General features: G+C 60.7%; 54 protein-coding genes (1 of these 54 running past the window's edge). 30 read left to right on the plus strand and 24 right to left on the minus strand.

The genetic code is table 11. The features are described from left to right. The coding region (locus tag CRX69_RS09475; RefSeq protein ID WP_157952142.1) for an integrase core domain-containing protein at positions 1-261 on the plus strand (261 nt) is incomplete at its 5' end. Between the two features lie 144 nt (positions 262-405). On the opposite strand, the gene CRX69_RS09480 is transcribed toward CRX69_RS09475, so the two are convergent. From CRX69_RS09480 to CRX69_RS09500, 5 genes are all read right to left on the minus strand, one after another. Further along, complete coding sequence (locus tag CRX69_RS09480; RefSeq protein ID WP_076383627.1) at positions 406-1,032, minus strand: helix-turn-helix transcriptional regulator; 627 nt, start codon at positions 1,030-1,032, stop codon at positions 406-408. An 88-nt stretch (positions 1,033-1,120) separates the two neighbouring features. Then, positions 1,121-2,248, minus strand: a complete 1,128-nt coding sequence (locus tag CRX69_RS09485) for an NAD(P)/FAD-dependent oxidoreductase (RefSeq protein ID WP_107321919.1) — start codon at positions 2,246-2,248, stop codon at positions 1,121-1,123. 62 nt (positions 2,249-2,310) lie between these two features. Next, positions 2,311-3,258, minus strand: coding sequence for an ornithine cyclodeaminase family protein (locus CRX69_RS09490; protein WP_107321920.1), 948 nt, complete (start codon positions 3,256-3,258; stop codon positions 2,311-2,313). A 125-nt stretch (positions 3,259-3,383) separates the two neighbouring features. Beyond that, positions 3,384-4,847, minus strand: a complete 1,464-nt coding sequence (rhlB, locus tag CRX69_RS09495) for an ATP-dependent RNA helicase RhlB (RefSeq protein WP_047228857.1) — start codon at positions 4,845-4,847, stop codon at positions 3,384-3,386. Positions 4,848-4,946: 99 nt separating this feature from the next. After that, a complete protein-coding gene (locus CRX69_RS09500) occupies positions 4,947-5,603 on the minus strand; it encodes an alpha/beta hydrolase (protein ID WP_107321921.1) in 657 nt (218 codons plus the stop codon). Between the two features lie 473 nt (positions 5,604-6,076). Here CRX69_RS09500 and CRX69_RS09505 point away from each other — a divergent pair, with 473 nt between their 5' ends. The 4 genes from CRX69_RS09505 to CRX69_RS09520 all read left to right on the plus strand — a co-directional run bounded on the left by CRX69_RS09505 (position 6,077) and on the right by CRX69_RS09520 (position 10,241). Further along, positions 6,077-7,108, plus strand: coding sequence for an amino acid ABC transporter substrate-binding protein (locus CRX69_RS09505; RefSeq protein ID WP_047228859.1), 1,032 nt, complete (start codon positions 6,077-6,079; stop codon positions 7,106-7,108). A 65-nt stretch (positions 7,109-7,173) separates the two neighbouring features. Further along, positions 7,174-8,355 (plus strand): amino acid ABC transporter permease, encoded by a 1,182-nt coding sequence (locus CRX69_RS09510; protein WP_047228860.1) that lies wholly within the window; start codon positions 7,174-7,176, stop codon positions 8,353-8,355. Between the two features lie 12 nt (positions 8,356-8,367). After that, positions 8,368-9,465, plus strand: coding sequence for an amino acid ABC transporter permease (locus tag CRX69_RS09515; protein ID WP_047228861.1), 1,098 nt, complete (start codon positions 8,368-8,370; stop codon positions 9,463-9,465). A gap of 11 nt (positions 9,466-9,476) precedes the next feature. Beyond that, entirely contained in the window at positions 9,477-10,241 is a 765-nt protein-coding gene (locus CRX69_RS09520; protein ID WP_047228862.1) for an amino acid ABC transporter ATP-binding protein, read from the plus strand. Between the two features lie 58 nt (positions 10,242-10,299). Here the strand turns inward: CRX69_RS09520 and CRX69_RS09525 are convergent, their stop codons facing one another. Further along, a complete protein-coding gene (locus CRX69_RS09525; protein WP_047228863.1) occupies positions 10,300-10,788 on the minus strand; it encodes a type II toxin-antitoxin system MqsA family antitoxin in 489 nt (162 codons plus the stop codon). Beyond that, positions 10,785-11,096 (minus strand): type II toxin-antitoxin system MqsR family toxin, encoded by a 312-nt coding sequence (locus tag CRX69_RS09530; RefSeq protein WP_047228864.1) that lies wholly within the window; start codon positions 11,094-11,096, stop codon positions 10,785-10,787. The genes CRX69_RS09525 and CRX69_RS09530 overlap by 4 nt, the downstream gene beginning before the upstream one ends. Before the next feature lie 319 nt (positions 11,097-11,415). Here CRX69_RS09530 and CRX69_RS09535 point away from each other — a divergent pair, with 319 nt between their 5' ends. From CRX69_RS09535 to CRX69_RS09550, 4 genes are all read left to right on the plus strand, one after another. Further along, positions 11,416-12,744, plus strand: a complete 1,329-nt coding sequence (locus tag CRX69_RS09535) for a CynX/NimT family MFS transporter (protein ID WP_107321922.1) — start codon at positions 11,416-11,418, stop codon at positions 12,742-12,744. An 85-nt stretch (positions 12,745-12,829) separates the two neighbouring features. Continuing rightward, positions 12,830-13,300, plus strand: coding sequence for a nuclear transport factor 2 family protein (locus CRX69_RS09540; RefSeq protein ID WP_107321923.1), 471 nt, complete (start codon positions 12,830-12,832; stop codon positions 13,298-13,300). A 41-nt stretch (positions 13,301-13,341) separates the two neighbouring features. Continuing rightward, complete coding sequence (locus CRX69_RS09545) at positions 13,342-13,665, plus strand: GIY-YIG nuclease family protein (protein ID WP_047228867.1); 324 nt, start codon at positions 13,342-13,344, stop codon at positions 13,663-13,665. 79 nt (positions 13,666-13,744) lie between these two features. Further along, complete coding sequence (locus CRX69_RS09550; protein ID WP_047228868.1) at positions 13,745-14,677, plus strand: glutathione S-transferase family protein; 933 nt, start codon at positions 13,745-13,747, stop codon at positions 14,675-14,677. An 86-nt stretch (positions 14,678-14,763) separates the two neighbouring features. Here CRX69_RS09550 and CRX69_RS09555 read toward each other — a convergent pair whose 3' ends face one another. The 3 genes from CRX69_RS09555 to yejK form a co-directional block, all read right to left on the minus strand. Then, positions 14,764-15,039, minus strand: coding sequence for a hypothetical protein (locus CRX69_RS09555; RefSeq protein ID WP_047228869.1), 276 nt, complete (start codon positions 15,037-15,039; stop codon positions 14,764-14,766). A 309-nt stretch (positions 15,040-15,348) separates the two neighbouring features. Beyond that, entirely contained in the window at positions 15,349-15,705 is a 357-nt protein-coding gene (locus CRX69_RS09560; protein WP_047228870.1) for a glutaredoxin family protein, read from the minus strand. Next, a complete protein-coding gene (gene yejK, locus CRX69_RS09565) occupies positions 15,705-16,709 on the minus strand; it encodes a nucleoid-associated protein YejK (protein WP_047228871.1) in 1,005 nt (334 codons plus the stop codon). Before yejK ends, CRX69_RS09560 begins: the two co-directional genes overlap by 1 nt. 395 nt (positions 16,710-17,104) lie before the next feature. Between yejK and CRX69_RS09570 the strand changes: the two genes are divergently transcribed. Next, positions 17,105-17,386, plus strand: coding sequence for an HU family DNA-binding protein (locus CRX69_RS09570; protein WP_047228872.1), 282 nt, complete (start codon positions 17,105-17,107; stop codon positions 17,384-17,386). Positions 17,387-17,499: 113 nt separating this feature from the next. Here the strand turns inward: CRX69_RS09570 and rlmF are convergent, their stop codons facing one another. From rlmF to CRX69_RS09605, 5 genes are all read right to left on the minus strand, one after another. Further along, positions 17,500-18,519: a 23S rRNA (adenine(1618)-N(6))-methyltransferase RlmF gene (gene rlmF / locus CRX69_RS09575; RefSeq protein ID WP_107321924.1), complete on the minus strand. Its 1,020-nt coding sequence runs from the start codon at positions 18,517-18,519 to the stop codon at positions 17,500-17,502. Between the two features lie 265 nt (positions 18,520-18,784). Beyond that, positions 18,785-21,631, minus strand: a complete 2,847-nt coding sequence (locus tag CRX69_RS09585; protein ID WP_047228874.1) for a valine--tRNA ligase — start codon at positions 21,629-21,631, stop codon at positions 18,785-18,787. Between the two features lie 224 nt (positions 21,632-21,855). Next, entirely contained in the window at positions 21,856-22,221 is a 366-nt protein-coding gene (locus CRX69_RS09595) for a hypothetical protein (protein WP_047228875.1), read from the minus strand. Positions 22,222-22,228: 7 nt separating this feature from the next. Next, positions 22,229-22,657, minus strand: coding sequence for a DNA polymerase III subunit chi (locus CRX69_RS09600; RefSeq protein WP_047228876.1), 429 nt, complete (start codon positions 22,655-22,657; stop codon positions 22,229-22,231). A 60-nt stretch (positions 22,658-22,717) separates the two neighbouring features. After that, positions 22,718-24,208, minus strand: a complete 1,491-nt coding sequence (locus CRX69_RS09605; protein ID WP_047228877.1) for a leucyl aminopeptidase — start codon at positions 24,206-24,208, stop codon at positions 22,718-22,720. A gap of 459 nt (positions 24,209-24,667) precedes the next feature. Between CRX69_RS09605 and lptF the strand changes: the two genes are divergently transcribed. From lptF to pdxJ, 8 genes are all read left to right on the plus strand, one after another. Beyond that, a complete protein-coding gene (gene lptF / locus CRX69_RS09610) occupies positions 24,668-25,789 on the plus strand; it encodes an LPS export ABC transporter permease LptF (protein ID WP_047228878.1) in 1,122 nt (373 codons plus the stop codon). Then, positions 25,782-26,843 carry an LPS export ABC transporter permease LptG gene (gene lptG / locus CRX69_RS09615; protein WP_047228879.1) on the plus strand — a complete coding sequence of 354 codons (1,062 nt, stop codon included), beginning with the start codon at positions 25,782-25,784 and terminating at the stop codon, positions 26,841-26,843. Before lptF ends, lptG begins: the two co-directional genes overlap by 8 nt. 139 nt (positions 26,844-26,982) lie before the next feature. Then, the gene (lepA, locus tag CRX69_RS09620; protein WP_047228880.1) at positions 26,983-28,782 is read left to right on the plus strand and encodes a translation elongation factor 4; all 1,800 of its coding nucleotides are present in this window, start codon (positions 26,983-26,985) and stop codon (positions 28,780-28,782) included. A 5-nt stretch (positions 28,783-28,787) separates the two neighbouring features. Then, positions 28,788-29,642, plus strand: a complete 855-nt coding sequence (lepB, locus tag CRX69_RS09625) for a signal peptidase I (protein WP_047228881.1) — start codon at positions 28,788-28,790, stop codon at positions 29,640-29,642. Between the two features lie 184 nt (positions 29,643-29,826). Next, positions 29,827-30,516 (plus strand): ribonuclease III, encoded by a 690-nt coding sequence (gene rnc / locus CRX69_RS09630; protein ID WP_047228882.1) that lies wholly within the window; start codon positions 29,827-29,829, stop codon positions 30,514-30,516. Continuing rightward, positions 30,509-31,411, plus strand: a complete 903-nt coding sequence (gene era, locus CRX69_RS09635; protein WP_047228883.1) for a GTPase Era — start codon at positions 30,509-30,511, stop codon at positions 31,409-31,411. The genes rnc and era overlap by 8 nt, the downstream gene beginning before the upstream one ends. Before the next feature lie 171 nt (positions 31,412-31,582). Continuing rightward, positions 31,583-32,272, plus strand: a complete 690-nt coding sequence (recO, locus tag CRX69_RS09640) for a DNA repair protein RecO (RefSeq protein ID WP_047228884.1) — start codon at positions 31,583-31,585, stop codon at positions 32,270-32,272. Between the two features lie 9 nt (positions 32,273-32,281). After that, complete coding sequence (pdxJ, locus tag CRX69_RS09645) at positions 32,282-33,067, plus strand: pyridoxine 5'-phosphate synthase (RefSeq protein WP_218575751.1); 786 nt, start codon at positions 32,282-32,284, stop codon at positions 33,065-33,067. Between the two features lie 131 nt (positions 33,068-33,198). Here the strand turns inward: pdxJ and mltF are convergent, their stop codons facing one another. After that, entirely contained in the window at positions 33,199-34,659 is a 1,461-nt protein-coding gene (mltF, locus tag CRX69_RS09650) for a membrane-bound lytic murein transglycosylase MltF (RefSeq protein ID WP_047228886.1), read from the minus strand. Between the two features lie 287 nt (positions 34,660-34,946). On the opposite strand from mltF, the gene purL reads away from it, so the two are divergent. Both purL and CRX69_RS09660 read left to right on the plus strand, forming a co-directional pair. Continuing rightward, positions 34,947-38,843: a phosphoribosylformylglycinamidine synthase gene (gene purL / locus CRX69_RS09655; RefSeq protein ID WP_107321926.1), complete on the plus strand. Its 3,897-nt coding sequence runs from the start codon at positions 34,947-34,949 to the stop codon at positions 38,841-38,843. Between the two features lie 4 nt (positions 38,844-38,847). Continuing rightward, positions 38,848-39,159 carry a YqfO family protein gene (locus tag CRX69_RS09660; RefSeq protein WP_047228888.1) on the plus strand — a complete coding sequence of 104 codons (312 nt, stop codon included), beginning with the start codon at positions 38,848-38,850 and terminating at the stop codon, positions 39,157-39,159. A 249-nt stretch (positions 39,160-39,408) separates the two neighbouring features. Here CRX69_RS09660 and CRX69_RS09665 read toward each other — a convergent pair whose 3' ends face one another. Beyond that, on the minus strand, positions 39,409-39,915 hold the full coding sequence (locus tag CRX69_RS09665; RefSeq protein WP_047228889.1) for a L,D-transpeptidase family protein: 507 nt from the start codon (positions 39,913-39,915) through the stop codon (positions 39,409-39,411). Positions 39,916-39,956: 41 nt separating this feature from the next. Further along, complete coding sequence (locus CRX69_RS09670; RefSeq protein WP_107321927.1) at positions 39,957-40,508, minus strand: NUDIX hydrolase; 552 nt, start codon at positions 40,506-40,508, stop codon at positions 39,957-39,959. Positions 40,509-40,654: 146 nt separating this feature from the next. On the opposite strand from CRX69_RS09670, the gene CRX69_RS09675 reads away from it, so the two are divergent. From CRX69_RS09675 to CRX69_RS09685, 3 genes are read left to right on the plus strand one after another with little or no spacing between them, the layout of a single operon-like run. Further along, entirely contained in the window at positions 40,655-41,254 is a 600-nt protein-coding gene (locus CRX69_RS09675) for a CoA pyrophosphatase (protein ID WP_047228891.1), read from the plus strand. Between the two features lie 16 nt (positions 41,255-41,270). Then, on the plus strand, positions 41,271-41,795 hold the full coding sequence (locus CRX69_RS09680; protein ID WP_092456398.1) for a gamma carbonic anhydrase family protein: 525 nt from the start codon (positions 41,271-41,273) through the stop codon (positions 41,793-41,795). Next, complete coding sequence (locus tag CRX69_RS09685; protein ID WP_047228893.1) at positions 41,792-42,001, plus strand: DUF1289 domain-containing protein; 210 nt, start codon at positions 41,792-41,794, stop codon at positions 41,999-42,001. The genes CRX69_RS09680 and CRX69_RS09685 overlap by 4 nt, the downstream gene beginning before the upstream one ends. A gap of 161 nt (positions 42,002-42,162) precedes the next feature. On the opposite strand, the gene CRX69_RS09690 is transcribed toward CRX69_RS09685, so the two are convergent. Continuing rightward, entirely contained in the window at positions 42,163-42,810 is a 648-nt protein-coding gene (locus CRX69_RS09690; protein WP_047228894.1) for a Pr6Pr family membrane protein, read from the minus strand. Positions 42,811-42,813: 3 nt separating this feature from the next. After that, positions 42,814-43,044, minus strand: coding sequence for a VF530 family protein (locus tag CRX69_RS09695; RefSeq protein WP_047228895.1), 231 nt, complete (start codon positions 43,042-43,044; stop codon positions 42,814-42,816). Between the two features lie 269 nt (positions 43,045-43,313). Between CRX69_RS09695 and CRX69_RS09700 the strand changes: the two genes are divergently transcribed. Together CRX69_RS09700 and CRX69_RS09710 are read left to right on the plus strand one after the other, a co-directional pair. Beyond that, on the plus strand, positions 43,314-44,696 hold the full coding sequence (locus CRX69_RS09700) for a carbohydrate porin (protein WP_047228896.1): 1,383 nt from the start codon (positions 43,314-43,316) through the stop codon (positions 44,694-44,696). Positions 44,697-44,914: 218 nt separating this feature from the next. Beyond that, positions 44,915-47,329, plus strand: coding sequence for a glucose/quinate/shikimate family membrane-bound PQQ-dependent dehydrogenase (locus CRX69_RS09710; RefSeq protein WP_047228897.1), 2,415 nt, complete (start codon positions 44,915-44,917; stop codon positions 47,327-47,329). 321 nt (positions 47,330-47,650) lie between these two features. Here the strand turns inward: CRX69_RS09710 and purT are convergent, their stop codons facing one another. The 4 genes from purT to CRX69_RS09730 form a co-directional block, all read right to left on the minus strand. Beyond that, the gene (purT, locus tag CRX69_RS09715; protein WP_047228898.1) at positions 47,651-48,832 is read right to left on the minus strand and encodes a formate-dependent phosphoribosylglycinamide formyltransferase; all 1,182 of its coding nucleotides are present in this window, start codon (positions 48,830-48,832) and stop codon (positions 47,651-47,653) included. 102 nt (positions 48,833-48,934) lie between these two features. Next, entirely contained in the window at positions 48,935-49,402 is a 468-nt protein-coding gene (locus tag CRX69_RS09720; RefSeq protein WP_047228899.1) for a preQ0 transporter, read from the minus strand. A 197-nt stretch (positions 49,403-49,599) separates the two neighbouring features. Continuing rightward, positions 49,600-50,385: a siderophore-interacting protein gene (locus CRX69_RS09725; RefSeq protein WP_107321928.1), complete on the minus strand. Its 786-nt coding sequence runs from the start codon at positions 50,383-50,385 to the stop codon at positions 49,600-49,602. After that, positions 50,382-50,969, minus strand: a complete 588-nt coding sequence (locus tag CRX69_RS09730; protein WP_107321929.1) for a PadR family transcriptional regulator — start codon at positions 50,967-50,969, stop codon at positions 50,382-50,384. The genes CRX69_RS09725 and CRX69_RS09730 overlap by 4 nt, the downstream gene beginning before the upstream one ends. A gap of 429 nt (positions 50,970-51,398) precedes the next feature. On the opposite strand from CRX69_RS09730, the gene CRX69_RS09735 reads away from it, so the two are divergent. The 5 genes from CRX69_RS09735 to CRX69_RS09755 all read left to right on the plus strand — a co-directional run. Beyond that, positions 51,399-51,887, plus strand: a complete 489-nt coding sequence (locus CRX69_RS09735) for a CS1 type fimbrial major subunit (protein WP_107321930.1) — start codon at positions 51,399-51,401, stop codon at positions 51,885-51,887. A gap of 112 nt (positions 51,888-51,999) precedes the next feature. After that, positions 52,000-54,522: a TcfC E-set like domain-containing protein gene (locus CRX69_RS09740; protein WP_107321931.1), complete on the plus strand. Its 2,523-nt coding sequence runs from the start codon at positions 52,000-52,002 to the stop codon at positions 54,520-54,522. A 105-nt stretch (positions 54,523-54,627) separates the two neighbouring features. Continuing rightward, on the plus strand, positions 54,628-55,371 hold the full coding sequence (locus tag CRX69_RS09745; protein WP_107321932.1) for a pilus assembly protein: 744 nt from the start codon (positions 54,628-54,630) through the stop codon (positions 55,369-55,371). 45 nt (positions 55,372-55,416) lie between these two features. After that, the gene (locus CRX69_RS09750) at positions 55,417-55,899 is read left to right on the plus strand and encodes a CS1 type fimbrial major subunit (RefSeq protein ID WP_047228905.1); all 483 of its coding nucleotides are present in this window, start codon (positions 55,417-55,419) and stop codon (positions 55,897-55,899) included. A 30-nt stretch (positions 55,900-55,929) separates the two neighbouring features. Beyond that, a protein-coding gene (locus tag CRX69_RS09755) for a hypothetical protein (RefSeq protein ID WP_240539592.1) crosses the window boundary here: on the plus strand, positions 55,930-56,403 show its beginning. The gene runs 792 nt beyond the window's last position; 474 of the gene's 1,266 nt are visible here — the first part of the coding sequence; the start codon lies at positions 55,930-55,932; its stop codon lies off the right edge, out of view.

Below are 56,403 nucleotides of genomic sequence, written 5' to 3' on the forward strand. Positions count from 1 at the left end.
ACCAGCCACAAATTCAGGAATGAGATGCGCAAGCATGGACTCCTGCACAGCATGAGTCGTAAAGGTGAGTGCTGGGACAACGCCCCGATGGAGCGTTTCTTTGGGAGCCTGAAATCAGAGTGGGTGCCAGACGATGGCTACAGCTCGGAGCATGAAGCCCGCGTGGATGTGCAACGTTATGTGATGCGATACAACAACGTCAGGCTCCATAGCTACAACGACTACCGGTCGCCGGTAGCCATGGAGAAACTGGCGGCGTGAAACCTTAACTGGTGTCCAGAATTACTTGACCAGTTCAGGCTCGCTCCCACATTGGATCTCATTGAACACAAATAGCGTGTTCGACACAGACCCCCTGTGGGAGCGAGCCTGCTCGCGATGAGGCCAGGCCAGGCAACAAAAACCTCAGCCCTTCAACTCCTTCAAATGCTTGTAAACCGTCGCTCGTCCCATGTTCAGCACATTCGCCACATAGTTGGACGCGCTCTTGCCCTTGAACGCGCCTTCGGCATGCAGCGCCAGCACCAGTTCGCGTTTATGGTCGCGGGTCAGCAGGTTTAGGCTCAACTGACGCTCGCGCATCCAGGCGTGGAGGAAGGTGTTGATCCGTTCCTGCCAGTCATCGCGAAACAGTGAGTCCGGTTGGGGGATCAACTTGCCCGGCGACAGGAACAGGTCCAGCGCGGCCTTGGCATTCTCGAACAGCGAAATATTCAGATTGATGCACAGCACCGCCAGCGGGCGCCCCCCTGCATCGCGTAGGACGCTGCTGAGGCTGCGGATTTTCTGCCCGTCCCAATTGAGTTTTTCGTATGGGCCGATGTTCCGTTCGCTGATCTCTTCGCTGAGCATGTCCTCCAGGGACGAGTCATCCCCTATCACGCGCTTGGACAGGTTGTTGGCGATGTAGTCGACTTTCTGCGTACGCAGGTCGTGCAGCACCACTTCGGCGTGAGGGTAGAACAGCGTGGCGATGGCGTCGGCGATGGTGCGGAAATTATCCAGTGTCGGATCAGGTTGCGGGGCATTCATGACAGGGCTCCGGGCAGCGTCAGCGCCCCGTGAAGCAGGGGCGCGCAGGAGTGTGCCGCAATCGTGGCGATGCGTCACCTGGGTGGGTTCAAGCCAGGCGTGCCGGCGACAGCTGGGTGGTGCTCAGGCCGAAACGGGTCAAGGTCTCGGGCAATGGCTCACCGCGCACCAGGGCCGCGCTGGCCTGACCCATGGCCGGGGACGTCTGGATGCCGTAGCCGCCCTGGGCCGCGACCCAGAACAACCCCGGTACCTGGGGATCGAAACCGGACAAGAGGTCGCCGTCGGGGACGAAACTGCGCAACCCGGCCCAGGTGCGGGTCGGACGGCGGATGGTCAGGGTGGTGGCTTCTTCGATCTGGTAGATGCCCATGGCAATGTCCAGTTCTTCAGGCTGCACGTCGTGAGGTTCCACCGGATCGGCATTTGCCGGCGAGCCGAGGAACATGCCGGCGTCGGGCTTCATATAGAACGACTCGTCGAGGCTCACCAGCATCGGCCAGTCATGAATGTCCACGCCCTCGGGGCCGGCAAAAATGAATGCCGCCCGCCGCTTGGGTTGCAGGCCCAGCTTGCGCGCGCCGGCCATTTCGGCAATGTGATCGGCCCAGGCGCCGGCCGCGTTGATCAGCACCGGAGCGCTGAAGGTCTGGCCAGCGGTTTCTACCTGCCACATCCCCTGATCGTCGCGGCTCAGGCCCAGCACTTCGGTGTCGGTGTGCACCTGACCGCCGTTGCGGCGGATACCGCGCAGGTAGCCTTGGTGCAGCGCATCGGTGTCGATGTCACAGGCGGTGGGGTCGTAGATTGCACCATGCACCTTGTCCCGTCGCAGGATCGGCAGTCGCACACAGGCTTCTTCGGCGCTGAGTAGCTGCATCTGCGGCACCGTGGCCTTGGCGCTGAGGTACTGGTTGTTCAGCTCGGCCGGGTCGCCGGTGAAATCCACGGTCATTTCGCCCCGTGGGGTGAGCAGCGGGTGTTCGCAGAAACCGGCCGGCGGGGCGTCGAAAAAGTCACGGCTGGCCTGGGTCAGCGCCCGCACCTGAGGCGTGCCATAGGCCGCGCTGTACAGCGCCGCCGAGCGCCCTGTGGAGTGGTAGCCCGGATGGGATTCGCGCTCGAGCACAATGACCCGGCCATGGGGCGCCAGCCAGTAACCGGTGGAAGCACCGGCGATGCCACCGCCGATGATGATGAAGTCTGCTGAGGTCATGAAGCTCTCCTGTGGAGCGCGGTGCCGGGAGTTAGTAAAACCTTGTGGGGAAATTGGCTGTGTCAGTTGTGCAACTGATAAAGCGCATTCGCCAGCGCAACGTCTTCCAACCCCAGGCCGATGGAGCGGAAAAACACATGGCGCTCATAGCCGGGACGCGCTACGTGTTCGCTGAGCAGTTCAGGCAAATCCCCAACCAGGCGTGACGCGTCCCAGCCGTGCTGTTCAGCGGCAATCAACATTTCACCGGCCGAACCGGGGGTGGTCTGACGATAGTCACAGAACACGTCCATGTCGTTGAGGCTCTGGGGGGGCACTTCGTGGGCGCGCGGAGCATTGGTGCTGATGGAGGTAATCAGGGCTGGCTTGCTCAGTGTCTGTGGGTCGAGCACTGCCTTGGCGGACGAGGTGCAGAGCATCACCACATCGGCGTCGTGCAGCGCCGCTTCAAGGCTGGCCGCGATTTGCAGGCGCGGATCCAGCTCGGTGAGCGAAGCACGCTCTTGCGCCGATTTATTCTGTAGGCTGGGCGAATAGAGGCTGATGCTTTGCCAGTCCCGCAGACCCTTGACGTATTGCACGTGGGCCCTTGCCACTGCGCCGCTGCCGATGACTGCCAAGCGCCGGGCCTGGAATGGGGCCAGGGCATCCACGGCGATGGCAGTGGTGGCTGCGGTGCGGGCGGTGGTCAGTTCGGCGGCGTCGCACAGCAGCAGTGGCTGGCCGGTCTGCATCGACATCAGCAGGGTCCAGGCGGTCACCAATGGACCTTGCTCGCGCACGATATACGGTGAGGTCTTGACCCCGTAGACCTGCTCTTCAGCCAGCACGCCCAGGTAGTTGATGAAATCCCCGGCGCCTTGGGGAAACGCCACAAGTTGCTGGGGCGGTTGGACGGCCTGTCCGGCGGCAAGGTCGTGGAACAGCTTGCGTAAAATCTGCGGTACGTCGACTTGGCCGAGCAGCTCTCGGGCCTGGGCTTGGGTCATCACGTAGGGCGTGCTGGACATCGGGACTCCGGGGTGCTTTGTGTAAACTAATTTGTCCATTATGGACTTATAGTTCTGTTGGGCAATATCCCGGACGAAAAAAAAGCGCAGCGTTTGCGGCTGCGCTTTCTGGTTCCTGACGACGGTTAAGGGCGTTTGCGCTCAACCGGCCGAAGCAGATGAGTCGGTGGGGTTTCGCAATTGATCTTCTTCCCCAGCAACGCTTCGATGGACGGCAACTGATAGGAGTCATCCTCACCGGCGAAGCTGATCGATACGCCAGCGGCGCCTGCACGCCCAGTACGCCCGATCCGGTGCACATAGTCATCCGGCACTTCCGGCAGGGTGAAGTTGATCACGTGGCTGATCCCGTCGATATGAATCCCGCGCCCGGCCACATCGGTGGCCACCAGCACACGGATCTTGCCTTCGCGAAAGCCTTCCAGCGTCTTGATACGCTTGTGTTGCGGCACGTCGCCCGACAACTGGGCGGCGTTGACGCCATCGCGTACCAGGCGCTCCTCGATACGGCGTACTTCGTCCTTGCGGTTGGCGAACACCATCACACGCTCCCAACCGTTGTCGTTGACCAGGTTGTAGAGCAGCTTGTACTTGTCGGCGCCGGCCACAGCGTAGATGTGCTGCTCGACGTTTTCGCTGGCGACGTTCAGCGCTTCGATCTCGACGATGGACGGGTCGGTGGTCCATTGCTTGGCCAGGTTCATCACGTCTTCGGTGAACGTGGCGGAAAACAGCAGGGTCTGGCGTTCGCTTTTCGGTGGGGTCTGGCGAATGATCTGGCGCACTTGCGGGATGAAGCCCATGTCGAGCATGCGGTCGGCTTCGTCCAGCACCATCACCTCGACCATGTCCAGGTGCACATCGCCGCGCTGGTTGAAGTCCAGCAGGCGTCCCGGTGTTGCCACCAGAATGTCGCAGTGACGGGCTTCGAGGTGCTTGAGCTGCTTGTCGAAGTCCATGCCGCCGACGAACGTCATGACGTTCAGTCCGGTGTACTTGGTCAGGTCGGCGGCGTCCTTGGCGATCTGCACCACCAGCTCGCGGGTCGGTGCGATGATCAGCGCCCGTGGCTCGCCCATGTAGCGTTCTTTGGGCGGCGGGGTCTGCAGCAACTGGGTAATGATGGAAATCAGGAACGCGGCGGTCTTGCCGGTGCCGGTCTGGGCGCGGCCGATGGCATCTTTACCTGCGAGGGTGAATCCCAGCACCTGCGCCTGGATTGGCGTGCAGTAGGGGAAGCCCAGGTCTTGGATGGCATGCATCAGTTCAGGGGCGAGTTTGAAATCATGGAAGCGGGTCTTGCCTTCCTGGGGTTCTACGACGAAATCCTCGAGCTTCCAGGCGACGACCGGCGGTTTTGGGGCGCGCTCGCGGCGTGGCTTGGGGGCTTCGTTGTGTGGCTGTTGCGGCGCGGGAGCGACAGGCGCGGTGGCCGCGTCTTTTTCTGTGTTCGCAACAGGCGTTGTCCGCCGCGGCTTTTTTTGCACCTCGGCACGACTCGGGCTGTGGGCAGGTGCGCTGGGGCCAGGCACGAGCTGCTCGGCCTCGCTTTTACCGAACATCTTCTTGAGTGCTTTGAGCACGGTCATCTCATCGATTGGTTAAGGAATGTACGCCGGCCAGTGTAATGCAAGAAACGGGCGCGGCGTAGTGTGATCGTCAAGGGGTTGACATGTCCTCACGCCCGCTTAGCGCAACCGCTCGCTCAGCCAGGTGCCGATGTCGCTAATCTCTTCGGGTAACACTTCATGGCCCATTGGGTATTCTTGCCATGTCACGGTGACACCATGCTGTTTCAAATACTCTTTCGCGGTCCGCCCCATGGGGTTGAGTACCACTTCGTCGTACTGGCCGTGTAGCGCCAATACCGGAATGCGCTGCTGGCTGGCCGACAATTGCAGTTCTTCGCTGAAAGTCGGTGCATAAGTGGACAGCGCGACTACGCCCCCCAATGGACCCTGCCATTTCACGAACGCGGTGTGATAGACCACCGCGCCGCCTTGGGAGAAACCTGCGAGGAAAATCCGCGAGGCGTCTATTCCAAGGGCTCGCTGGGCTTCGATCAGGTCGATGACCCGCTGCGCCGACACTTCCAGCTGTTGCTCGTCGATGGCCCGCGCGGGGCTCAGGGCGCGGATATCGTACCAACTCGGCATGGCGTAGCCGCCGTTGATGCTCACCGGCTGGGTCGGCGCTTGAGGCAGAACGAAACGTGTCGTGAGCAGGCTTTGCTGCAGCATTTCGGCCACCGGCAGGAAGTCGTAACGATCGGCGCCCAGGCCGTGGAGCCAGATGACGCACGCGTCGGCGGTGCCGCTGGGCTCGAGAATCAAGGGGTCGGTCATGGTCTGCTCCAAATCTGTGCGGGCGCGCTCATTCAGTGCGTTATTACAGTGCGGGCCCGGTGCCTCAGTTAATTAGATGTCGCAATCTTAAAAGTTTTTGTCTTGACGTGTCTCATAAGGGTCAAGCGCAGCGGTGTGGTACGGCGTTTGCTTTGAGGTAGCTTGAGTGATGATTCTTACGCTGCGCGGTAACACTATCAGCTTGACGCGCCGCATGGGATATCAGAAATCCGGTGATGGATGTTCGCCAATAGCCGCTACGGGCTTCGCGAACGTGAAGGGCTACAGCCCGTTCGGCCGATTGGTGAGAGATGAGGCAGGCGCCCTGTTTAGGGGCATTCTCATTATTAGACTCATAGCGAAGGTCCAGACGTCGGTTGACCCTAAAAAAAGCCAACAAGGGTCGGCAATGCCCCATAAGGGTGCGACAGGGCTCGAGCTCCGACACAACAAGAGCAAAACTGGAGGTTTGAATGAAGTTACTGAAATCCACCCTGGCCGTCGTGACTGCAGCAGCAGTGCTCGGCGTCAGCGGGTTCGCTCAGGCGGGTGCAACCCTGGATGCCGTACAGAAGAAAGGCTTTGTGCAATGTGGCGTGAGTGATGGCTTGCCGGGTTTCTCGGTACCCGATGCAAGTGGCAAGATTCTCGGCATTGACGCGGACTTCTGCCGTGCCGTGGCGGCTGCTGTGTTTGGCGATGCGACTAAGGTGAAGTTCAGCCAGTTGAACGCCAAGGAGCGCTTCACCGCGCTGCAGTCCGGCGAAATCGACATCCTTTCGCGCAACACCACCATGACCAGTTCCCGTGACGCGGGCATGGGCCTGAAATTTCCAGGCTTCATCACCTACTACGACGGCATCGGCTTCCTGGTAAACAACAAGCTGGGCGTCAAGAGCGCCAAGGAACTGGACGGTGCAACCATCTGCATCCAGGCCGGTACCACTACCGAGCTGAACGTCTCCGACTACTTCCGTGGCAATGGCCTCAAATACACCCCGATCACCTTCGACACCTCCGATGAAAGCGCCAAGTCGCTGGAATCCGGTCGTTGCGACGTGCTGACCTCCGACAAGTCCCAGCTGTTTGCCCAGCGCAGCAAGCTGGCCGCGCCGAAGGACTACGTGGTTCTGCCGGAAACCATTTCCAAGGAACCACTGGGCCCGGTCGTGCGTAACGGCGATGACGAGTGGCTGGCCGTTGTGCGCTGGACTGGCTACGCCATGCTCAACGCCGAAGAAGCCGGCATCACTTCGAAGAACGTTGAAGCTGAAGCCAAATCCACCAAGAACCCGGACGTCGCCCGTATGCTCGGCGCTGACGGTGAATATGGTAAAGACCTGAAGCTGCCCAAAGACTGGGTTGTCCAGATCGTCAAACAAGTCGGTAACTACGGTGAAGTGTTCGAGCGCAACCTCGGCAAAGGCACCCCGCTGGAAATCGATCGCGGCCTGAACGCGCTGTGGACCAACGGCGGCATTCAATACGCACCACCAGTGCGCTGATGGTTCTATCACCCGGTGGGCCAACCACCGGGTGATGTTCTGTTCCATTCTTTGCGGGGCACTTCATGCAAAATTCAATCGGCGCACCTAAGCAGAGGCTTAGCCTCAGCGATCCACGCGTGCGTGCCTGGGTATTTCAGATCGTCACCATTGTGGCGGTGGTTTCACTGGGCTGGTTTCTGTTCGACAACACGCAAACCAACCTAGAGCACCGGGGCATCACCTCCGGCTTCAGCTTTCTGGAGCGCAGTGCCGGGTTCGGCATCGCTCAAACCCTGATCGACTACACCGAAGCGGACAGCTATGCCCGCGTCTTTGTCATCGGGTTGCTCAACACTCTGCTGGTGACGTTCATCGGCGTGATCCTGGCGACGATTCTCGGTTTCATTGTCGGCGTGGCCCGACTGTCGAAAAACTGGATCATCGCCAAAGTGGCAACGGTGTATGTGGAGGTTTTCCGTAATATCCCGCCACTGCTGCAGATCCTGTTCTGGTACTTCGCGGTATTCCTCACCATGCCGGGGCCCCGCGCCGCCCATAACTTCGGCGACACCTTCTTTGTCAGCAGCCGGGGCCTGAACATGCCGGCCGCGCTGGTGGCGGACGGGTTTTGGCCATTCGTGATCAGCGTCGTGCTGGCCATCGTCGCCATCGTGCTGATGACCCGCTGGGCCAACAAGCGTTTCGAAGCCACGGGTGAGCCGTTCCATAAATTCTGGGTGGGCCTGGCGCTGTTCCTGGTAATCCCGGCGCTGTGCGCCCTGGTCTTCGGAGCCCCTGTGCACTGGGAAATGCCGGAACTCAAGGGCTTCAACTTCGTCGGTGGCTGGGTGCTGATTCCCGAATTGCTGGCATTGACGTTGGCACTGACGGTGTACACCGCGGCGTTCATCGCCGAGATCGTGCGTTCGGGCATCAAGTCGGTCAGCCACGGCCAGACCGAAGCCGCCCATTCCCTGGGCCTGCGTAACGGTCCGACCTTGCGCAAGGTGATCATCCCGCAAGCCCTGCGCGTGATCATCCCGCCGCTGACCAGCCAATACCTGAACCTGGCGAAGAACTCCTCGCTGGCGGCCGGTATCGGTTATCCGGAAATGGTTTCGCTGTTTGCCGGTACGGTGCTGAACCAGACCGGGCAGGCGATCGAAGTTATTGCGATCACCATGAGCGTGTACCTGGCGATCAGTATCAGCATTTCCCTGCTGATGAACTGGTACAACAAGCGCATTGCGCTGATCGAGCGGTGAGGAAAAACGCGCATGACATCCCATACTTTCAAACCTGACATGCCCCCACCGAGCAGTAGCATCGGCGTGGTGGCGTGGATGCGCGCGAACATGTTCTCCAGCTGGCTCAACACCTTGCTGACGTTGTTTGCGTTCTACCTGATTTACCTGGTCGTTCCACCGATCATCAGTTGGGCGATCCTCGACGCCAACTGGGTCGGCACCACACAGGCTGACTGCACCAAGGAGGGCGCCTGCTGGGTGTTCATCCAGCAGCGCTTCGGCCAGTTCATGTACGGCTACTATCCGACGGACCTGCGCTGGCGCGTGGACCTGACCGTGTGGTTGGCTGTCATTGGTGTGGCTCCGCTGTTCATCTCGCGCTTCCCGCGCAAGGCGGTCTACGGCCTGAGTTTCCTGGTGCTGTATCCGATCATCGCCTGGTGCCTGTTGCACGGTGGTGTATTCGGCTTGACCACCGTGCCGACCAGCCAATGGGGCGGCCTGATGCTGACCCTGGTGATCGCCACCGTCGGTATCGCCGGGGCTTTGCCGTTGGGCATCGTGCTGGCTTTGGGGCGGCGTTCGAACATGCCGGCGATTCGTGTGGTCTGCGTGACCTTCATCGAATTCTGGCGCGGCGTGCCGTTGATCACGGTGCTGTTCATGTCCTCGGTGATGCTGCCGCTGTTCCTGCCTGAAGGCATGAACTTCGACAAGCTGCTGCGGGCACTGATCGGCGTGATCCTGTTCCAGTCGGCCTACGTGGCTGAAGTGGTGCGTGGCGGCTTGCAAGCCATTCCCAAAGGTCAGTACGAAGCGGCCGCGGCGATGGGCCTGGGCTACTGGCGCAGCATGGGCCTGGTGATTCTGCCGCAAGCCCTGAAGATGGTGATCCCGGGTATCGTCAACACCTTCATCGCGTTGTTCAAGGACACCAGCCTGGTGATCATCATCGGCCTGTTCGACCTGCTCAACAGCGTGAAACAAGCTGCCGCCGACCCGAAATGGCTGGGCATGGCCACCGAAGGCTATGTGTTCGCCGCCCTGGTGTTCTGGATTTTCTGTTTTGGTATGTCCCGCTATTCCATGCATTTGGAACGCAAGCTGGACACTGGCCACAAGCGTTAGGAGCGTAGTTTATGAGTGAAGCGATCAAACAGCCTGTGAGCCCTGAAGGCATTATTCAGATGCAGGGCGTGAACAAGTGGTACGGCCAGTTCCACGTGTTGAAAGACATCAACCTGAACGTCCAGCAGGGCGAGCGTATCGTGCTGTGCGGCCCGTCGGGTTCCGGCAAGTCCACCACCATCCGTTGCCTCAACCGCCTGGAAGAACACCAGCAGGGTCGCATCGTGGTCGATGGCGTGGAACTGACCAACGACCTCAAGCAGATCGAAGCGATCCGCCGTGAAGTCGGCATGGTGTTCCAGCACTTCAACCTGTTCCCGCACTTGACCATCCTGCAGAACTGCACCCTGGCGCCGATGTGGGTGCGCAAGATGCCCAAGCGCAAGGCCGAGGAAATCGCCATGCATTACCTGGAGCGCGTACGCATTCCAGAGCAGGCGCACAAATACCCGGGCCAGCTCTCCGGCGGCCAGCAGCAGCGTGTGGCCATCGCCCGTGCCCTGTGCATGAAACCGAAAATCATGCTGTTCGATGAACCGACTTCGGCGCTCGACCCGGAAATGGTGAAAGAGGTTCTGGACACCATGATCGGCCTGGCCGAAGACGGCATGACCATGCTCTGCGTGACCCACGAAATGGGCTTTGCCCGCACCGTGGCCAACCGTGTGATCTTCATGGACAAGGGCGAAATCGTCGAACAGGCCGCGCCGAACGACTTCTTCGATAACCCGCAGAACGACCGTACCAAGCTGTTCCTGAGCCAGATTCTGCATTGATCCGGCCTTAGGCATTGAAATAGACCCGGACTTGTCCGGGTTTATTTTTGCCTGGGATTCAGGGTGTCAGAACGGTTGCCTGTTCCGGATGGCGGGTAGTCAACAACTGCTTCAAATCGGTGCCCTCGCTCAGTGCGAGTACTTCCGCCATCAGGTGGGGATGACGATCGAGCAGGCGCATCAGCATGAACAGTGGTTGCGGTGGGGCGACTTCGCCACGCTCGTAACGGGAAAAGGCGTTGTGTCCGCCGCCAGACAGCAGTTTCACCGCGTCTTTTTGCGTGAGGTGCAGTTTGCGGCGGATGCGTTTCATCTCCGCCGCCATCGCCTGGGCACAATCTTCGAGCAACTGATCGCTCGCCTGGGAATAACGTTGCGCGCTGTCGGTGTCGTGATCAAATTCGATTTCACCACAGACCCGGCACTCCCATCCGGCGATGTCGTGCACCTGCCGTGCTACCTGCTTGTAGTCGATGGTAAAGCTGCGGCCCTCAAAGTGTTGCATGGCGTCTTGAGTACCGCAGTTGACACATTGCTGCGTTTTCATTGGTCTTTCTCCTTGAAGGAGACTACCGGATGCCCACCGCCAGGGCGGTAGGTCACCTTGATGTAAATCTCCCGATCCTGAAATGTGGTGTGATAAACGTCCTGCCAGATTCGATGATCGGCATAGGTCGTCATCGATTTGTGCAACATCCTGTACTCCAGCGAGGCCATGATTTGCAGCATCCGGGCAGTGCTTAACGACATTCTTCGAGCGCCTTGCTGAGCGCTCATTGTGAATGCCTTGTTCCCCAGCCTGAGGACTTCGGCCTTGACGACTGCCAGGTCGTAGTGGGGTGTGCTCTTTTCCATAGAACTGTATGCCTTGTCCTTAAAATTACCCTTAAGGGGTAATTTTGACCAATCGAAAATTTCGCTCCTTTTCCCTCGCATTGACCTTAGGCGGTTGCCGTCCTACAAGAAGCTGACTAATCTGTCAGAAAATTCAACCCATGCTGCCTACCCCTGCGCTCAGTGAACGCTATCGTGACTTCCCAAGCGTCATCGGCGCGCAGTGGCGCCAGAGCTTCGTCCTCGTCCTCAACCGGTGTTCGATCTGCACATCGAATCCTCGACGCTGTCGAACAACAGGTTCGGCAATGGGCCAAGGCCCTCCGTCGACAGTTGATCAATGAACCTTGAACCAGAGCTTTCCATGTCCCGCGATACGCTTGACCGCATGACCCCGACGACGCCCAAACGCGCCGCAGAGCTTGAACATTTGCTGATCGACGCCGAAACCGACGATGAGCAGACCCAGCAGGCCCCTCCATTGCTGCGCAAACCCTGGCTGTTACTGCTCGGGTTGATCCTGGTGGCGCTGAACCTGCGTCCGGCGCTGTCGAGCATGGCCCCATTGCTTAGTGAAGTTTCAAAAAGCCTTGGTTTGTCGGCTGCCCAGGCCGGCTTGCTGACGACGCTGCCAGTGCTTTGCCTGGGCCTGTTCGCACCGCTGGCGCCGGTGCTGGCGCGGCGCTTTGGAGCTGAGCGGGTAGTGTTGGGAATCTTGCTGGCCCTGGCCGGTGGGATCATTTTGCGCAGTTCTTTCGGCCAGATCGGCTTGTTTGCTGGCAGCATCCTGGCCGGTGCGAGCATTGGTGTGATCGGTGTGCTGTTGCCGGGCATCGTCAAGCGTGACTTCGCCAAACACGCCGGCGCCATGACCGGCGTCTACACCATGGCGCTGTGCCTGGGGGCGGCGATGGCGGCCGGGGCCACCGTGCCGTTGAGCGAGCATCTGAATCACAGCTGGGCGATGGGCCTGGGTTTCTGGGTGGTGCCGGCGCTGCTGGCCGCCGTGTTCTGGCTGCCGCAAGTGGGCCAGAAACACGGTGCTCATCAGGTGGCATATCGGGTTCGCGGTTTGCTGCGTGACCCGTTGGCCTGGCAGGTGACGTTGTACATGGGGTTGCAGTCGTCCCTGGCCTACATCGTGTTCGGCTGGCTGCCGTCGATCCTCATTGGCCGTGGCCTGACGCCGACCCAGGCCGGGCTGGTGTTGTCCGGCTCGGTCATCGTGCAACTGATCAGTTCCCTGGCGGCGCCCTGGCTGGCGACTCGGGGCAAGGATCAACGCCTGGCCATTGTGATCGTCATGGTCATGACCCTGGGCGGGCTGTTTGGATGCCTCTATGCGCCCATTGAAGGCTTGTGGGGTTGGGCGATCCTGCTGGGGCTTGGGCAGGGAGCAACGTTCAGCCTGGCGCTGACGCTGATCGTGCTGCGCTCGCGGGACGCCCATGTGGCGGCGAATCTTTCCAGCATGGCCCAAGGGTTCGGCTACACATTGGCGTCCATGGGGCCGTTCGCGGTCGGGGTGGTCCACGACTGGACCGGCGGCTGGAGTGCTCTGGGTTGGATCTTCGGTGTGATTGGCCTGGGCGCGATCATCGCGGGCATCGGGGCCGGCCGGGCGCTATACGTTGGGGTCAGCAGCGAAAGAGTCAGTGATCTTCGCTGATGTTATTTTCATGGCGAATGACGATAGTGTTCCTCGCCAGAGCAGATTATCGTGCAGCTCTACTGAAGATTTTCGGAGCTTGTCCATGAGTGATGCCCACAACGCCTTGATCACCCGCTTCTACCAGGCCTTCCAGCGTCTGGATGCCGACGCCATGAGCGCCTGCTACACCGACGACGTGGTGTTCAGCGACCCGGCGTTCGGTGAACTGCGCGGGCGCGATGCCGGCGACATGTGGCGCATGCTCACCACTCGGGCCAAGGATTTTTCCCTGACCTTCGATAACGTGCGCAGCGATGAGCGTACCGGCGGCGCCCACTGGGTGGCGACATACCTGTTCAGCCAGACCGGCAACACGGTGGTCAATGACATTCAGGCGCGGTTCGTGTTTCGCGACGGCAAGATTTGCGAGCACCATGACAATTTTGATCTGTGGCGCTGGTCTCGCCAGGCATTGGGCACCAAGGGCCTGCTGCTGGGTTGGACGCCCCTGGTGCGCAATGCCGTCAGGGCCCAGGCCCTCAAGGGGCTACGGGCGTTTCAGGCCAGTCGCTGATAAGATTGCGGCTTGTTTTCTACACGTCTGCTGAACATCCTGTGACGACCGCCAACCCATCCTCCGACCTGCCAGGGCAAGCAGCAGCCGAACCGGGCAAGCCCTGGTTCGTCTACCTGGTGCGGGCCGCCAACGGTTCGCTGTACTGCGGCATCAGTGATGACCCGGTACGGCGTTTCGCCAAGCATCAAAGCGGCAAGGGCGCGCGCTTTTTTCTTTCCAGCCCGGCGGTGGCGCTGGTGTATACCGAAGCCTGTCGCGACAAGGGCGAAGCCCTGCGCCAGGAGCGACTGATCAAGAAGCTCAAGAAAAGCGCCAAGGAGTGCCTGGTGGCGAGTGCATCGGTGTTCCATCAACCGCGCTGATACGGCGTCATCAGAAGGGTAGGCTGTCGGACCCTGGCACGCTAAGCTGCGGGACTTCCTCCCTGCAGTGGCGAACCTCATGTCAGAGCTGATTCTTCATCATTACCCGACGTCTCCCTTTGCCGAGAAAGCCCGTTTGTTACTGGGTTTCAAGGGCCTGTCCTGGCGTTCGGTGAACATACCGCCAATGATGCCCAAGCCTGACCTGACGGCACTGACGGGCGGCTATCGCAAGACCCCGGTATTGCAGATCGGCGCGGATATCTATTGCGACACGGCGCTGATCGCCCGTCGGTTGGAGCAGGAAAAAGCTTCGCCGGCGTTGTTTCCCGAAGGCCGGGAGATGATTGCAGCGTCTTTTGCCGCATGGGCCGATTCGGTGGTGTTTCAACATGCGGTAAGCCTGGTGTTTCAGCCGGAGTCGGTGGCGGTGCGTTTCGCTAAGTTGCCGCCTGAAGTCATCAAGACGTTTATCAGCGATCGGGCCGGGCTGTTCAGTGGCGGTACGACCAAGCATCTGTCTGCCGAACAGGCCAAGCACCAATGGCCCACGATCATGGCGCGTCTTGAGCAACAGTTGCAGCGCGAGGAGGGTGACTTTCTGTTGGGCGATCCATCGATTGCCGACTTCGCCATGGCTCACCCTCTGTGGTTTCTCAAAGGCACTGCGGTGACTTCGCCGCTGGTAGACACCTACCCGGCGATCTCGGCATGGTTGGCGCGAGTGCTGGGTTTTGGCCATGGCGCGTCGAACGCGATGAGTTCCGAAGAGGCTTTGGAAGTGGCTCGCAACGCTGCGCCGGCAGCGCTGCCGGATGAGTCATTCGAGGAACCGAACGGGTTCACGAAAGGGCAGCAGGTGACGATTGCCGCAACCGATTATGGCGTCGACCCGGTGGCCGGAGAGTTGTTGTTTGCCGGTCGTGAAGAGCTGATCCTGCGTCGCGAAGACGCGCTTGGCGGTGTGGTGCATGTGCACTTTCCACGGCTGGGTTTTCAATTATCAACCTGATAAGAAAGTCAGGCGCTCGATTAAAGTCGATCTGTCGCCCGGAGCAGGCAATTCCGGGCGTTTATTCCAGAAGCGATCACCCGATATTACAGCTCGCATAGAACCAGGTGTGGCGCATTGGGAGGAATAAGGCCTTGCAGGTCGAAGATCGTTGTGGCGCGGCGGATTGCATCGCTCGTGCTGCTCCCGTTGAAAACGGTGGTGGTCTGTATGACGGTTTGATTCGGTGGCAGGAAGAGTTGGCAGGTGTATTGCGCGGCAGAGGCGGAACCGGCGTAGATCGCAATGAAAGACAACACCAGGGCGCGGTGGGTGTTTTTTATAACGCGGTTTCGGGCTGGGTAGTGCTGTATCGAGTTCATTTTATATGCTCCGTCTGTTCAGGCGTTCTCGCAAGAGGTTCGGCTCAGCGACGGCTTCGGCTGAGGGGGCATATAAAAAATGAACGCTATTTCAGGCATTGATACTGTAGGAGTTGACAGTCCCGACTAATGGGCGCTTACCGTCTACCCAGGGCTGGCGCTCTGACTGGACCACCGCCATCGCGAGCAAGCTCGCTCCCACACTGGATTTGCAGTGGTAACAGGCTTGGCGTCCGCCACGAATCCCTGTGGGAGCGAGCCTGCTCGCGATGAGGCCATCCGATCCAGCATCATCGCTAGCGGACAAACCTATTTCGCGGACAGTGCCTCAAGGATGTTCTGCGGCTCAAAACCACGAATCAGCGTGCCATTTACATCCAGAATCGGGATCCCGCGCCCGCCCAGCGCCTCATAGGCCTTGCGCGCCTGAGCGTCTTTCTCGATATCGAACTCGCGATAGGGCACGCCTTTTTCATCCAGGAACCGCCGGGTCGCCTTGCAGTAACCGCACCAGTCGGTGGCGTACAGCACGACCCGGGCATCGGCCCGGATCTGTTCTGGCAGCATCTGCGAGGGATTGAATACCCGCTCGATCTTGCCCCAGTTCTGGTACGCCACAACCACCAGCAAAATCAGCAGAAACTTCTTCAGGGCCTTTGCGAGCATCAGTTACGGCGCTTGAGCTGATCGGTCAGCGACGTGGGCAGGCCCTTGATGATCAGCGTGCCGGCTTCTTCGTCATATTCGATCTTGGAGCCCAGCAGGTGGGCTTCAAAGCTGATGGACAAGCCTTCGGCGCGGCCGGTGAAGCGGCGGAACTGGTTGAGGGTGCGTTTATCCGCCGGGATTTCCGGCGACAACCCGTAGTCCTTGTTGCGAATGTGGTCGTAGAAGGCTTTTGGGCGATCTTCGTCGATCAGTTCGGACAGTTCTTCCAGGCCCATCGGCTCGCCGAGCTTGGCCTGGCTGCTGGCGTAATCCACCAGGGTCTTGGTTTTCTCCCGGGCGTCGTCTTCGGGCAGGTCTTCGCTTTCGACGAAATCACTGAAGGCCTTGAGCAGGGTGCGGGTCTCGCCGGGGCCGTCGACGCCTTCCTGGCAGCCGATGAAGTCGCGGAAATATTCCGAGACCTTCTTGCCGTTCTTGCCCTTGATGAACGAGATGTACTGCTTGGACTGTTTGTTGTTCTGCCATTCCGACACATTGATCCGCGCTGCCAGGTGCAGTTGGCCCAGATCAAGGTGACGGGACGGGGTCACGTCCAGCTCGTCGGTGACCGCCACGCCTTCGCTGTGGTGCAGCAGGGCAATCGCCAGGTAATCGGTCATGCCCTGTTGATAATGGGCAAACAACACGTGGCCGCCCACCGAAAGGTTGGACTCTTCCATCAGCTTTTGCAGATGCTCCACCGCCACGCGGCTGAATGCGGTGAAATCTTTGCCGCCGTCGAGATACTCCTTCAGCCAACCGCTGAACGGGTGCGCCCCGGACTCGGCATGGAAGAAGCCCCAGGCCTTGCCTTGTTTGGCGTTATAGCTCTCGTTGAGGTCGGCGAGCATGTTCTCGATGGCCGTGGACTCGCTCAACTCGGAGTCACGGGCATGGAGCACGGCGGGCGTGCCGTCGGGTTTTTTGTCGATCAGGTGGACGATGCAATGACGGATCGGCATGGATTTCTCGGCTGATGAAAGAGAGGAGGGCGCGCTCCCCCAAAAAGGCCCAGTGTACCGCAATCACTGGTTTTGGAACCCTGCAAAGCCCCTTTCAGACCCGTCCGACACGCCATATGCATTTTTTTACCGTTTTCGCGCAAGAAAGCTGACCAAATGGGTAGCTAGAGGCGGATATTTCACAGGCGTTGTGCTAGTTTTGCCCGGTCTTACGCGAAGTCACTGCGTTAAGCGTGCATTCAGCATTTGTCAGGTCGAACCAAACCCGGTTTTCGGCATCTATTACCCCGATCCGTCGTGGTGATTACCGAGGGTGTCTGATCCTCTGAGATCGGGCTCGATGGCTGACACTGCACTCTGCAATCCATATGAATTTGATAGGGAAGGAACACTACATGGCTCTTACTAAAGACCAACTGATCGCTGACATCGCTGAAGCTATCGACGCGCCTAAAACCACCGCGCGTAACGCTTTGGACCAACTGGGTCAGATCGTTGCCGATCAGCTGGAAAATGGCGGCGAAATCACCTTGCCAGGCATCGGCAAGCTGAAAGTCACCGAGCGTCCTGCCCGCACCGGCCGCAACCCTTCGACTGGCGCAGCCATCGAAATCGCTGCCAAGAAAGTTGTTAAGTTCGTTCCAGCCAAAGCGCTGACCGACGGCATCAACAAGTAAGATCGCGTTTAAAAGAAAACCGTGCTGCGGAGTGATCCGGGCACGGTTTTTTATTGCCTTGGAAAAAGTGGTCTGTGGTCAGGGCATTTGTGGCAGCAAGGCCTTGCTCCCACTCAGCCCTTGCGAACCCAACGCGACTGGCGCCACGCCTGCTGCTGTGCCTCGGTCTGGAAGGTCCAGGCCACAAAGCGGCTCTGCTTCTGCCCCTGGGACATTTCCACCACCTGACTGTGCAGCGCCCCGGCCTTTTTCAAGGCGGTTTGAATCGCCGGTAGATTCGACGCCTTTGACACCAGCGTGCTGAACCACAGCACCTGGCTGGCCACCTGTGCGCTCTCGCCGATCAGTTGCGTCACAAACCGGGCCTCTCCGCCCTCGCACCACAACTCCGCCGCCTGACCGCCAAAATTCAGCACCGGCAGCTTGCGCTTCGGGTCGGCCTTGCCCAGCGCACGCCATTTGCGCTGGCTGCCCTTGGTGGCTTCCTCCAGGGAGGCGTGGAAGGGTGGGTTGCACATTGTCAGGTCGAACCGCTCGGCCTCTTCCAGCAAACCCAACAGGATCTGCTTGCGGTTGGCTTGCTGGCGCAGTTGGATGGCTTTGTTCAGCCCGTTGGACTGGACAATGGCTTTGGCGGAGGCAATGGCCGTCGGATCGATTTCCGAACCGAGGAAATGCCAGCGGTAATCGCTGTAGCCGATCAGCGGGTACACGCAGTTGGCCCCCGTGCCGATGTCCAGCACCTTCACCGCCGCCCCGCGTGGAATCGTTCCTTCGTTGTGGCTGGCCAGTAAATCAGCGAGGAAATGCACGTAGTCCGCGCGTCCTGGCACCGGAGGGCACAAGTAGTCGGCCGGAATGCCCCAATGGGCGATGCCGTAGAAGGACTTGAGCAGCGCCCGGTTGAACACCCTTACGGCTTCCGGGCTGGCGAAGTCGATGCTTTCCTTGCCATAGGGGTTGATGATCACGAACTTCGCCAATTCGGGCGTGGACTTGATCAATGCCGGGAAGTCGTAGTGACCCTGGTGGCGATTGCGTGGGTGCAGGCTGGCTTTCTCCCGCGGCACTTTGGCCTCGATGGCGGGTTTGGGCTTGGAGCGTGCTGGCTTGGGCGTGCGAGGGGCGGTCATGTGCGGGTCGATTCGGGGAGGGTTCAAAAAAGTGGCGGGTATTGTCCCACATCCTGCCCCTGCGAACCCAACTGCAACGATCGGCGCGATCTACTGTGGGAGCGAGCCTGCTCGCGATAGCGGTGGGTCAGCTTGCACCAATGTTGGATGTACCGCCGTCATCGCGAGCAGGCTCGCTCCCACAGGGGGTAAGCGTGTTCACTAGAAAGTACCAGGCATAAAAAAGGAGGTCCATCAGGACCTCCTTCTTCATTGCAAATCCCCGTTACAGGCTGGAGATCCGCGCATGTTGCTCGGCCAGCTTGCCCAAGGCCTGTTCAGCCTCGGCCAGTTTGGCGCGTTCCTTCTCGATGACTTCAGCCGGCGCCTTGTCAACGAAACCGGCGTTGGACAGTTTGCCGCCGACACGCTGGACTTCGCCCTTCAAACGCAGGATTTCCTTATCCAGGCGCGCCAGTTCGGCAGCCTTGTCGATCAGGCCGGCCATCGGCACCAGCACTTCCATCTCGCCAACCAAGGCGGTGGCGGACAGCGGTGCTTCTTCGCCAGCGGCCAGGACGGTCACCGATTCGAGCTTGGCCAGTTTCTTGAGCAGTGCTTCGTTCTCGTGGAGGCGGCGCAGGTCTTCGGCGCCGGCATTGTTCAGGAACAGGTTCAGCGGTTTGCCCGGGCCGATGTTCATTTCGGCGCGGATGTTACGCAGGCCCAGCATGAAGGTCTTGAGCCATTCGATGTCGTCTTCGGCGGCCGGGTCGATGCGGGTTTCGTTGGCCACCGGCCACGGCTGCAGCATGATCGTCTTGCCTTGGGCGCCCGCCAGCGGAGCGACACGCTGCCAGATTTCCTCGGTGATGAACGGCATGAACGGATGCGCCAGGCGCAGGGCGACTTCCAGCACGCGCACCAGGGTGCGGCGGGTGCCGCGCTGGCGTTCGACCGGGGCGTTTTCGTCCCACAGCACTGGTTTGGACAGTTCCAGGTACCAGTCGCAATACTGGTTCCAGATGAACTCGTACAACGCTTGTGCCGCCAGGTCGAAACGGAACTGATCGAGCTGGCGGGTCACTTCGGCTTCGGTGCGTTGCAGCTGGGAAATAATCCAGCGATCAGCCAGGGTCAGCTCAAAGGCTTCGCCGTTCTGGCCGCAGTCTTCGCCCTTGTCCAGCACGTAGCGCGCGGCGTTCCAGATCTTGTTGCAGAAGTTGCGATAACCCTCGACGCGGCCCATGTCGAACTTGATGTCACGACCGGTGGACGCCAGCGAGCAGAAGGTGAAGCGCAGGGCGTCGGTGCCGTAGCTGGCGATGCCGTCGGCGAATTCTTCGCGGGTGGCCTTCTCGATTTTCTTCGCCAGTTTTGGCTGCATCAGGCCCGAAGTGCGTTTCTGCACCAGGGTTTCCAGATCGATGCCGTCGATGATGTCCAGCGGGTCCAGGACGTTGCCCTTGGACTTGGACATCTTCTGGCCCTGGCCATCGCGCACCAGGCCGTGCACGTAGACGGTCTTGAATGGGACTTGTGGCGTGCCGTCTTCGTTTTTCACCAAGTGCATGGTCAGCATGATCATCCGGGCGACCCAGAAGAAAATGATGTCGAAGCCGGTGACCAGTACGTCGGTGGAGTGGAATTTCTTCAGGAACTCGGTCTGCTGCGGCCAGCCCAGAGTGGAGAAGGTCCACAGGCCGGAGCTGAACCAGGTATCGAGTACGTCGTTGTCCTGTTGCAGAGCTACGTCCGGACCGAGGTTGTGCTTGGCGCGGACTTCGGCTTCATCGCGGCCGACGTAGACCTTGCCTGACTCGTCGTACCAGGCCGGGATGCGGTGGCCCCACCACAGTTGACGGCTGATGCACCAGTCCTGGATGTCACGCATCCACGAGAAGTACATGTTTTCGTATTGCTTGGGCACGAACTGGATGCGGCCATCTTCTACCGCAGCGATCGCAGGCTCGGCCAGCGGTTTGGTGGACACGTACCACTGATCGGTCAGCCACGGCTCGATAATGGTGCCGGAGCGGTCGCCTTTCGGCACTTTCAGGCCGTGATCATCGACGCTGACCAGCAGGCCGGCTGCGTCGAATGCCGCGACGATCTGCTTGCGCGCTTCAAAGCGGTCCAGGCCGGCGTATTCGGCCGGGATCTGGCCGTCGACGCTTTCGTTCAGCGTGCCGTCGAGGTTGAACACCTGGGCCGCCGGCAACACGTTGGCGTTCTTGTCGAAGATGTTCAGCAGCGGCAGGTTGTGGCGCTTGCCGACTTCGTAGTCGTTGAAATCGTGGGCCGGGGTGATTTTCACGCAGCCGGTGCCGAATTCGGGGTCGCAGTAATCGTCGCCGATGATCGGAATGCGCCGGCCAACCAGGGGCAGCTCGACGAACTTGCCAATCAGGGCTTGGTAGCGCTCATCGTTCGGGTTCACCGCAACGGCGGAGTCACCCAGCATGGTTTCCGGGCGCGTGGTGGCGACGATCAGGTAATCCTTGCCTTCGGCGGTCTTGGCGCCGTCGGCCAGCGGGTACTTCAGGTTCCACAGGAAGCCTTTCTCGTCGTGGTTCTCCACTTCGAGGTCGGAAATGGCCGTGTGCAACTTGGTGTCCCAGTTGACCAGGCGCTTGCCGCGATAGATCAGGCCGTCTTCATGCAGGCGCACGAAGGCTTCCTTCACCGCTTCCGAAAGACCGTCGTCCATGGTGAAACGCTCGCGGCTCCAGTCCACGGACGAGCCCAGGCGACGGATCTGGCGGCTGATGTTGCCACCGGACTCGTCTTTCCATTCCCAGACTTTCTCGAGGAATTTCTCGCGTCCCAGGTCATGGCGGTTCTGGCCCTGGGCTTCGAGGCGACGTTCCACCAGCATCTGCGTGGCGATGCCAGCGTGGTCGGTGCCCGGCTGCCAAAGGGTGTTGCGGCCTTGCATACGGCGGAAACGGATCAGGGCATCCATGATCGCGTTGTTGAAACCGTGGCCCATGTGCAGGCTGCCGGTGACGTTCGGCGGCGGGATCATGATGGTGTAGGAATCGCCCGCGCCTTGCGGAGCGAAATAATTCTCGGACTCCCAGGTGTTGTACCAGGAAGTTTCAATGGCGTGCGGCTGGTAGGTCTTATCCATGCGCGGCGGGACCCTATTGGCATTTATTCAGGAAAAGCCGGGAAGTATAGCGGGCGGGGGAGATGCAAGCCACACGCAGCAAGCGAGAAGCCGGACACGGTTGAACCCTGTGGGAGCGAGCCTGCTCGCGATGAGGCCAGCAGATTCAACATCAATGGGGACTGACAGTCCGTTATCGCGAGCAGGCTCGCTCCCGCAGGATGTTCACAATGAGGCAGAGGGCGTTATTCGTACTGACTCAGCAATCGCTCCATCCGCGCATCCAGCCGGCGCTTGATCTCGGTCTCGATGTGCGGAGCGAAGTCGTCGATGACGTCTTGCATGATCAATTGCGCGGCGGCGCGCAGTTCGCTTTCCAGGTGCAACAGCGCATCGGGGCCTTTGGCCTCGGCCTTGGGCGCCGGCTTGGGTTCGGGCTGGCCGTTGATCGGCTCGAACAGCAGTGGAATCTGCTCGTCATGCTCGGGCTCGTGCTCCACCGTATCGGTCAACAGCGGTGGTTGCAGGTTGTCGTCGCCGAGCAGTTGGCGGATCGACTCGAGGTCGTCCAGCAGGTGCGTGGGCTTTTGTGGCGGTTTTGGAGTGTCCATCGTGGGCTCAGAGTCGCTGTAAACGGTGGTCTTGCAGAGGATAGCCCTGTTCGCGGTAGAAACGGAAACTCTCCCGCGCGGCTTGCCGGATGCCCGGGTCTTCCACCACCACTTCCGCCACACGGGCGAAGCGCTGGGCAAAAGGCGGCACTTTCAGGTCAAGGTTGACCAGCAAGTCCTGGTGCTGACCGCAGTCATCTCCCAGCCCGAGCACGATCAATCCTTCGGGTTCGTTTTCGGCCGGGCCATGGGGTACGAAGCTCTCGCCCTTGAAGGCCCACAGACGTGCATCGAGGTCATCGCGCTGGGCGGCATCGCTGCAATGCAGGTAGATGCGGTGGCCCATGCGCCAGGCCTTTTCGGTGAGCTTGCAGGCGAAATCCAGCCGCGCCGACGGATCGGCGCTGGGCAGGATGTAGAAATCGACTTTGGTCATTGCAGTTCCTGAGCCGCCGTTGGCGCCGCCCGAAGGCGACGCCAACGCCGGTCATCGGTGTCAGGCCTTGGCGCGGTCCAGCAGGTATTGGGTCAGCAGGGGAACCGGCCGGCCGGTGGCGCCCTTGTCCTTGCCGCCGCTGGTCCAGGCTGTGCCGGCGATGTCCAGGTGCGCCCAGTTCAGGTTCTTGGTGAAGCGCGAGAGGAAGCACGCCGCGGTGATCGTCCCGGCTTTCGGGCCGCCGATGTTGGCGATGTCGGCGAACGGGCTGTCCAGCTGCTCCTGGTATTCGTCGAACAGCGGCAATTGCCAGGCGCGGTCGTCGGCTTGCTGGCCGGCGCTGAGCAGTTGACCGATCAGCTCGTCGTTGTTGCCCAGCAGGCCCGAGGTGTGGGCGCCGAGGGCGACGACGCAGGCGCCGGTCAGGGTGGCGATGTCGATCACCGCTTGCGGCTTGAAGCGTTCGGAGTAGGTGAGGGCGTCACACAGCACCAGGCGGCCTTCGGCGTCGGTGTTGAGGATTTCCACGGTCTGGCCGCTCATGGTGGTGACGATGTCGCCTGGACGCGAGGCGTTACCGCTGGGCATGTTCTCGGCGCAGGCCAGGATGCACACCAGGTTGATCGGCAGTTGCAGTTCGAGCACGGCGCGCAGGGTGCCGAACACGCTCGCGGCGCCGCCCATGTCGTACTTCATTTCATCCATGCCGGCGCCCGGCTTGAGGCTGATGCCGCCGGTGTCGAAGGTGATGCCCTTGCCGACCAGTGCGTACGGCTTCTCGGACTTCTTGCCACCGTTGTATTGCATGACGATCAGGCGTGGCGGCTGTGCGCTGCCCTGGCCGACGGAGTAGAACGAGCCCATGCCCAGGTCTTTGATTTTCTTTTCGTCGAAGACTTCGACTTTCAGGCCCTTGAATTCCTTGCCCAACGCCTTGGCCTGTTCACCCATGAACGTCGGGTGGCAGATGTTCGGTGGCAGATTGCCCAGGTCGCGGGTGAAGGCCATGCCGTTGGCGATCGCGGTGGCGTGGGTCACGGCACGCTGAACTTCAGCCTGGGCAGCCTTGATGGTCAGCAGGGTGATTTTTTTCAGGGCGCGGGGTTCGGCTTTCTGGCTCTTGAACTGGTCGAACTGGTATTCGCCGTCCACCAGGGTTTCAGCCAGCAGGCGGTTTTTTCCGTAGCTGTCGCGACCCTTGACCACCAACTCGTCCAGCGCCAGGACGGCATCAGCGCCACCCAGACCCTTGAGGGTGCCCAACACGCCGGCGATGATTTTACGGAACGGACGGTCGCCCAGTTCGGCATCCTTGCCCACGCCCACCAGCAGCACGCGCTCGGCCTTGAGGTTGGGCAGGTTGTGCAGCAACAGGCTCTGGCCGACTTTGCCAGCCAGGTCGCCGCGCTTGAGCACAGCGCTGATGGCACCGCCGCTCAGGCTGTCAAGTTGGGTGGCGACGACGCCGAGCTGGCGGTTTTCACCGACGGCAACCACCAGCGTGGCGGTTTTCAACGTTTCTGGGCTGACGCTTTTTACAACCAGTTCCATGTCCGGATCCCTGAATGAATGGTCAAGATGCCAGGCGCCGACACAATGGCGCGCTGAGCGAGCTTCTTCTATATAAGAGAAGCGCCGGTGCTTGCCGGCGACAAAGGCCGCAGTTTGAACCCCGGCGCCAGGGCCTGACAACCCCACCGACAGCGCTAAGTTGTGGCTTTAAGCACCGGGTTAAAGCGTGCGAAGTGACAGGCGCCCCCAATCACAGGATAATGCGGCTCTTTTTTCGGCGGCGCGCTGTGGCGGGCCGGCTCGATACATTTGCTTGTTTGGCCGCCTTAGGGTTTGTATGAAAAGTCGCCGAGCGGCGATCAGGCAAGGCGAAAACAGGCGAGGAAGCGGAGTTGACTGGTTGTCAATGAGCATTCCGAGCCTGTTTTCAACGCAGCATGATCGTCGCGCAGGCACTTTTCGTACAAATCCTAGCCTGACAGCCCTGGAGTGTCTGGTGTGATCGTCTTCCGTTATCTATCCCGCGAAGTCCTGCTGACCCTGAGCGCCGTCAGCGCCGTGCTGCTGGTCATCATCATGAGCGGGCGCTTCATCAAATACCTCGCCCAAGCGGCCTCCGGTGCCCTGGATCCAGGCTCGCTGTTCCTGATCATGGGCTTTCGCCTGCCGGGCTTTTTGCAACTGATCCTGCCGCTGGGGTTGTTCCTGGGCATTCTGCTGGCCTACGGCCGGTTGTACCTGGACAGCGAAATGACCGTGCTGTCGGCAACCGGCATGAGCCAGCAACGCCTGTTTCGCATGACCCTCTTCCCGGCCACTCTGGTGGCGCTGGTTGTGGCCTGGCTGAGTCTTAGCCTGGCGCCCCAGGGAGCCAACCAGTTCCAGATGCTGATCAATCAGCAAGACGCCCTGACCGAGTTCGACACCTTGGTGCCCGGGCGCTTCCAGGCCCTGCGCGACGGGACTCGCGTCACCTATACCGAAGAACTCTCGGAAGACCGGGTCGACCTGGGCGGCGTCTTCATTACGCAAAAGAACGTGTCTTCCGACACCAAGAAGGACCGCGGCATTTCGGTGCTGGTGGCTGAGAAGGGGCGTCAGGAAATCAACCCCGACGGCAACCGCTACCTGATCCTGGAAAACGGCTACCGCTACGACGGCAAGCCGGGGCAGGCCGATTACCGGGCCATCAAGTACGACACCTATGGCGTATTGCTGCCCAAGCCCGAGGTCAGCGACGAAGTCACCGACCGCGATGCCATGCCCACCTCCAGCTTGCTGGGCAACAACGACATTCGGGCGCGCACTGAATTGCAATGGCGCCTTTCGCTGCCGCTGCTGGTATTCATCGTGACCCTCATGGCGGTCCCGCTGGCGCGAGTCAATCCGCGCCAGGGCCGTTTCCTCAAGCTGCTACCGGCGATTCTTCTGTATATGGCTTACCTGACCATCCTGATTTCCGCCCGTAGCGCGCTGGAGAAAGGCAAGATCCCGCCCGCGCTGGGCCTTTGGTGGGTGCATTCGATCTTCCTGGCGATTGGCCTCGGGTTGCTCTACTGGGAACCACTGCGCCTGAAGCTGGCCAGTCGTCGCAGCGCGCTGGAGGTGGCCCGTGGTTAAACTCGATCGGTACATCGGCAGCAGTGTGTTCATGGCGATTCTCGCGGTGCTGGGGATCATTCTTGGCCTGGCGACCCTGTTCGCCTTCATCGATGAAATGGGTGATGTCAGCGACACCTATACCTTGATGGACGTGTTGAGCTACGTATTGCTGACCGCCCCGCGGCGGCTCTACGACATGCTGCCGATGGCGGCGCTGATCGGTTGCCTGATCGGGCTGGGCAGCCTGGCGAGCAACAGCGAGCTGACCATCATGCGCGCCGCCGGTGTTTCCGTTGGTCGGATCGTCTGGGCCGTGATGAAACCGATGCTGGTGCTGATGCTGGTGGGTTTGCTGGTCGGCGAATACGTTGCCCCGGCCACCGAAAACACTGCCCAGGCCAACCGTTCCCTGGCCCAGGGTGGCGGCGACGCACAAAGCGCCAAGCATGGCCTGTGGCACCGCCAGGGTGACGAGTTCATCCACATCAACTCGGTCCAGCCCAACGGTGTCCTGTACGGCGTGACCCGCTACCGCTTCGACGACCAGCGGCACATGCTGTCGTCGAGCTTCGCCAAGCGCGCCAAGTTTGTTGAAGATCACTGGCAGCTCAATGATGTCACCACCACGTTGTTCCATGACAAGCGCACCGAAGTGGTCGCTGCGCCGCAAGAGCGTTGGGACGTGGCGCTGAGCCCGCAGTTGCTCAGCACTGTGGTGATGGCGCCGGACTCCCTGTCGATTACCGGTTTGTGGGGGTATATCCACTATCTGGCGGATCAGGGCTTGAACAACGGTCGCTACTGGCTGGCTTTTTGGGTCAAGGTGTTGCAGCCGCTGGTCACCGCAGCCTTGGTGCTGATGGCGATTTCCTTCATCTTCGGCCCGCTGCGTTCGGTGACCCTCGGTCAGCGTGTGTTTACCGGCGTACTGGTGGGTTTCACCTTCCGTATTGCCCAGGATTTGCTGGGGCCGTCGAGCCTGGTATTCGGTTTCTCGCCGCTGTTTGCGGTGCTGGTACCGGCCGCCGTCTGCGCCTTGGCCGGGCTCTGGCTGTTGCGCCGGGCCGGTTGATCAGCGCACCGATGGCGAGGGGGCTGCGGGGGCAAGGCTGTGTGGGAGCAAAGCTTGCTCCCACTTGCGCGGTGTATCAGGTACAATTCCCGGCTATTTTTCGGCGGGCCATGCCTGCAGCCTTTTTGAGTGTTGATCCGTGAGTGATTTGAGTCATATCCGCAATTTCTCCATCATCGCCCACATTGACCATGGTAAGTCGACGCTGGCTGATCGCTTCATCCAGATGTGCGGCGGCCTGGCCGAGCGTGAAATGGAGGCCCAGGTCCTGGATTCCATGGATCTGGAGCGTGAGCGCGGGATCACCATCAAGGCCCACAGCGTTACGCTCTACTACAAGGCCCGCGACGGCATTACCTATCAGCTGAACTTCATCGATACCCCGGGCCACGTCGACTTCACCTATGAAGTCAGCCGGTCGCTGGCGGCCTGTGAAGGTGCATTGCTGGTGGTCGATGCCGGCCAGGGCGTCGAGGCGCAATCGGTTGCCAACTGCTACACGGCCATCGAGCAGGGCCTGGAAGTCATGCCGGTGCTGAACAAGATCGACCTGCCCCAGGCCGATCCGGACCGCGTGAAGGAAGAAATCGAGAAAATCATCGGCATCGATGCCACCGACGCGGTCACTTGCAGCGCCAAGACCGGCCTGGGCGTGGACGAAGTGCTCGAGCGCCTGGTGACCACCATTCCTGCGCCGACCGGCAATATCGAAGATCCGCTGCAAGCGTTGATCATCGATTCCTGGTTCGACAACTACCTGGGCGTCGTCTCCCTGGTTCGCGTGCGCCACGGCCGCGTCAAGAAGGGTGACAAGATCCTGGTCAAATCCACCGGCAAGATCCACCTGGTGGACAGCGTCGGTGTCTTCAACCCGAAACACACCGCCACCGTTGATCTGAAGGCCGGTGAAGTGGGTTTCATCATCGCCGGCATCAAGGACATTCACGGTGCACCGGTCGGTGACACCCTGACCTTGAGCTCCACCCCCGACGTCGATGTGCTGCCCGGCTTCAAGCGTATCCAGCCTCAGGTCTACGCCGGCCTGTTCCCAGTCAGCTCCGACGACTTCGAGGATTTCCGCGAAGCCCTGCAAAAGCTGACCCTGAACGACTCGTCCCTGCAATACACCCCGGAAAGCTCCGACGCCCTGGGCTTTGGCTTCCGTTGCGGATTCCTGGGCATGCTGCACATGGAGATCATCCAGGAGCGCCTGGAGCGCGAGTACGACCTGGACCTGATCACCACGGCGCCGACGGTAATTTTCGAGCTGCTGCTCAAGAACGGCGAAACCATCTACGTCGACAACCCGTCCAAGTTGCCGGACCTGTCGGCCATCGAGGATATGCGCGAGCCGATCGTGCGGGCCAACATCCTTGTGCCGCAGGAGCATCTGGGCAACGTCATTACCCTGTGCATCGAAAAGCGGGGCGTGCAGCACGACATGCTGTTCCTCGGTACCCAGGTCCAGGTGACCTACGACCTGCCGATGAACGAAGTGGTGCTGGACTTCTTCGATCGCCTGAAATCCACCAGTCGCGGCTATGCTTCGCTGGACTATCATTTCGATCGTTACCAATCGGCTAATCTGGTGAAGCTGGATGTGCTGATCAACGGTGAGAAAGTCGATGCCCTGGCATTGATCGTGCACCGTGACAACGCGCACTACAAAGGTCGTGCATTGACCGAGAAGATGAAGGAACTGATTCCGCGGCAGATGTTCGATGTGGCAATCCAGGCCGCCATTGGTGGGCAGATTGTGGCGCGTACAACCGTCAAGGCGCTCAGAAAGAACGTATTGGCCAAATGCTATGGCGGCGACGTCAGCCGTAAGCGCAAGCTGTTGGAAAAGCAGAAGGCCGGTAAAAAACGCATGAAGCAGGTTGGTAACGTGGAAATTCCACAGGAAGCCTTCCTTGCGGTGCTCAGGTTGGATAGTTAGGTCCTATGTCGCTAAATTTCCCGCTGTTGCTGGTTATCGCCGTGTTCGTCTGCGGCCTGTTGGCGTTGCTTGATCTGTTGTTCCTGGCGCCGCGGCGCCGGGCTGCCATCGCCTCCTATCAGGGCAGCGTCAGCCAGCCTGATGGGGTGGTGGTCGAAAAACTCAACAAGGAACCGCTGCTGGTCGAATACGGCAAGTCGTTCTTTCCGGTGTTGTTCATCGTACTGGTGCTGCGCTCGTTCCTGGTGGAACCGTTCCAGATCCCGTCCGGCTCAATGAAGCCGACCCTGGATGTGGGCGACTTCATCCTGGTGAACAAGTTCTCCTACGGGATCCGCCTGCCGGTGATCGACAAGAAGGTCATCGAAATCGGTGACCCGCAACGCGGCGATGTCATGGTGTTCCGTTTTCCGAGCGATCCGAACGTCAACTACATCAAGCGTGTGGTCGGCTTGCCGGGAGACAAGATTCGCTACAGCGCCGACAAGCGCCTGTTCGTCAACGGCGAACTGGTGGCCGAACGGTTGATCGGCTCCGAGCCGGGCACACTGGGCAGCGCCGAGCTCTACCAGGAAAAACTCGGCGAGGCCGAACACCTTATCCGCAAGGAAATGAGCCGTTACCGCGCCGCACCGGACCATTCGTGGACCGTGCCGGCCGGGCACTATTTCATGATGGGCGACAACCGCGACAACTCCAACGACAGCCGGTACTGGGATGATCCGAACATTCCCAAGGACATGCTGGGCATGGTCCCCGACCGTAATATCGTCGGCAAGGCCTTTGCGGTCTGGATGAGCTGGCCGGAACCCAAACTCAGTCACCTGCCGAATTTCTCGCGGGTTGGCCTGATCAAGTAATCACACACGGCGCTGTTGAACACAGCGCCGAATGCATTTCTGGAGCCTGCACAAGGTTGCCCGAAGGCATGAAGCCAACGATAGTCAGGACGTCATTTTTGAACACAGCGTTAATTGTCCCAAGCCAACGGCGCTTCGCGGCCGTGGTGGTGGAATCCAGCCACGAACTCAGCGTGGGTAAACCGTGAGCGTTTCTCTAAGCCGTCTCGAGCGTCAGCTCGGCTACACTTTCAAGGATCAGGAGCTGATGCTTCTGGCTCTCACTCACCGCAGTTTTGCCGGGCGCAACAACGAACGCCTGGAGTTTCTGGGTGATGCCATCCTCAACTTCGTGGCTGGCGAGGCATTGTTCGAACGCTTCCCGCTGGCTCGGGAAGGCCAGTTGTCGCGTTTGCGCGCGCGCCTGGTCAAAGGTGAGACCCTGGCCGTGCTGGCCCGCGGTTTCGACCTGGGTGAGTACCTGCGCCTGGGCTCCGGTGAATTGAAGAGCGGCGGTTTCCGTCGTGAGTCGATTCTGGCCGATGCCCTGGAAGCGCTGATTGGCGCGATTTACCTGGACGCCGGCATGGAAATGGCGCGCGAGCGCGTGCTGGCCTGGCTGACCTCCGAGATCGACAGCCTGACGCTGGTGGACACCAACAAGGACCCGAAAACCCGTTTGCAGGAATTCCTGCAATCGCGCAGTTGCGAGTTGCCGCGTTACGAAGTGGTGGATATCCAGGGCGAGCCGCATTGCCGAACCTTCTTCGTTGAATGCGAAGTGGTCTTATTGAATGAAAAAAGCCGGGGTCAGGGTGTGAGTCGTCGTATTGCCGAACAGGTAGCGGCCGCCGCAGCACTGATTGCCCTGGGCGTGGAGAATGGCAATGACTGATACAACCGTCACCCGCTGCGGCTATGTCGCCATTGTCGGCCGGCCGAACGTGGGCAAGTCCACGCTGCTCAATCACATCCTGGGCCAGAAGCTGGCGATCACTTCGCGCAAGCCTCAGACCACCCGCCACAACATGCTGGGTATCAAGACCGAAGGCGCCGTACAGGCGATCTACGTTGATACCCCCGGCATGCACAAAGGTGGCGAAAAAGCGCTGAACCGCTACATGAACAAGACTGCTTCGGCGGCGCTGAAAGACGTCGATGTGGTGATCTTTGTGGTTGATCGCACCAAGTGGACCGAAGAAGACCAGATGGTTCTCGAGCGCGTCCAGTACGTGACGGGGCCCTTGATCGTGGCGCTGAACAAGACCGACCGCATCGAAGACAAGGCCGAATTGATGCCGCACCTGAGCTGGTTGCAGGAGCAACTGCCCAACGCCCAGATCATGCCCATCTCGGCCCAGCACGGCCACAATCTCGATGCGCTGGAGCGGGTGATCGCCGAGCACCTGCCGGAAAACGATCACTTCTTCCCCGAAGACCAGATCACCGACCGCAGCAGCCGCTTCCTGGCCGCCGAACTGGTGCGCGAGAAAATCATGCGCCAATTGGGCGCAGAGCTGCCGTACCAGATCACCGTGGAAATCGAAGAGTTCAAGCAGCAGGGCAAGACCCTGCACATCCATGCGCTGATCCTCGTCGAACGCGACGGCCAGAAAAAAATCATCATTGGCGACAAGGGCGAGCGTATCAAGCGCATCGGCACCGAAGCGCGCAAGGACATGGAGCTGTTGTTCGACTCCAAGATCATGCTCAACCTGTGGGTCAAGGTGAAGGGCGGTTGGTCCGACGATGAGCGGGCGCTGCGGTCGTTGGGTTACGGCGACCTGTAAAGCTCTTCCTGAGTGCATGAATTTCCATTGTGGGAGCGAGCCTGCTCGCGATAGCGGTCTGTCAGTCAACATTCCTGTTGAATATCAGTCCCTCATCGCGAGCAGGCTCGCTCCCACAGTGGTTTGTGGTTGTCAGTAATACTGCGTTTACTCATTGAGAGCTGCGATCCCATGCCGCCAACCCAACCCACCGCCCAACCCGCCTACGTCCTGCATTCGCGCGCCTACCGCGAAAGCAGCGCCTTGGTGGACTTTCTTACGCCCCAGGGGCGACTGCGGGCGGTGTTGCGGAGCGCGCGTGGCAAGGCCGGGACGCTGGCGCGGCCGTTCGTGCCGCTGGAAGTGGAATTCCGGGGGCGGGGCGAGTTGAAGAACGTCGGGCGCATGGAAAGCAACGGTGTTGCGGCCTGGCTTAACGGCGAGGCGTTGTTCAGCGGCCTTTATCTCAACGAGCTGCTGATCCGCCTGCTGCCCGCCGAAGACCCCCATCCCGCAGTGTTCGATCACTATGCCGCCACACTGTTGGCCCTGGCCGAAGGTCGCCCTCTGGAACCGCTGTTGCGTTCCTTCGAATGGCGGCTACTGGACGATCTGGGCTACGGTTTTGCCCTGAACACCGACCTGCATGGCGAGCCCATCGCAGCGGACGGTCTGTATCGGCTGCAGGTGGATGCCGGCCTGGAACAGGTCTACCTGCTGCAACCCGGGTTGTTCAATGGCACCGAACTTCTGGCCATGGCCGAGGCCGACTGGAGTGCGCCGGGCGCGCTCTCGGCGGCCAAGCGTCTGATGCGCCAGGCCCTGGCGGTTCATTTGGGCGGTCGGCCGCTGGTCAGTCGCGAGCTGTTTCGCAAGCCTTGATCAACCCGTATGCTGTGGGCCGAATCTCTGTCCATCTCAGGAGCGCTTTTCGTGAGCACCAGCAATCGCATTCTTCTCGGCGTGAACATCGACCATGTCGCCACCCTGCGCCAAGCCCGTGGTACCCGCTACCCGGACCCGGTCAAGGCCGCGCTGGATGCTGAAGAGGCAGGCGCCGACGGCATCACCGTGCACCTGCGTGAAGACCGCCGTCACATCCAGGAGCGCGACGTACTGCTGCTCAAGGACGTGCTGCAAACGCGCATGAATTTCGAAATGGGCGTGACCGAAGAAATGATGGTGTTTGCCGAACGCATCCGCCCCGCGCACATTTGCCTGGTGCCCGAGACACGTCAGGAGCTGACCACCGAAGGCGGCCTGGACGTAGCGGGGCAGGAAGCACGGATCAGGGCGGCGGTGGAGCGTTTGTCGAAGATCGGCGCAGAGGTGTCGCTGTTCATCGACGCCGACGAGCGGCAGATCGAAGCCTCCAGGCGCGTCGGTGCCCCGGCCATCGAGCTGCACACTGGCCGTTATGCCGATGCGCAAACGCCCACCGAGGTGGCTGAAGAGCTGCAGCGGGTAGCCGACGGCGTCGCCTTCGGCCTGGCCCAGGGCCTGATTGTGAATGCCGGCCATGGCTTGCATTACCACAACGTCGAGGCCGTCGCGGCCATCAAGGGCATCAACGAACTGAACATCGGCCATGCGCTGGTGGCCCATGCGTTGTTTGTCGGGTTCAAGTCGGCGGTGGCTGAAATGAAAGCGCTGATCCTGGCAGCCGCCAAAGTTTGATGCATACGCAGGGCCCGTGTGGGAGCGAGCCTGCTCGCGATAGCGGTCTGACATTCACCATTGATGTCGACTGACACACCGCTATCGCGAGCAGGCTCGCTCCCACAAGGGGGCCTCAGTGTATTGGGGATTCAGAGCGGCGGGGTTTCCGGATTTGGCTTGCTCTTGTCGACGCCCGGCACGTGCAGGTTGCCCTCGGCCACCTGGTCGCCTTCGAGCTGCGGCTGTGTGACCCAGGTCAGGATATCGTAGTAGCGGCGGATGTTTGCCACGAAATGCACCGGTTCACCGCCCCGGGCGTAGCCGTAGCGGGTTTTGCTGTACCACTTCTTCTGGGAAAGGCGCGGCAGGATCTTCTTCACATCCAGCCACTTGTTCGGATTCAACCCTTCCTTGGCCGCCAGTTTGCGAGCGTCATCCAGGTGACCGCCACCCACGTTATAGGCGGCGAGGGCGAACCAGGTGCGGTCCGGCTCCTCGATGCTCTCGTCCAGTTGTTCTTTTATGTAGGCCAGGTACTTGGCGCCACCCATGATGCTCTGCTTGGGATCCAGGCGATTGGACACACCCATGGCCTGGGCGGTGTTCTGGGTCAGCATCATCAGGCCGCGCACACCGGTCTTGGACGTGACTGTCGGCTGCCACAGTGATTCCTGGTAGCCGATGGCCGCCAGCAGGCGCCAGTCGACTTTTTCGGCCTTGGCGTAGTTCTTGAAATGCTTCTCATACTTGGGCAGACGCTGCTGCAAATGCTGGGCGAAGGTGTAGGCGCCGACATAACCCAGGACATCAACGTGCCCGTAGTAGCGATCCTTCAGGCGTTGCAGGGTGCCATTCTTCTGCACCTTGTCCAGGTAGGCGTTGATTTCGTTGAGCAGGCTGTTGTCTTCGCCGGGGGCCACGGCCCAGCTCTGGTTGCTGGCATCGCCCAGGTCGAAAGCGACCCGCACGTTGGGGAAGTACACCTGGTTCATTGCCACTTCGTTGGAATCCACCAGCGTCAGGTCGATCTGGCCTTCATCCACCATGCGCAGCAGGTCGACGACTTCTACCGCGTCGGACTCTTCGTATTCGATGCCGGGATATTTCTGTTTCAACTGCGCCAATTGTTCGGCGTGGGTGCTGCCCTTGAGCACCATGATCTTCTTGCCCGCCAGGGCGGCCGGGTCGGTGGGGCGTGATTGGCCGTTGCGGTAGATGATTTGTGGGGTGACTTCGAGGTAGGAGTGGGAAAATCGCACCTGACTCTTGCGTTTTTCGCTGCTGACCAGGCCGGCGGCAGCCAGTACCGGGCCGTTGGGCTTGCCCAGCTGGGTGAAAAGGTCATCGAGGTTGTCGGCGGTCTCGATTTTCAGCTCCACCCCCAAATCGTCGGCGAAACGCTTCACCAGCTCGTATTCGAAGCCGGTTTCACCATTGCGATCCTGGAAGTAGGTGGCGGGGCTGTTTCGGGTAACCACCCGCAGCACGCCATCCTCCTTCACGCGCTCCAGTGTGTTGGGTTTCTCAACACAACCACTGAGCACCAGGAAGAGTCCGGTTGCGATCAGCCACTTGGCGTACCGCGGACGCAAAGCCGTTGGGGAAAACATCTGCGCAGTATACGCAAACGGCCCCGACCGCCATATCTCGACAGCAGAAGGCCAGTCTGCTAGCGGTTGCAAAACGTGTCCGCAACACAGGCGGGCCGGGGGGCGCCGTGTTTTGCCCCGATGAAAAATATCTCGGTACGACCGTGCAAACGGGGGCCGGAAGAGCCATTCCTGCAAAGACCGACATTCGGCCAGCATCGTACGTGCCGTTTCGGGTGCCGTCGCCAGCGGTTTAGGCTAGAATGCACGGCCTCAAAGCACACCCCCTTCCCGAGGCTGTCCCGAAGATGTTGATCCTGCGCGGCGCTCCTGCCCTTTCTGCCTTTCGCCACAGCAAACTCCTTGAGCAACTGAGCCAGAATGTTCCGGCTGTCAGTGGCTTGTATGCTGAATTCGCTCACTTCGCCGAAGTCACCGGCGGTTTGACCGGCGACGAACAGCAGGTGCTCGCGCGCCTTCTGAAGTACGGTCCCAGTGTTCCTGTCCAGGAGCCGACCGGTCGTCTGTTCCTGGTGCTGCCACGTTTCGGCACCATTTCGCCATGGTCGAGCAAGGCCAGCGACATCGCCCGTAACTGCGGCCTGGCGAAAATCCAGCGCCTGGAGCGCGGCATTGCCTTTTATGTTGCCGGTGAGTTCAGCGAGGCCGAGGCCCAACTGATCGCCGAGGGCCTGCATGACCGCATGACCCAGATCGTCCTGGGCAACCTGGAGCAGGCCGCGGGCCTGTTCAGCCATGCCGAGCCAAAACCGCTGACCGCCGTCGATGTGCTGGGCGGCGGCCGTGCCGCACTGGAAAAAGCCAACGCCGAGCTGGGCCTGGCCCTGGCCGAAGACGAGATCGATTACCTGGTCAACGCCTTCCAGGGCTTGAAGCGCAACCCCCACGACATCGAACTGATGATGTTCGCCCAGGCCAACTCCGAGCACTGCCGGCACAAGATCTTCAACGCCAGTTGGGACATTGATGGCCAGAGCCAGGAAAAAAGCCTGTTCGGCATGATCAAGAACACCTATCAGATGCACAACGAAGGTGTGCTCTCGGCCTACAAGGACAACGCCGCGGTGATCGTCGGCAACGTCGCCGGGCGTTTCTACCCGAACCCTGAGACCCGCCAGTACGGTGCGGTCCAGGAGCCGGTGCACATCCTGATGAAGGTCGAGACTCACAACCACCCGACCGCCATCGCCCCGTTCCCGGGTGCGTCCACCGGTTCCGGTGGCGAGATCCGCGACGAAGGCGCCACCGGTCGCGGTGCCAAGCCCAAGGCTGGCCTGACCGGCTTCACCGTATCGAACCTGCAGATCCCGGGCTTTGAACAGCCGTGGGAAAAGCCCTACGGCAAGCCCGAGCGCATCGTCAACGCCCTGGACATCATGATCGAAGGTCCTCTTGGGGGCGCGGCGTTCAACAACGAATTCGGCCGTCCGGCCCTGACCGGTTACTTCCGTACCTTCGAGCAATCCATCAGCACTCCGCGCGGTGAAGAAGTGCGCGGCTACCACAAGCCGATCATGCTCGCCGGCGGCATGGGCAACATCCGCGCCGAACACGTGCAGAAAGGCGAGATCCTGGTCGGTTCCAAGCTGATCGTCCTCGGTGGGCCGGCCATGCTGATCGGCCTGGGCGGCGGCGCCGCTTCCTCCATGGCCACCGGCACCAGCTCGGCGGACCTGGACTTCGCCTCGGTCCAGCGGGAAAACCCGGAAATGGAACGCCGTTGCCAGGAAGTCATCGACCGTTGCTGGCAGTTGGGTGAACACAACCCCATCAGCTTCATCCACGACGTCGGCGCGGGCGGTCTGTCCAACGCCTTCCCGGAATTGGTCAACGACGGTGGCCGTGGTGGCCGCTTCGAACTGCGCAACATTCCGAACGACGAGCCGGGCATGGCCCCGCACGAAATCTGGAGCAACGAATCCCAGGAACGTTATGTCCTGGCGGTCGGCCCGGCCGACTTCGAGCGTTTCCAGGCCATTTGCGAACGCGAGCGCTGCCCGTTCGCCGTGGTCGGCGAAGCCACTGCCGAGCCGCAACTGACCGTCACCGACAGCCACTTCGGCAACAGTCCGGTGGACATGCCGCTGGAAGTGCTGCTGGGCAAGGCCCCGCGCATGCACCGTTCGGCCGTTCGCGAAGCCGAGCTGGGCGATGATTTCGACCCGTCGACGCTCGACGTTGCCGATTCCATCGAGCGCGTTCTGCACCACCCGGCCGTGGCGAGCAAAAGTTTCCTGATCACCATCGGCGACCGCACCATCACCGGTCTTGTGGCCCGTGATCAAATGGTCGGCCCGTGGCAGGTGCCGGTGGCCGACGTTGCCGTGACCGCCACCAGCTTCGACGTCTACACCGGCGAAGCCATGGCCATGGGCGAGCGCACGCCGTTGGCGTTGCTGGACGCTCCGGCGTCGGGCCGCATGGCGATTGGCGAGACCCTGACCAACATCGCGGCCTCGCGCATCGGCAAGATCTCCGACATCAAACTGTCGGCCAACTGGATGTCCGCCGCCGGTCACCCGGGTGAAGACGCCCGCCTGTACGACACCGTCAAGGCTGTCGGCATGGAGCTGTGCCCGGAGCTGGGCATCACCATTCCGGTGGGCAAGGACTCCATGTCCATGGCCACGCGCTGGAACGATGAGGGCGTGGACAAGAGCGTCACCTCGCCGCTGTCGCTGATCGTCACCGGTTTCGCCCCGGTCACCGACATCCGCCAGACCCTGACCCCGCAACTGCGCATGGACAAGGGCACCACCGACCTGATCCTGATCGACCTGGGCCGTGGCCAGAACCGCATGGGCGCCTCGATCCTCGCCCAGGTGCACGGCAAGCTCGGCTCGCAAGCGCCGGACGTCGACGATGCCGAAGACCTGAAGGCGTTCTTCGCGGTCATCCAGGGCCTCAACGCCGACGGTCATCTGCTGGCCTACCACGACCGTTCCGACGGTGGTTTGCTGACCACCGTGGTGGAAATGGCTTTCGCCGGCCATTGCGGCCTGAGCCTGACCCTCGACAGCGTTGCCGAGTCTACGGCTGAAATCCCGGCCATCCTGTTCAACGAGGAACTGGGCGCGGTGATCCAGGTTCGCCAGGACGCCACCCCAGACATCCTTGCCCAGTTCAGCGCAGCGGGCCTGGCCGACTGCGTCTCGGTGATCGGCCAGCCGATCAACAACGCCCACATCAACATCACCTTCAACGGCGACACCGTCTTCGAAGGCCAGCGCCGTCTGTTGCAGCGCCAGTGGGCGGAAACCAGCTACCAGATCCAGCGCTTGCGGGACAATGCCGACTGCGCCGAGCAGGAATTCGACGCGCTGCTGGAAGAAGACAACCCGGGTTTGAGCGCCAAGCTCAGCTACGACGTCAATCATGACGTGGCCGCGCCTTACATCAAGAAAGGCATTCGCCCACAAGTGGCGGTGCTGCGTGAGCAGGGTGTCAACGGTCAGGTGGAAATGGCGGCGGCGTTCGACCGCGCCGGTTTCAACGCGATCGACGTGCACATGAGCGATATCCTGGCCGGCCGTGTCGACCTGAACGACTTCAAGGGCATGGTCGCCTGTGGCGGTTTCTCCTACGGCGACGTGCTGGGTGCCGGTGAAGGCTGGGCCAAGTCGGCACTGTTCAACAGCCGCGCCCGCGACGCGTTCCAGGGCTTCTTCGAACGCACCGACAGCTTCACCCTCGGCGTGTGCAACGGTTGCCAGATGATGTCCAACCTGCACGAGTTGATCCCGGGCAGCGAGTTCTGGCCGCACTTCGTGCGTAACCGTTCCGAGCAGTTCGAAGCGCGCGTGGCGATGGTCCAGGTCCAGGAATCCAACTCGATCTTCCTGCAGGGCATGGCCGGTTCGCGCATGCCGATCGCCATCGCCCACGGCGAAGGCCATGCGGAATTCGAAAGCGAAGAAGCCCTGCTCGAAGCCGATTTGTCCGGTTGCGTGTCGCTGCGGTTCGTCGACAACCACGGCAAGGTCACCGAAACCTACCCGGCCAACCCGAACGGCTCGCCGCGCGGAATCACCGGCCTGACCAGCCGCGACGGCCGCGTCACGATCATGATGCCACACCCGGAACGTGTGTTCCGCGCGGTGCAGAACTCGTGGCGTTCGGACGACTGGAACGAAGACGCACCATGGATGCGCATGTTCCGCAACGCCCGCGTCTGGGTGAACTAAGGGCGTGTACAAGCTCTGCTTCTTCGTCCCGGCCAGCCACCTGGACGTGGTCAAAAGCGCCGTTTTCGCCGCCGGTGGCGGACGGATCGGCGCCTATGACCACTGCGCCTGGCAAGTGCTGGGCCTGGGCCAGTTCCGCCCCTTGGACGGCAGCCAGCCGTTCATTGGCGAAGCGGGGCAGGTCGAGCAGGTCGAGGAATGGAAAGTGGAGCTTGTCGTGGCCGATGAGTTGATTCGTGCGGCGGTGGCGGCGTTGAAGCAGAGCCATCCCTATGAGACACCGGCTTATGAAGTGTGGCGGTTGGAGGATTTTTGATCGTCCGGCCGTTGAATGAGAAGCCCGCTGATTGATTCAGCGGGTTTTTTATTGGTCGCGATATAGGTTGAAACACAACTGTGGACACGGACCTGTGGCGAGGGGATTTATCCCCGTTGGGCTGCGCAGCAGCCCTCAAGCCAGGCAATTCGGTGTTTCAGGCAGATTGAGTTGTTGGCTTAGGGGACTGCTGCGCAGTCCAACGGGGATAAATCCCCTCGCCACAGGGAACTCATGTGTGGTCGGGCGCTACGGCCGGATCTCGATCATGGTGCCATCCGGCACCAGGTTCCACACCTCGCGCATGTCCACATTGCGCATGGCAATGCAGCCGTCGGTCCAGTCCAGGGTGTGGAACAGCTGCTCAGGGTTTTCTTCGGAATCCGGGGTGCCATGGATCATGATCATGCCCCCCGGTTCCACGCCTTCGCGGCGGGCGCGGGCGGCGTCGCTGATGTTGGGGTAGGAAATGTGCATCGACAGGTAGAAGCGGTCGCTGGTCTTGCGCCAGTCGATCCAGTAGAAACCCTCGGGGGTGCGCTTGTCGCCTTCGATCAGCTTGGGGCCTTTTTTGGCGCCTTTGCCCAATGAAATGCGATAGGTCTTCAGTGGTTTGCCGTCGTTGATCAATTGCAATTGATGGGCGGACTTGAGCACCAGCACTTTTTCGATGGTCTTGCCGTTGTAGGTTCCCACCGCAGAAGCCTGGGACACCGCAGCGAACGACAAGCAGAACAGGACAAGCAACCAGCGCATTGAAACGATATCCCTAGAGGTGTCGCGGCTATTATGGATTTTTAGGTATTGGCAGGCTGGGCCAGCGGCGGGATCGATTCGGATCGCACCGGGTAGTCCTCGGTTCGCCGGTCAGCATAGAAGTATTCTAGGGTACGGCCCACCGTGCGGAAAGCCAGCTCGTCCCAGGGAATGTCCGCTTCGTCGAACAGTTTCACTTCCAGGCTCTCGGGCCCGGCGGCGAAATCTTCGTCCACCAGCTCGGCGCGGAAGAATACATGCACCTGGCTGATATGCGGAACATCAATCAACGTATAAATGCTCAGGTTGCGCACGCGGGCGCAGGCTTCTTCGGCGGTCTCGCGCACGGCGGCTTGCTCGACGGTTTCGCCGTTCTCCATGAAACCTGCCGGCAATGTCCAGTAACCGCGCCGTGGCTCGATGGCACGCCGGCACAGCAGCACTTTGCTGCCCCAGGTCGGCACGCAACCGGCCACGATATTGGGGTTCTGGTAGTGGATGGTGTGGCAGGTATCGCAGACAAAGCGCAAGCGCGAGTCGCCTTCGGGGATACGCTTGGTTACCGGGTTACCGCACTGGCTGCAGAATTTCATGCTTGGGTTCCTGAATGCTGCGCCTATCTTGGCGTCTGCGGGCGGCTGTCGGCAAGTTGTCGTTTCGCGACACGTCGCAGTGCGGGGGTTGGGCGGCTTGCCTGATTGGTGCATGATGCAAGGTAGCGAATAAATCGAGAAGTCTCATGCTGGACGAGCTACTGCATCGAGTAAGCAACCATACCCCACGTGATCTGGAGACTGACCGACGTTTCCCTGAAGCGGCGGTGCTGGTGCCCATTACCCGCAGTGACGAGCCGGAACTGGTCCTGACCCTGCGCGCCAGCGGGCTTTCGACTCATGGCGGCGAAGTTGCATTTCCCGGTGGGCGCCGCGACCCGGAAGACCCGGACCTGATTTTCACCGCCTTGCGCGAAGCCGAAGAAGAAATCGGCCTGCCCCCCGGCCTGGTGGAAGTGATCGGCCCCCTCAGTCCCTTGATCTCGCTGCACGGCATCAAGGTCACGCCCTACGTGGGGGTGATTCCCGATTACGTCGAATACCAGGCCAACGATGCCGAGATCGCCGCGGTGTTCAGCGTACCGCTGGAGTTCTTTCGCAAGGACCCGCGCGAGCACACTCATCGCATCGACTACCAGGGCTGCAGTTGGTATGTGCCCAGCTATCGTTTTGGCGAGTACAAGATCTGGGGCCTGACGGCGATCATGGTGGTCGAGCTGGTCAACCTGATGTTCGACGCCGGCATCGACCTGCACACCCCGCCCAAGACTTTCATCAATACCTGAAGCCCCGAGGAACCTCATGAAATACCGCCTGGGTGATGCCCGTGTCGAAACCCACCCACAGAGCTGGGTCGCCCCCAACGCCACATTGGTGGGCAAGGTCCGCCTCGAAGAAGGCGCCAATGTCTGGTTCAACGCGGTGCTGCGTGGCGATAACGAACTGATCCTGATCGGCAAAAACAGCAACGTGCAGGACGGCACGGTGATGCACACCGACATGGGCTTCCCGCTGACCATCGGCACCGGCGTGACCATCGGCCATAACGCCATGCTTCACGGTTGCACGGTGGGGGACTACAGCCTTATCGGCATCAATGCGGTGATCCTCAACGGCGCGAAGATCGGCAAGAACTGCATCATCGGCGCCAACTCGCTGATCGGCGAAGGCAAGGAGATTCCTGACGGTTCGCTGGTGATGGGCTCACCCGGCAAGGTTGTGCGGGAATTGACCGAAGCGCAGAAGAAGATGCTCGAGGCCAGCGCGGCGCACTATGTTCACAACGCGCAGCGCTACGCCCGCGACTTGGCCGAGCAAGAGCAATGAACCCGCCAGAACGCCCGGTTCCGTCGCCCTGCGTGAACATCTGCGCCCTGGACGATGACGACATCTGCACCGGCTGCCAGCGCACCGTGGCGGAAATCACCCGTTGGAGCCGGATGGACAACGATGAGCGACGCAGTGTTCTGGCGTTGTGTCATGAAAGGGCCAAGGCCAGTGGATTGGTGTGGATGTTGCCGGTGAGGCGCTGACGCCCACACAAGACTCTGTAGGAGCACGTACCTGTGGGAGCAAAGCTTGCTCGCGATGCAGGCACCCAGGTCGTCAGGTGGACCGCGTGATCGTTCATCGCGGGCAAGCCTTGCTCCCACAGGTTTGGCTTCCACAGATGCTGTTCCCCAAAATCTTTATTTCAGCGACGCCACCGATCCAATCCCACCACCCCCAGCGCAATCGCGACAAACCCCGCCAATATCCCTGCGGCATTGATGAGCACCTGTGGATAACCCAGGTTCGCCACGTCAATGAAAGGGTAGGGGTACGCCGCCAGTAATTCCCCCCGCAGCAGGAGCCACGCGAAGTACACCACCGGGTAAATCATCCACAGCCCGATGTGCTTCATGCGCAAGGTGCCCTTGGGCACGCAGAACCACCAGTAGGTCATGAACAGCAACGGCATGACGTCGTGCAGCAATTCGTCGGCCACGAACTGCCAGCCTTCGGGTTGCCACAGATGTCGCAGCAGCAGGTTGTAGGCCAGGCCGACCAAGGTAATGCTCACGGTAATGCCGCTGCTGACCCCCGGCTGCAAGAACCAGCGCCGGGCCGGCGATTCTCGCTGGATCAGTTCCCAGGTCAGCACCACGGCCACCAGAGTGTTGGTCAGCACGGTGAAGAAACTGAGAAAGTTCACCAGGCCGCCGAGCAAGCTTGCGCCCAGTTCCCAGCGACCGAGCAGGATCAGGTACAACTGGATGCTCAACCCGGCCCAGCCCAACAGGGCCGCCACTGACACGAAGCACTGTCGCAGCGCGGGGCGCCGACGGATCTGAATGTCCACGGCTCAGACCGGTCGTTTGGTGCGCATCAGCTTGATGTACAGCCGCTCGACTTTCTCCCGCGCCCACGGCGTCTTGCGCAAAAAGGTCAGGCTGGACTTGATGCTCGGATCGCTCTTGAAGCAACGAATGTCGATGCGCTCGGCCAGACCCGACCATTCGTAGTGCTGCACCAGGGCGTTGAGGATCTGCTCCAGCGTCACGCCGTGCAGCGGGTTGTTGTTGGATTCGGTCATGGGAGGCCTTCGCGCAAAGAGGTGTAAAGCCGCGCACCTTAGCCGAGGTGCCCGCGTGGTGGAAGTATCACTGAAACGCTGCCTGTTTGTTTCGCGGCTTTGCGCAACGCCTACTGTTACCGAATCCGAAATGATTCATGTCAGTAAAAGGCCTTTCTCTATTTGTAACAGGACATTATCCTTGCGCCGCCTGCTGAAACGCTTCTTCTGCCGTGCCAAAGCCCCCGGCGTTCAGCGAATCCCCTAAAAAGATCAAGAATTCCTTCTTTATGTTCGATGTTCAGACTCTGCAAGACAGCGCTGTCCGGCACTGTATTGCCGCCAGAAACACCCTTCACCTGATGGCCGGTCTCGGCGCCTTGGGCATTGCCATCGGCGCTCAGGCCGCTCCCGCGTTCGACAGCGACTCACCCTGGATGCTGGGTGACTGGAACGGCACGCGAAGCGAACTCGCGAAAAAAGGCTACGACTTCAAGTTCGATTACACCGGTGAAATGGGCAGCAACCTGCACGGCGGCTACGACCATGACCGCACCGCTCGCTACAGCGACCAGTTCGCCTTCGGCACGCACCTGGACCTGCAGAAAATCCTCGGTTGGCACGCCGCCGAGTTTCAACTGACGGTCACCGAGCGCAGCGGCAATAACATCAGCAATGACCGGATCAACGACCCGCGCGTTGGCGGTTTCACTTCCGCCCAGGAAGTCTGGGGCCGTGGCCAGACCTGGCGGTTGACGCAGATGTGGTATCAGCAGGCATTTTTCGATGACCGGCTCGATATCAAGGCCGGTCGTTTCGGTGAGGGCGAGGATTTCAACAGCTTCCCCTGCGACTTCCAGAACCTGGCGTTCTGCGGCTCGCAAGTGGGCAACTGGGTGGGCGGCATCTGGTACAACTGGCCGGTCAGCCAGTGGGCGCTGCGGGTCAAGTATCACCTCACGCCTGAGCTGTATGCGCAGATCGGGGCTTATGAACAAAACCCCTCGAACCTGGAAACCGGTAACGGCTTCAAGCTCAGCGGCAGCGGCACCCAGGGCGCCGTAGTGCCGGTGGAGCTGGTGTGGTCGCCCAAGCTCAATGGCCTGCCGGGCGAATACCGCGCCGGTTATTACTACAGCAGTGCCAATGCCACCGACGCCTACAAGGATCGCAGCGGCCAGCCGGCCGCCCTGAGCGGCGAGGCGTATCGCAGCGCGTCGAGCAAGCATGGCGTGTGGTTGGGGGCGCAACAGCAACTGACCAGTGTCGCCAGTGACCATTCCCGTGGCCTGAGTGTGTTCGCCAACGCCACGATGCACGACAAGAAAACCAACGCTATCGACAACTATGTCCAGGCCGGTCTCGTCTACAAGGGCCTGTTCGACGCCCGCGCCAGGGATGACATCGGTTTTGCCCTGGCTCGGGTTCACGTCAACCCGGCTTACCGCAAGAACGCCGAGGCCACCAACCAGGCCCGCGCCGTCCAGGGTTACGACAACCCGGCCTTTTTGCCACCCCAGGACACCGAGTACAGCGCCGAGTTGTATTACGGCGTACACGTGACGAACTGGCTGACCGTGCGCCCGAACCTGCAGTACATCCGCCATCCGGGCGGCGTGGACAAGGTCGATGACGCGCTGATTGGCGGGATCAAGATTCAGTCGTCGTTCTAGTCAGTGCACAAGACCCTTGTGGGAGCGAGCCTGCTCGCGATAGCGATTTCACATCCAACATTGAAGTCGACTGTCACGCCGCCATCGCGAGCAGGCTCGCTCCCACAGCAACCGCTTCAACCCAATTACCTCTTTCAACTGAACCATGCCCCCTCAAGATCGTCATCTACAGTGACTACTTGCGCGGGACTCCTTAAAACCTCACGGAGAATCACACTATGAGCACTGAGGGTGCTATGAGTCGAAGCCGTCTGCTACCGAGCCTGCTCGGCATTCTGCTTCTATTGATGGGCCTGGCCCTGTTGGCGGGGGGAATCAAGCTGAGCACGCTTGGCGGCTCGCTGTATTACCTGCTGGCCGGTATCGGCCTGGCGCTGACCGGCGTGCTGCTGATCATGGCCCGGCGTGCAGCCCTGGGCCTGTACGCGCTGGTGCTGTTCGCCAGCACCGTGTGGGCGCTGTGGGAAGTGGGCCTGGACTGGTGGCAACTGGTGCCGCGCCTGGCAATGCTGTTTGCCTTGGGCATCGTCATGTTGCTGCCGTGGTTCCGCCGTCCACTGTTGACCCCCGACGCTTCGCCCATGGGCACCCGTGCTTTGGGCGCCGCCGTGGTTATTGCCGGCATCACCGCGCTCGCCAGCCAGTTCACCAATCCGGGTGAAATCGAGGGCCAACTGGACCGCGACAGCGTGCCTGGCATGACCAACACCGCCCCGGCGATGCCGGACGGGGATTGGAACTCCTATGGCCGCAGTGCCCATGGTGACCGTTATTCGCCTCTGGCGCAGATCACCCCCGAGAACGTCAGCAAGCTGGAACCGGCCTGGACCTATCGCACTGGCGACCTGCCAGGGCCGAACGACCCGGGTGAGACCACGGCGGAAAACACACCGCTGAAGGTCAACGGCATGCTCTACGTGTGCACGCCCCACAGCCAGGTGATTGCTTTGGAGCCTGAAACCGGCAAGGAAATCTGGCGGTTCGATCCGAAGCTTTCCACGCAGAAAGCGGAAAACTTCAAGGGCTGGGCCCACATGACCTGCCGCGGCGTGACCTATCACGATGACGCGGTGTACGCCTCGGCCGAGCAGAGCCCGACCGGCGCGGCCAGCACCACGCCGGCGAGCACCGTGTGCCCACGCCGGATCTTCCTGCCGACCGCCGACACGCGCCTGATCGCGCTGAACGCCGACACCGGCAAGATGTGTGAAGACTTCGGTGACAAGGGCCAGGTCGACCTGACCGCCAACATTGGCGGCTTCACGGCCGGCGGTTACTACTCCACGTCGCCACCGGCCGTGACCCAGAACCTGGTGGTGATCGGTGGCCACGTCACCGATAACGTCTCCACCGACGAGCCAAGCGGGGTCATCCGCGCCTATGACGTGCACACCGGCGAGCTGGTGTGGAACTGGGACAGCGGCAACCCGGACGACACTACGCCGATTGCCGAAGGCCAGACCTACACCCGTAACTCGCCGAACATGTGGTCCATGTTCAGCGTCGATGAAAAACTCGGCATGCTCTACCTGCCGATGGGTAACCAGACGCCCGACCAGTTCGGTGGTTTCCGTACACCAGAATCGGAGAAATACGCCGCCGGCCTGACCGCGCTGGATATCGCCACCGGCAAGGTGCGCTGGTACTTCCAGTTCACCCACCACGACCTGTGGGACATGGACGTAGGCGGGCAACCGACGCTGATGGACTTGAAAACCGCCGATGGCGTGAAGCCGGCGGTACTGGCATCGACCAAGCAGGGCAGCATCTACGTGCTGGACCGCAGCAATGGTCAGCCGATCGTGCCGATCAAGGAGATCCCGGTGCCGCAAGGCGCGGTAGAGGGTGACTACACCTCGCCGACCCAGCCGATGTCCGACCTGAACTTCGTGCCGCCGGTCCTCCAGGAACGCGACATGTGGGGCGTGACCCCGTTCGACCAGATGCTGTGCCGGATCGACTTCAAGTCGCTGCGCTACGAAGGCATGTTCACGCCGCCGTCGCTGCAAGGCTCGATCGTCTACCCAGGTAACTTCGGCGTGTTTGACTGGGGCGGTATTTCGGTTGATCCGGTACGCCAGATCGCTTTCGTCAATCCGAGCTACATGGCGTTCAAGTCGAAACTGGTTCCTGCGGCCGAAGTGGCCGGCGGTCCGGGGCGCAAGAGCGAGACCGAAGGCGTGCAGCCGAACAAAGGCGCGCCGTATGGCGTGATCCTCGAAGCGCTGCTTTCGCCAATGGGCCTGCCTTGCCAGGCACCGGCCTGGGGTTATGTGGCGGCCGTCGACCTGACCAACAACAAAACCCTGTGGATGCACAAGAACGGCACCGTGCGTGATAGCTCGCCGGTACCGATCCCGCTGAGCATGGGCGTACCGAGCCTGGGCGGCGCCTTCACCACCGCCAGCGGCCTGGCGTTCCTGAGCGGCACCCTCGACCAGTACCTGCGTGCCTATGACGTGAAAAACGGCAAGCAACTGTGGGAAGGCCGCCTGCCAGCGGGCGCCCAGACCACGCCGATGACCTACACCGGCAAGGACGGCAAGCAGTACGTGCTGGTCGTCGCCGGTGGCCATGGTTCCCTGGGTACCAAGCAGGGTGACTATGTGATCGCCTATAAACTGCCGGATTAAGCGGGAGTGATCGTTCCCACGCTCCTGCGTGGGAATGCATCCTCCGACGCTCTGCGTCACCGTTTCAGAAGCGGAACGCGGAGCGTCCTTGGCGGCGTTCCCACGCTGAGCGTGGGAACGATCTGGGGTAAACCGGCGCTCATGAAAAAGGCGACACCTTTGCGGGTGTCGCCTTTTTCTTTAGCCCAATGTCATCCCAAGTTAGCTGTGGGAGCAAAGCTTGCTCGCGATGCTGGCGCCCTGGTCTTCAGTTGGACCGCGTTATCGTTCATCGCGGGCAAGCCTTGCTCCCACAGATCACCATGAGGCAAGCGATACTGCTTACAACTCGATCTTGACGGCCTGGGAAGCCCGGGTCGCCTTGGCGCGGGCGGCGTCGATGGACTCGTCTCGCGCCAGGGCCACGCCCAGGCGGCGCTGGCCGTTGACTTCCGGTTTACCGAACAGGCGCAGGGCGGTGTCCGGTTCGGCCAGGGCAGCGCCGAGGTTGGCGAAAGCGGTCTGGGTCGACTGGCCTTCCACCAGGATCACCGCCGAGGCCGATGGGCCGAACTGGCGGATCAGCGGGATCGGCAGGCCGAGGATGGCGCGGGCGTGCAGGGCGAACTGCGACAGGTCCTGGGAAATCAGCGTCACCAGGCCGGTGTCGTGTGGGCGCGGCGAGACTTCGCTGAACCACACCTGGTCACCCTTGATGAACAGCTCGACGCCAAACAGGCCGCGACCACCCAAGGCTTCGGTCACGGCTTTAGCCACGCGCTCGGATTCAGCCAGGGCCACCGGGCTCATGGCCTGAGGCTGCCAGGATTCCTGATAGTCGCCTTTTTCCTGGCGGTGACCGACCGGTGCGCAGAAGGTGGTGCCGCCAACATGGCGCACGGTAAGCAGGGTGATTTCATAGTCGAAATCGATGAAGCCCTCGATGATCACCCGGCCCTTGCCGGCACGGCCGCCTTCCTGGGCGTAGTCCCAGGCTTTCTGCACGTCATCGGCACTGCGCAGCAGGCTCTGGCCCTTGCCCGAGGAACTCATCACCGGCTTGACCACGCACGGGAAGCCCAGGGTTTCAACGGCCTTGCGGTAGTCTTCCACGGTGTCGGCGAAGAAATACGGCGAGGTCGGCAGACCCAACTCTTCGGCGGCCAGGCGCCGGATGCCTTCGCGGTTCATGGTCAGTTGCGCGGCACGAGCGGTGGGGATCACGGTGAAGCCTTCAGCTTCCAGTTCCACCAGCGTGGCGGTGGCGATGGCTTCGATTTCCGGCACGATGAAGTGCGGCTTCTCGGCCTCGATCACCGCGCGCAGGGCCGCGCCATCGAGCATGTTGATCACATGGCTGCGATGGGCCACTTGCATGGCCGGCGCGTTGGCGTAGCGATCCACGGCAATCACTTCAACGCCCAGGCGCTGCAGTTCGATTACCACTTCCTTGCCCAGTTCACCGCTGCCACACAACAAAACGCGGGTCGCGGTGGGCGACAATGGAGTTCCGATACGGGTCATCTGAAGGTCCTCAAACAGGAGCGGAGCATCGAGGGTCGCGCGCCGGGCGAGCTTCCCATGGGGAGAAAGCGCGGCATTTTACATGAACCGCAGGTTTTGGCTTCAGCCGGTGACGGCCTGTTTGCGCAAACGCCAGGCCATGATCAGCCACACTGCCGTGACCCCGGCAAATTTCGAGACCAGCGCGGTGATCACCACGGCCGGTGTCAGGGCATCGATCATGCCGAAGAAAATGAAGGTGTCGAGGGGAATGCTCAGGGCCGAACTGATCCACAACCGGTCATGCAGCGGACGCTTGGTGATGGAGAACACCAGCCAGTCAATGCATTCGGATACCGCGAACGCCGTGGCGCTGGCCAGGGCAATGGTCGGGTCGGAGGTGACGTAGGACAACACCAGCGCCACCAGCATCGCCACGATGGCGCCGTGGCCGAATCGAGTTTGCACCATGTCGCGCAGGACAAACACCAGCCCGCCCCAGGCCGACCAGATGATGTCCAGGTGCGGCGCGGCGGAAAACGCGAAGTTGATCAGCACGACGCTGCTGATATAGGCGATCAGGAAAAGCATGGATCGGGGTACCTGGTGGGGTGTAAATCAAGTATTCAAGAGCGACGATAGCCCTGTGGGAGCAAAGCTTGCTCGCGATGCAGGCGCCTCGCTTTCTGAAAGACCTCATTGCCTTCATCGCGGGCAAGCCTTGCTCCCACACAGGTTGTGTTCGGTCAGTGGGTGCAGGGTACTTTAGCAGGCCAGCACGCCGCACCTCATTCCTCCTCGCTGTCATCCGCCTTCCAATACCCCACCGCCTTCACAAAATCCTGATCCAACCCTTTATCCTCCAACAACACCTTGCGAATCTGTCGCGACACCTTGCTCTCGGTGGCGACCCAGGCGTACAGCTTGCCGCCGGGCATTTCCAGGTGCTGCACGGTGGTCAGCAGGTTGTTCTGGCGGCCTTCGCGCAGCACCCAGATCACGTGTACTTGCGCGGGGCTGTTAAGGATTTGCTGCTCGGCGCCGTTTTCCACTTCCACCACCACCAGCGCACGCCGGTTGGCCGCCAGGTTTTCCAGGCGACGGGCGATGGCGGGCAGGGCGGTTTCGTCGCCGATCAGCAGGTAGTGGTCGAAGATGTCCGGGACAATCATCGAGCCCCTTGGCCCGGCGATGTTGAGGTATTGCCCGGGCGTCGCCTGGGTCGCCCAGGTCGCGGCAGGCCCATCGCCATGCAGCACAAAGTCGATGTCCAGCTCCAGCGTCTGCAGGTCATAACGGCGCGGGGTGTAGTCGCGCATTTGCGGCATCGGGCCCTGATCCTTGCCAGCGCCGGGGGCGAAGTTTTCCAGGGCGGCGTGTTCCTCGGCGTTCTGTGGGAACAGCAGTTTTACGTGATCGTCGCTGCCGAGGCTGGTGAACCCGGCCAGTTCCGGCCCGCCCAGGGTGATGCGGCGCATGCGCGGGGTCAGGTCCTGCACTCGCAACACCTGCAGGCGGCGGCGCTTGATCTCGTGGCTGACACGGTGAATGGTGTTTTGATCGACTTCAGTCATTGGCTGGACTCCGAAACAGGTGGACGGTCGGGACCGTCGATAATGGCTTTGGCGGTGTTGTTGAGCAGGTCGCGAATCCGCAAAGTTTCTTCCGGGCTCCACCGGCCATGGTGTTTGTGCAGCGCATTGCGCAGGTTATACACCGCTTCGTGGATTTCCGGGGGGCGGTCTTGGCCGCGCAGGGAGCGCTTGCTCGCTTCAATGCGCATGCGTACCTCATTCAGCGCCGGGGTCTGGTCTTCAAGGAATAGACGTCCGGCGTCGGTCACGCTGTAGCGTTTTTTTCCACCTTCGGCGTTGCCGGCGATCAATGCGCCCATTTCCAGGAAGGTCAGGGTCGGATAAATCACGCCGGGGCTGGGGCTATAGGCGCCGTCGAACATGTTTTCGATCCGGCGGATCAAGTCGTAGCCGTGGCAGGGCTGCTCGCCAATCAGCGCCAGCAACAGCAATTTCAGGTCACCGGAGGCGAAGACCCGGGGGCCCCGGCTACCACGCTCACGGCCTGCGGGTCGACGTTCGAAACCATCGTGTTCATCGTGTTCATCGTGTTTTCGGCTGGGATGGGAAGGGGGGACTGTCATATGCCTGCTCTCCGTTCTGCATAAGATAGAACTGAGATATATCTTTATCCGTAGATATATCTTTGACCCTCGATATATCTTGGAACTAAGATATATCGAAGTCGGGTTCCAATTGTTTGAAAAAGATAAGACCTTACCCGAATCCCTTGCCTGTACGGGCGGCAAAGTAGGCAACTGTCTGCATTTGCAGTTTTAAATCCGGGGTGTGACTTGCAGGTGTGGGTTGTTTCTTACATCCAAACTTCGGTTTTATATAAAACAGTGTATTTTTCGTTATTGCGCATGGCGGTTTGGCTACGTGCCTTTGGGAATAGGCCTGCTTATTTTTAATTAAAGAGAGTGGATCATGCTCCGGCGTTGAGGTCAGGCCAGGCTGTAGTGGGTCTGCAACTTCAAGCCTTCTCTTTATGCTATGAACAGGTGTCAAACATGCTCAAACAAATCGTATCCGGTACTGCTCTGATCGCCGCAGCCCTGAGTTCCTCGCTGGTCTTCGCTCTGGACGATGCCCGCTCTTCTATTCATATCACCGCGACGATTCCCACCAAGCAGTTCCATGTACTGCCACGCAACCCTGACTTCGGTAAGGATGAAGTCATGCACTACAACCCGGTGACCAACTCCTTGAGCCCTTTGCGTCAGACCTTCGACGTGAAGAACACCGATGGTTCGGTGCATGCCTACCTCTTGGGTGGTCAGCCTTCGTTGACCAACGGTACGGACGCCATTCCCCTCATCGCCAGGTTCAACAATGTCACCCTGACCGAGTTTCCTCAGGAAGTGGTGACTGACGCGGCATCCACTCCAGGTACCCAGGCCGACATGCTCATCATGGCCTCGACCGTGCCTCTGGAGAGCCAGGTCGGTCAATACACCGCCGACTTCACCGTGATCTTCGACGCGGTGCCTCGCCCGTAAACCCTTCACTGCCCGATGGCTTTTCTCGTCCTGCGGGCATGAACGCAGGTCGGCCGCCCGGCCGGCCTGTACCTGGAACGTCCCGATAGTTTGCTGATATGAGAATCCATTGATGTTTGTGATGACACCCATCGTGGGTGCGCTGGCGCTGTTGTTGTGCGCCAGTGCATTGGCTGCGCCGACCGCCCCGGGTACGACGCCCAGAAGTCTGTTGTCCCAGGCCAAGGGGCTGCCGGAGGAGTTTGAAGCCCACTTTTTCGATGTGCCTCTGGCGGTTCGTATGGAACTCGATCAACAGTACCTCGGCGAAGCCATGGTGGTGTTGACACGCGATGATCGTATTACCTTGCTCGAATTCACCGACACCCAGGACAGCCCGATCCCGCCCGTCGAGCGCGGGCAATGGGAGCAACTGCTCAAACAGGGGCGCGCCTTGGGTGCCTGCGAAGCCAAATGCACGGCGGGGCTGCTGGCGGTGCATTACAGCCTTGAACATTCACTGGTGTCGATCCTCACTGAAAAAGTGGAGCGCGGCAGCGTGGAGAAACGTTATTACGATCAGCCACAGGGGGGCAGTCTGGGCTTGATCGTCAATAACCAACTCAATCTCAACGGTGGTCAGGAGCAGGATACGGGCGGGCGTTATGGCCTCAATGCCAGTTCCAGCGTGGGCAACTGGACCCAGTCGTTCGATCTGCAGCTTTCGCGCCTGGGCGGGCCGGACGATAAGCTCTACCACGCCGTTCATGAGTTGCACACCCAGCGCGAGATGCAAGACAGTTTTTTGCGCCTGGGTTATTTCATGCCGGGCTCCGATGGTTTGAACCGTCAGATCCGTTCGTTCGGGGCCAACCCGGATACCGCGCTGGGGGTCATGTACGGCAGTTCCGACAGCCTGGTGATCAATAATCCCAAGCCCAGCGTGTACCCCATTTATGTCACCGCCAGTCGTCAGGCGGCGGTAGAGATCTATCGCAACGGCCTGTTGCTCAATACCCAGGCCGTCAGCGCCGGCTTGCAGAGCCTGGATACCCGGCCATTGCCTGGCGGCATCTATGAAGTGGAAGTGCGGCTGATTGAAGACGGGCAGACCACCGCCACGTCCCAGGAGCTGGTCTACAAGCCCAACAACTGGCGCAGCGCCGATGATCGCTGGCGCTACAACCTGTTTGCCGGCCGTGAAACCAAACTGCTGAGCAACTGGGACGATCAACCCTCGGGCTTCACGACTGCCGGGGTCGGTCTCAATTACTTGCTGCACCCGCGAGTGGTGTTGGGGCTTTCCACGCGCCAGGTGCAGGACAAGCTGCAGTACGGCACCTCGGTGGACTGGACGCTGCCCGCCAACACCAGCTTCTTTGCCAACGTTTACCAGACCGAGCAATACGGCACTGGCATGGACCTGCAGGCGCTGTACAGCTACGGTCTGGGCAGTGTGGTGGCCAGCCATAATCGCAGTTGGCTGGACACGCGCAACACTTACGAAACCCTGCCTGACGGCACCCGTATCCGCCAGCGCGACGTGTTCGTCGGCCAGACCAGCAATTCGTCGCTGTCGGTCTCCCATCGACTGAGCAACAAGTCGTCGATCAACGGGCGGCTGTTCTACAGCGAAGGCAATGTCGAGGGCGCCGGTGTGGACCTGGGATGGACCCAGCGTGGCAAGCTTGGCGGCAGCGATGCCAACTGGCGGTGGTCGGTGTTCGACCGTCCGGGCACCTCCAGTACCGCCGATCGACGAAATCGCGGCGTGGACCTGAGCGTCAGCGTGGCCTTGGGCGGGCCGGGCGAGTATTGGTCGGGCAGTATCGGCACCCGCACATCCCGTGACGGAACGCGGGACAACAATGGGTCGCTGAGCTATCGCCGGGACCTGCAGGATCACGTGCTGCAAAGCGTGTCCGCCACGGTACTGGCCGATACCTATGGCGTGGGCCTGTCCGGCCTCGCCAGTTTCGACACCGATACGGTGTACGGCGACGGTTTCATCCAGCGCTCTTCCTACAACAACAACCTCACCGGTGGCTTGAACCTCAGCAGCACGGTGGCCGTGGGTGGCCAGAAAGTCGCCTTCACCGGCCTGCCCCAGAGTGGCGGCGCGGGCATGATCGTGGATGTGGAAACCGACCTGGACGACATCGTCCTGCTCGCCGACGACCTGACGGGTGGCACCACCACCTTGCGTCCCGGCCGCAACTTCGTGCCCATCACCGCCTATCAGAACAGCCTGTTGACCTTCGACTTCGACGGCGTGCATCCACCGGCGGCCAACATCGAGCCTTCACGCAGCCGCTATCACTTGAACAAAGGGGGCGTGGACTACCGCAAAGTCAGCGTGATGAGAAGCGTGACCGTGCTCGGTCGTCTGCTGGACGCGCAGGGCCAGCCGCTCAAGGGCCATCACGTGATCAACCACGCCAGCCGTGGAGTCAGCGAGGTGGATGGTTTCTTCTCCATGGAGATGAACGCCAGCTCCCCGACGCTTGAAGTGCGCTATGGCAATGACTTGCTTTGCCAGTTCCGCCTCGACCCGGATAACGCCAACAGCGAGGGCGATGTGTTGATGATCGGTGATTTGCGCTGCACGCCAGACACCCTGGCCGACAGCAACAACCCGATCGAGACGGCGGGTTGAACTTGATCCTGGCGCGCCGGCCAGCGTGGTGCGCCCTTCAACATTTCAAGCAGTGTTCCGTGAAACGGTCGCCATCGGCCGCCTTCCATTCATGAGGTTTTGGTAATGAAACGCTTATTGATTCTGTGTGGTTTGTCGCTGTTTTCGCTGATGGCCCAGGCCGGGCCGCAGATTAATGTTGGGGTGGTCTACGACTATCTCGAAGGCGACAAGAGCACCTATATGAAACGGATCTTCAACGGCGGAACGTCCACCGCATTCGTCAAGGTCGACATCCTCGAGATTCTTTACAGCGACGACGGCAGCTACCTGGAGGTGCCGCTGCAGGATCAGGACGGCGTGCTCGCCAGAAATGGTCTGATGGCGAGCCCGGCGCGCCTGATCGTGCCGGCCAACGGCATGCAGGGCACGCGTCTGCTGTTCATGGGCGACCGCAGCAAGGAGCGGTACTTCCGGGTTCGCTTCGTCCCGGTGGTGCCGGAGGCCGAGGACGAGTTCGCCGTCAGCGCCGAGGAACGCGAGCAATACAAGAAGGAACGGATCGCCGCCGGGGTGAAGGTGCTGGCCGGCTTCGGCACGGTGTTTTTTGTCAGGCCCAAGGAGACCCGTTTCGAGACGGCCATCGATGACAGCGCCGATCGCTACCTGGTGCGCAACAACGGCAACAGCGTGGTGGTGATCGATGAGTTCAAGGATTGCGCTGCGCAAAAAGACAACGATTGCCGGCCGACCACCAAGCACCATGTCATGGCCGGTCGCACCTTTTCGTTCGACAAGGAGCCTGGGCGTGAATACCGCTTCAGCCTGATCGAAGGTCGCGAGGAAAAAGCCATTGAGATCAAAGGCTGACGGTATGCCGTCACTGAACCGCCGTTGGCGCCACAGGTAATCATCATGTTCAAGACGCTGTTACGTACTCTCCTGTTCACCGCCTTGACGCTGCCGGGTTTGCCCGCGTGGGCAGCGCTGGAGCGCGAAACGTTCGAACTCTTCGTCACCATCCCGACGATCGACTTCCACGTGCTGCCGGTCGACCCGCAACTGGTCGAGCGTGAACAGCCGATGCTGTTCAGCACCCTGACCTCCGGGCTCTTGCCGCTGCGGGCCAATTACGAAGTGAAGAACATCAACGGGGCCATTGGCGCCCGTCTGGGGCAAGAGGCTTACCTGTCCAATGGCCGTGAGCGCATCGACCTGCAGGTGACGTTCAACAACGTCCAACTGACCCTGGATTCGGCCCAGGTGGTCTCGGCCGCCGAAGCCCGGCCCGGTCGGCGTGTGGGGCTGGAAATCATCGCCGTCAAGACCGAGGAGGAGTATGCGCCTGGGGATTATTTCGGCACCGTGCACATGGTGTTCGATGCCATTGCGCCGTAGGGCAGTTGCGGTTTATTGGAGTAAGTCGAAATGAGTCGTTCAAATATCTTCGAGCACGGTGTTTCGTTGTGCCGCGCAGTCACGGTTTTTGCTTTGTTGTTGACAGGCGTTCCGACGGCCAATGCGCTGACCCGGGAGATCACTGCAGTCTTCAGGCCGGACCCAGCTAAGCCTCAGGAGAATAAATTTCGCAATACCACTCCGACCACGGGTTACTGCGCGTCATTTCCAAATCAATGCAAGACGATGTTCAGCATTCGCTTGCCTATCACTTTCAGTTCGACCCTCCCTATCGAGGCGAATCATGGGGACGCTCGGCAAGGTGCGATGTTCAAAGTGCCTGCCGGTTGGCGCTCTCTACAAGTAACCCATGCAAGTACGGGTGAAACTGAAGTCGTTGAAATACGTTTGTCCGGCATAGGTTCGGAATACCGACTTCCTGTTAACGCAGCCGACTTGGTCGGTGGAGGTGTTGACGCTTTAAAGGCTCATAACCTGTTATGG

Origin of the sequence: Pseudomonas rhizophila (genome assembly GCF_003033885.1) — a bacterium.
Classification (GTDB): Bacteria; Pseudomonadota; Gammaproteobacteria; order Pseudomonadales; family Pseudomonadaceae; genus Aquipseudomonas; species Aquipseudomonas rhizophila.

Excerpts from the sequence above, each read along its gene's own strand:
- CRX69_RS09480 (WP_076383627.1), bottom strand. The coding sequence starts at position 1,032 with ATGAATGCCCCGCAACCTGATCCGACACTGGATAATTTCCGCACCATC.
- CRX69_RS09485 (WP_107321919.1), bottom strand. The coding sequence starts at position 2,248 with ATGACCTCAGCAGACTTCATCATCATCGGCGGTGGCATCGCCGGTGCT.
- CRX69_RS09490 (WP_107321920.1), bottom strand. The coding sequence starts at position 3,258 with ATGTCCAGCACGCCCTACGTGATGACCCAAGCCCAGGCCCGAGAGCTG.
- rhlB (WP_047228857.1), bottom strand. The coding sequence starts at position 4,847 with ATGACCGTGCTCAAAGCACTCAAGAAGATGTTCGGTAAAAGCGAGGCC.
- CRX69_RS09500 (WP_107321921.1), bottom strand. The coding sequence starts at position 5,603 with ATGACCGACCCCTTGATTCTCGAGCCCAGCGGCACCGCCGACGCGTGC.
- CRX69_RS09505 (WP_047228859.1), top strand. The coding sequence starts at position 6,077 with ATGAAGTTACTGAAATCCACCCTGGCCGTCGTGACTGCAGCAGCAGTG.
- CRX69_RS09510 (WP_047228860.1), top strand. The coding sequence starts at position 7,174 with ATGCAAAATTCAATCGGCGCACCTAAGCAGAGGCTTAGCCTCAGCGAT.
- CRX69_RS09515 (WP_047228861.1), top strand. The coding sequence starts at position 8,368 with ATGACATCCCATACTTTCAAACCTGACATGCCCCCACCGAGCAGTAGC.
- CRX69_RS09520 (WP_047228862.1), top strand. The coding sequence starts at position 9,477 with ATGAGTGAAGCGATCAAACAGCCTGTGAGCCCTGAAGGCATTATTCAG.
- CRX69_RS09525 (WP_047228863.1), bottom strand. The coding sequence starts at position 10,788 with ATGAAAACGCAGCAATGTGTCAACTGCGGTACTCAAGACGCCATGCAA.
- CRX69_RS09530 (WP_047228864.1), bottom strand. The coding sequence starts at position 11,096 with ATGGAAAAGAGCACACCCCACTACGACCTGGCAGTCGTCAAGGCCGAA.
- CRX69_RS09535 (WP_107321922.1), top strand. The coding sequence starts at position 11,416 with ATGAACCTTGAACCAGAGCTTTCCATGTCCCGCGATACGCTTGACCGC.
- CRX69_RS09540 (WP_107321923.1), top strand. The coding sequence starts at position 12,830 with ATGAGTGATGCCCACAACGCCTTGATCACCCGCTTCTACCAGGCCTTC.
- CRX69_RS09550 (WP_047228868.1), top strand. The coding sequence starts at position 13,745 with ATGTCAGAGCTGATTCTTCATCATTACCCGACGTCTCCCTTTGCCGAG.
- CRX69_RS09555 (WP_047228869.1), bottom strand. The coding sequence starts at position 15,039 with ATGAACTCGATACAGCACTACCCAGCCCGAAACCGCGTTATAAAAAAC.
- CRX69_RS09560 (WP_047228870.1), bottom strand. The coding sequence starts at position 15,705 with ATGCTCGCAAAGGCCCTGAAGAAGTTTCTGCTGATTTTGCTGGTGGTT.
- yejK (WP_047228871.1), bottom strand. The coding sequence starts at position 16,709 with ATGCCGATCCGTCATTGCATCGTCCACCTGATCGACAAAAAACCCGAC.
- CRX69_RS09570 (WP_047228872.1), top strand. The coding sequence starts at position 17,105 with ATGGCTCTTACTAAAGACCAACTGATCGCTGACATCGCTGAAGCTATC.
- rlmF (WP_107321924.1), bottom strand. The coding sequence starts at position 18,519 with ATGACCGCCCCTCGCACGCCCAAGCCAGCACGCTCCAAGCCCAAACCC.
- CRX69_RS09585 (WP_047228874.1), bottom strand. The coding sequence starts at position 21,631 with ATGGATAAGACCTACCAGCCGCACGCCATTGAAACTTCCTGGTACAAC.
- CRX69_RS09595 (WP_047228875.1), bottom strand. The coding sequence starts at position 22,221 with ATGGACACTCCAAAACCGCCACAAAAGCCCACGCACCTGCTGGACGAC.
- CRX69_RS09600 (WP_047228876.1), bottom strand. The coding sequence starts at position 22,657 with ATGACCAAAGTCGATTTCTACATCCTGCCCAGCGCCGATCCGTCGGCG.
- CRX69_RS09605 (WP_047228877.1), bottom strand. The coding sequence starts at position 24,208 with ATGGAACTGGTTGTAAAAAGCGTCAGCCCAGAAACGTTGAAAACCGCC.
- lepB (WP_047228881.1), top strand. The coding sequence starts at position 28,788 with ATGTCGCTAAATTTCCCGCTGTTGCTGGTTATCGCCGTGTTCGTCTGC.
- era (WP_047228883.1), top strand. The coding sequence starts at position 30,509 with ATGACTGATACAACCGTCACCCGCTGCGGCTATGTCGCCATTGTCGGC.
- recO (WP_047228884.1), top strand. The coding sequence starts at position 31,583 with ATGCCGCCAACCCAACCCACCGCCCAACCCGCCTACGTCCTGCATTCG.
- pdxJ (WP_218575751.1), top strand. The coding sequence starts at position 32,282 with ATGCTGTGGGCCGAATCTCTGTCCATCTCAGGAGCGCTTTTCGTGAGC.
- mltF (WP_047228886.1), bottom strand. The coding sequence starts at position 34,659 with ATGTTTTCCCCAACGGCTTTGCGTCCGCGGTACGCCAAGTGGCTGATC.
- purL (WP_107321926.1), top strand. The coding sequence starts at position 34,947 with ATGTTGATCCTGCGCGGCGCTCCTGCCCTTTCTGCCTTTCGCCACAGC.
- CRX69_RS09665 (WP_047228889.1), bottom strand. The coding sequence starts at position 39,915 with ATGCGCTGGTTGCTTGTCCTGTTCTGCTTGTCGTTCGCTGCGGTGTCC.
- CRX69_RS09670 (WP_107321927.1), bottom strand. The coding sequence starts at position 40,508 with ATGAAATTCTGCAGCCAGTGCGGTAACCCGGTAACCAAGCGTATCCCC.
- CRX69_RS09675 (WP_047228891.1), top strand. The coding sequence starts at position 40,655 with ATGCTGGACGAGCTACTGCATCGAGTAAGCAACCATACCCCACGTGAT.
- CRX69_RS09680 (WP_092456398.1), top strand. The coding sequence starts at position 41,271 with ATGAAATACCGCCTGGGTGATGCCCGTGTCGAAACCCACCCACAGAGC.
- CRX69_RS09685 (WP_047228893.1), top strand. The coding sequence starts at position 41,792 with ATGAACCCGCCAGAACGCCCGGTTCCGTCGCCCTGCGTGAACATCTGC.
- CRX69_RS09695 (WP_047228895.1), bottom strand. The coding sequence starts at position 43,044 with ATGACCGAATCCAACAACAACCCGCTGCACGGCGTGACGCTGGAGCAG.
- CRX69_RS09700 (WP_047228896.1), top strand. The coding sequence starts at position 43,314 with ATGTTCGATGTTCAGACTCTGCAAGACAGCGCTGTCCGGCACTGTATT.
- CRX69_RS09710 (WP_047228897.1), top strand. The coding sequence starts at position 44,915 with ATGAGCACTGAGGGTGCTATGAGTCGAAGCCGTCTGCTACCGAGCCTG.
- purT (WP_047228898.1), bottom strand. The coding sequence starts at position 48,832 with ATGACCCGTATCGGAACTCCATTGTCGCCCACCGCGACCCGCGTTTTG.
- CRX69_RS09720 (WP_047228899.1), bottom strand. The coding sequence starts at position 49,402 with ATGCTTTTCCTGATCGCCTATATCAGCAGCGTCGTGCTGATCAACTTC.
- CRX69_RS09725 (WP_107321928.1), bottom strand. The coding sequence starts at position 50,385 with ATGACTGAAGTCGATCAAAACACCATTCACCGTGTCAGCCACGAGATC.
- CRX69_RS09730 (WP_107321929.1), bottom strand. The coding sequence starts at position 50,969 with ATGACAGTCCCCCCTTCCCATCCCAGCCGAAAACACGATGAACACGAT.
- CRX69_RS09735 (WP_107321930.1), top strand. The coding sequence starts at position 51,399 with ATGCTCAAACAAATCGTATCCGGTACTGCTCTGATCGCCGCAGCCCTG.
- CRX69_RS09740 (WP_107321931.1), top strand. The coding sequence starts at position 52,000 with ATGTTTGTGATGACACCCATCGTGGGTGCGCTGGCGCTGTTGTTGTGC.
- CRX69_RS09745 (WP_107321932.1), top strand. The coding sequence starts at position 54,628 with ATGAAACGCTTATTGATTCTGTGTGGTTTGTCGCTGTTTTCGCTGATG.
- CRX69_RS09750 (WP_047228905.1), top strand. The coding sequence starts at position 55,417 with ATGTTCAAGACGCTGTTACGTACTCTCCTGTTCACCGCCTTGACGCTG.